Here is a 47,946-nt window from a genome sequence, read left to right as displayed (position 1 = left end):
ATGATCTGATCGGCTGTGATCTGATTGAGCAACTCTGGGCAGCATTGGCGCGTCACCGACATCGCTGGTGGTTACTTCGACCAGCGCGAACTTCCAGCGTTTTTTTCACCGATACCAATGTGTACCTTGCGCCATATCCGGCGTTTCTGGCCGCCATGCGTGCGGGCGTTCCATTCGCCTTCACCCTCGGCCTTGAGGCCCGTGCTATCAATCAGCAGGTTCAGCGGGCCCGTCCCACCACGATAGGGCAGGCTGACATTCAGGGTCTTCTGGCGACGGCATAGCGTGCTGAAATCCGGCACTGCCAAGTCCAGACCGACCAGCCGCAGAAGGCTTTGCACAAACCCGGTCGTCTGCCTGAGCGGCATCCCGAACAGAACCTTCGACGTCAAACAGGTCTCGATCGCTGTTTCGCCGAAGCTTTGTTGCCGACCACGCTTGCCGCTCGGCGGCAGTACCCAGACCATCTCAGGATCAAATCAGATCGACAGCGATCCGCGTCACTTCAAGCTGTCATGGTAAGATCACCAGTTCGTGGCCTTGTACTTGGTAGGGGCCTAATTGCTCCTGCCGCCAAGCTATTATGCTGGATTCGCGAGATGAATCCCTCACCCGATTTGGGCAACAAAGCCCTCGGGGGGGGCACACATCCGTGTCACGTTGCGCGTTCACCCATTTGTTCTGCGTCGAAAGACCAACGCCGAGCTCATACCCAACTTGTTATAATTTTAGCCCGCTGGTGGCCGCAAATCACACCGTGTCTTTGCGGAATCTAGCCGTTCTCGCAGTGCCCATAGTTCGTCGCCTTTGCTGCACATTTCGCGATCAAAGGAGCGGCAATAAACCGCGACACGTCCAACTCAGCGGCGTGAGTCAAGTAGACCGGTGACCCGCTCAATAACTTCGTCTTGCTGCTCGTCAGTCATGTCACTGCCCGAGGGCAGACAAAGGCCATTGGCGAAGAGACGCTCGTCAAAGCCGCTTCCGTGATAGGGCGCACCCGCGTAGAGCGGCTGCATGTGCATCGGTTTCCAGAGCGGACGAGCTTCGATCTCGTGTTCCAGCAGCATCTGGTGGATGTCTCTGCACGTGACGCCAGTTTCATCAGGTTCTATGGTTAGGGCGGTGAGCCAGCGAGTGGAATGGTGCCCTTCAGGTTCGGGCATGAAAGCAATGCCGGGGCGTGCGAGAGCCGCATCATAGCGATCAAAGATCTCGCGTCGACGAGCAACGCGGGAGTCAAGAACCTCCAATTGCCCTAACCCAATCGCCGCGCAGATGTTGGAGAGACGGTAGTTGTAGCCAAAGGTAGAATGCTCATAGTGAGGTGCGGCGTCGCGCGCTTGGGTAGCGAGGAATCTGGCCTCGTCGGCCCAAGCCTTATGCTTGGTGATCAGCATCCCGCCACCAGAGGTGGTAATAATCTTATTGCCGTTAAACGACAGGATCGCCGCATCACCTGCGGTGCCAGCTTTGCGGCCATTCTTGTAGGAAGCGCCAAGACTTTCCGCACTATCAACGATCAGGCGTACGCCGTATCGAGCAGCTAGTTCTTCCAACACGTCGAGATCGGCGGATTGACCGTAAAGATCTGTGGGCACAATGGCTTTGGGCAGGCGCTTTTCAGCGGCAGCCTTGCCAAGTTCCTCGGCCAGCAGCGTTGTATCGACAGTCCAGCTTTTGGGGGAGAGATCAAAGAAGCGAGGTGTCGCGCTCAAGTAATTCACTGGGAAGATACCTCCTGCAAAGGTCATCGACGAGATCCAAACCTCGTCGCCCAGTCCGACGCCGGCGATGCGCAGGGCCAAGTGCAGTGCAGCCGAGCCTGATGACAGTCCAACGCAGTGCACATCTGCCTTAAGGTAGTCCCGCATAGAGGCTTCGAAGGCATCGAGTTGGGGCCCTAGCGGAGCGACGAAGTTCGATGCAAAAGCCTCGGCCACGCGGCGTTCCTCATTGCCGGACATGTGGGGGCGAGAAAGATAGATGCGCATAGAGTTAGTCCTTGATCAGGGGTCTAGCCGGGTTGCCAATAACGGTGATGCCCGGTGGCACATCGTGCGTTACAACCGCACCCATGCCGACGATGGCACCAGCACCAATAGTGAGACCTTGGCGGACAATGGCCCCAGAGCCGATATAAGCGTGATCGCCAATTGTGACATTCCCATTCACCTTCACCCCCGGCGCAAAGGTTACGAAATCTCCGATCACGCAATCATGCTCGACATATGAGTAGAGATTGGCATGAAAACAGCGGCCGATGCGGATGTTCGAAGCCAGGGTCACGAAAGGGGAAAGGCAGGCGCCAACTTCGATAACAACTTCATCCAACTCTACCACAGACGCTGCTCGCGCTTCGATCAGCTGGATGTTCGCAGTGGCGCATCTGTCAGCGAGGATCTTGCGGATATGTGACGCGGCTATAGCGATGCTGACGGCTTTTTCGTCGGCTTGGTAGTCGAGAAAGTCGGTCCAAGTCACGATATCATGGCCATTCATCTGGCCAGGGGCTTGCCCATCGTCGATGAAAACAAGTTCTGCCTCTAAGTATTCAGCGCGTGCCAAGGGCATGATCCCTCGGCCGCAACCGCCAGCACCATATACGCCGATCAACCGAGTCACGATCCGTTACCAGTGAACTTCGGCATAGTAGCTTCCCCCGCCGCAGAAATGCCGTCACGCATTATCACCTTGCGGATCGTCAGCCAGATAATTTGAAGATCCAACCAAACGCTCCGATTGTCGACATACCAAACGTCGAGCGTGAATTTTTCATTCCACGAGATCGCATTTCGCCCATTCACCTGCGCCCATCCTGTCACGCCGGGGCGGACCTCGTGGCGACGGGCCTGCTCGGGAGAGTAATGCTGCAGATACTCCATCAAAAGCGGGCGTGGGCCAACGAGGCTCATATCGCCCTTCAGCACGTTCCAAAGTTCTGGCAGTTCGTCGAATGAACTTGAGCGAAGAAATCGACCAAACTTGGTTAGCCGTTCAGAATCGGGAAGCGGACTGCCCCCGGCGTCAACCGCATTCAGCATTGTGCGAAATTTCACCATTTCGAAGGGTTTGCCATCGCGACCGGGCCGAGTTTGGTGGAAGAGCACGGGGGAACCCATCTGCTGTCGAATTATAGACGCCAAGATCAACAACAAGGGTGACAGCATTAAGAGCCCCAGGACCGCGCCAATTATGTCAAGAGAACGTTTGGTCAATCAGTGTACTCCTAAATCTTCCCTAAAATGATTCTCGAAAAATCATCGCAATGAACTGACCCAATACAGTGAAAGAAAAGAAAAATAAACGCCACGTATGGATAATGAGGTCAGATACAGATTCGTCATGACAGCTTCATCGCATCCATCATGACGGTGTTTACCTTGTTGACGTCAAATTTATCCTCAGCGATCTTCCGGGAATTCTCACCCATCTTCCTGACAAGTTCTGGTTCGAGCAGAAAGTACTCCATAGCCTCGGCAAGTGCTTCTGGATCGCGCACAGGGATGAGAAAACCATTGCGGCCCCTTTCGACGGTTTCCCGGCATCCCGGAGCATCAGTCGTAACTACTGGGCGGCCCATCGACATTGCTTCGAGCACTGTCCGCGGTGTACCCTCACGATAGCTCGGCAGGACATAGACGTGACAAGCAGAGATTGCTGACCTGACATCGTCCAATGCGCCATGCCAAATGAAATGCGGATCGCGCGACCAGCTTTCTGCTTCGGCCCTAGCAATCCCGTTTGGGTTCGGATCAATACCTCCAATCAGATGGAATTCGACCCTGGGCCAACGCGAGGAGAGCCGTCTCGCTGCCTCTACGTATTCGCGGATTCCTTTGTCGCCTAGCAAACGCGCAATCAGCAGAAAGCGCGTCGGACCTTTAGGGAGCGCGGCAAGATTGAACCGTTCGATATCGACACCCGATCCATTGACCAAACCGATAGCGGCATTCTTCGGTAATACCTTCAACCGCTGTAAATCGGCCATATCATCGGGATTCTGAAAGAAAGTGAGAGTCGCCGATCTCAAAGCGAAAGAATACAACGTCCGCACAAGACGTTGAACAAAAGCGCGCACTCCCATTGCCTCACCGGTAAACGCGTAACCCAGCCCGGTTATCAACGCAACGCGCTCCGGTACACGGGCCCATCGTGCGGCGAGCATTCCCCAGATAACCGGCTTGATCGTGTAACCCAAAAAGACACTTGGACGAATGCGACGCATTAGACAGACTAGAGCCAGCAACGCTTGCAGGTCTTGCAACGGGTTGAGACCTGCACGACGAAGCGGAACATCATGGCATACGACACCACGTTCCTCGAGCCACGCACGCGTGGCCTGATCATCCGGCAGCCCCGGGGCACAAGCATGGACCTGATGGCCACGCGTCCGCATCGCACTGATCAATGCGCCGCGAAAGTTCACTAGGGACGGACTGTAGGACGCAGCAATGAGAACAGTTTTCATCAGGTAATCCGAAACCGCAGCTTCCGCACGATCGTCGGGGCCGCATTGAAATTCGCGTGAAACAGAAAATAGACAATAAATGCTGCAAACGTGGTCGACACCCCCCCCGGCGAATGCATCAACTGATTGTTAGCTGGTGCGTACGTTATCCCGATGTTCATCAAGGCAAAGATCATCAGGGCGAACGGATTCTGATACAGCAAGATCTCGCGCCAGGCGCGGCCATAGATGAAACCCACGGCTCCCATGAAAAATACGACACCGGTGAATGTAAGGTCCGAGGCGAGCCAAGCGAATACCGTATGCCATTTGGCCTGATCCCAGCCAGTCGCATATCCGACCATGTACGGGTAGTTTCTTGTCACCCAAAAGTCCGCACCGAAAAACTGGTTGAGGATTACCGAAATGGAATAGGAAGACCCCGCGAAGGACGTCCAAGTGAAAGGCTGTTCCATTGACAGGGACAATCCGTAGTAACCTTGTCCGAGATAGCCGCTAAACATTACCATCGGAAACGCAAAGGCCTCGCCAAAGGCATTCTCCAGCCAATACCCTTCGTTGTAATCTATCAACGGATGCAGGCTGCGATTAAGTTGCGTCAAGTCGATGCCTATAGCTTGATATCGAAAGGCCAGCAACATTAAAAGCACGTACACTCCCCCCACGATAACAGCACCAATGACCAGCAAGGACTTGAGTTTTAGTTTGCCAAATGCCGCCTGCTTAGCCAGAACGACCGATACTACATAGATCATGATGTCGCCAAACTGCTTCTGCTTGCCGCCTCCGAGTGTATACACAAGAATTGTCACGACGAACAAATAGATCACAGCAAAACGCGTGGTTCTGTCTAGTTCTTTAAAGTAGAAAATCCCAAGAACCTGGGCAACAAAAACTGGGAAAGCACCCATAGAAGTGATCAGAAAGCGCAAGTTATAGCTACCGCTGTTGCGCGTGTAATCTGCATAAGTATTGACGTAGGCGAGCGCGGAATCCGCCAAATTGAGGTTCAGCCCCCCAGCACGAACTGCATTTATGAATTCATACGTCATCAGCAGCACAGCTATGACAAGACTGGCACGGAAAATAAATGTCAGGACATTCTGGTTCTGCTCCGTTCGCCAGATTGACTTGCGCGGCAGTCTAGTTCGCGACCCCAAAACGAAGCACGAACTAAAAAACAAAATGTTAAGTCCTACATAAGCGGCAACCGTAGCGCTCTGGTATCCACGATAATCGAGGGGTCCAAAGCTTACAACGGTAAGACCAAGGGCAAAGTAACCCGCGATGCCAATTGCTGGTGCAGCGAGAAGGCGCTTACTCAACATCAATTCCGAAGATTTCCTTGTAAGCGCGGTGTTTCTCCATTTCGGGCAGATTACCGATCTTCAGCGATTTCTCACGTGCTGATTTCAGATATTCATTTGTTGACTTTATCAGTCGCGCAGGATTGCCGGCGATAATGCCCCCTTCCGGAAACGACTTGGTCACCACCGCATTGGCTCCAATGATAGAGTTTGGGCCAATGGTCACGCCTTTCAGAACAATCGCGCCCATTCCGACAAAGGTATTTGCACCGATACGGATCGGACCCGCAAGGTCCAGCTCCGGCTCCTCGCGGCGAAATGGCAGAACACCGCCATCGTGTGGGACAAACTGCGCACCGACACTGATGAAGACATTGTCGTCTAAAGAGACGAGGTATGGCTCAGCACTAAACATCTCATAGCTCGAACCATAAATAGTCACTTTGCCGTTGATACGAACGCCGATCCGCCGCGCGTATCGCACCGGCCAGATACGCGCCTCAATTGCACGAAACGGGTAGGTCAGCAACCGCCGGAAACGTGGATTCACTGGGACCCCCTTTGATCTGGAAAAAGCTTTGCCGCCTCTTCGACGAATCTTAGCGGATGAAACTGAGCGGATTGTCTGCAAGCTAGCTTTCGCCTCAAAACCTCGGCAGCAGGAAGCGCAAGACATGCTTTGATACGGGCAACCGACTCTTCTAAATTGGTGTACTCAATCCGCTCACAATTTTCGCCCTCGTTCATATAAGGTTCGATATTTTCCAAAGCATTTGTAATTACAGGCGTGCCGACGCTGATCGACTCGGTAAATTTAGTTGGGAATCCAGCGAGTGTCGTTCTGATCGCGCTCCGCATGAAGATTGAGAAGTCACAGCACCGTTGCGCGTCGAGCAACTCATGGCGCGGACGACGCCCATGGAAGCAGACATTTTCTCTCAGGCGCTGAAGCAAGGGTTCGTGATATGGCAAGACTTCTAGATAGTCTTCCCGGGCCACACCATAGATATCAAAGTGGAATTCGCCTCCTTCCTGCTTGACGGCATCTAGGAGTTCGAGCACCCAGTCGATCCGATCTTTCAGCCCCTCCTTCTCCTTCGCCAAAGCGCGCTTTTCGATCACCGATCCGCCATAATATAGACGCTTTACTCCGCCATCCGGCGTTGCAAACAGGCCCTCAAGATTGTTCGAATCGTGTTCGATCAAAGTCGGAAGTTCTACGAGACTATCGAACCAACGCTCATAGTAGCGCGTAAGATATCGGCTGGTGGTGATCAGCGCGTCCATGCGTGGGTTGACGATACGCATCCGAAACCAGGTATCAAAATTCTTAACCAAGGCTGCAACGGACGTAGGAACTAGTGATTGATACCATTCCGTTACGTCGGCCATCGCCCGCGCGCCTGCGCGGCGAGCAAGCTTGCGCACCCGAAACTGCGCGACCGCGGGAAAGTTGTAGCAAATGATACTGTGAACCCGCCCAGAATATTCATGCTCGATAAGCTTATCTAACGCGGCAACGCTAGAAATATAGCGTAACCAGTCTTTCTGACTAGCAGGGTGCCCCATTTCCCAGCAGTCATGGTCGATCCCTACATGTTGCGCCCTGCGTAATTTGTTCGGCGGGCAATCGGGATCAGAGCTTCTTCCGATCAGTACAACATCATAGCCGAGCGCGGTCAAGAGAATCGCGTTTGCGCGGACCCTCTGGGCCGCAGCATTGCAATCGGGCAGTTCGAAAGCACCGACATAGAGAACGATATTGCGTTTCACGTCATTCTCTCCGTTCTAAAAATCGTCCGTAAGCGCGAGCATAAAAGGGTGGGTAGCGCGACAACCACCGCGAAAACAACAATTACCATGACCGCATTTACTAGGAAATCCAGCCGTGCGATGCCGATGAACTCCCGAGTTCCGACCCATTGGCCAAACATCGCCGAAACGATAGCAGCCAACGCAATCAAGGCGAACCACAGTGGCAAGTCACGATGGAGTAAGCTCCTGTGGTATGCAACTACCATGACGGCCTGCGCAAGAACATATACAAGCGCGCCGCAGGTTGCGCCCAAAGCAATCCCTTCCAGACTCATGGTGCGGCTAAAATGCACGCTGGCGACAACGTTTGTAAGCATGGCGATGATGCCGAAAACCAGCAACACTCCGGTCTGCTGGCAAGCAAGGAACAACCGGTTCAGAACCTCACGCACACCGGCCAAGACAATAACCGGCGCAAAGAAGGTTAGGACGCGCCCCGCGGCTAAAGCATCATCAGAGCTAAAAGCGCCGCGCTGAAAAACGAACGAAATGAACGCTTCGCCCATCACGACGCTCAGGACCAGTAGTGGCGCCGACAGTAGCAAAACGGCGACGATCGCCAGTGCCATGTATCGCCGCGCCTGTGCAGTTCTTTTTGCGACAATGCTTTCGGTGAGATATGGAAACAGCACATAAGCAATCACGAGCGCGAATACGGATGACAGCAGCATCATCAGCCGCTGTGCGTAGTTCAAGTGCGAAATCGCGCCTTCGGGAAAGGCCGCTCCCAAATAGGTGCCTACCAGAAGGCTGGCCTGGTCCATTGATAGACTGAGGAACACGGGAAAGGATAGCGATGCCATGCCGATCGCCTTCCAAAGGTCGAAGCATGGCCCTGTAGCTTTTGGCCAGAATGCCGCAGCACGGCGGGACAGCAGGGGCGCCATGACCATCCAGCCCAACACGGCGGCGTAGGCCAAAACAGTGATCGTCCAGCCCAGCAGCGCCGCGATTGCCAAGCCACCGATCACGAAAAAATGGTTCATAAGCTGCACGAGTTGCGGCCATATCAGCAGCTTGTGGGATTGCAGGACTGCGCTTTGAAGCCCTACCCATCCGGAAAACACAAAACTGAAAGCTAAGATCCGGGTCATCGTAACCGCAAGGTCATGAGTAGACAGGGGCAATTCAGGGGCCAGGGTCGATACGATTATAGAAGCACCGAAGAAGGTCAGAGCACCCAAAAACGCGCTCAAAGCGCTATAACCTACGGCCGCGGTTCGATACGTCAGCGCAGCTTCGTATTCGCTTTCGACGGACGCGCGCGTGAAGGCTGGTAGGAAGACCAGGCTGATCGTCGCGAAAACGCCGCCAAAGACAAATCCCGGAATCGCGTTCGCAATGAAATAGGCGTCCGTTTCGGGGCCGGCGCCGAATTGAAGCGACAGAAGAACGTCTTTCGCAAAGGCACCAAGTTTCGCCAGCGCCATCAGAATGACGACGAGACCTACTTGGCGGACCCTTGCCCGGGAAATGCGCATTTACGAAACTTTGTGCTCGGTTAGCCGATTCGGCACTTCGTGCCATACGGTACGTTTCACGTAATCGACGTAACTTTGCACGATCCGCGCCACCTGCTTGGAAACGGGTCCGCCCTCGTAATCAGAAACAGGGGGAATCGTGCGTTTTTCACGCGAGTGCTGCGACACCACCAACCGGATGGATTCTAGAACCCTATCGGGATTCAAACCGCTCATGACCACCGTGCCTTCGTCCATGCCCTCGGGACGCTCATGGGCGTTGCGGATGGTCACGGCTGGCAGGTTCAACAGCGATCCCTCCTCTGCGATCGTACCGCTATCCGAGATTACACAGGTTGCTGCGGTTTGCAGCCGCAGGTAATCGAAAAAACCAAAGGGAGATAGAAATTGTACGAGGGGAATATCGATACCCAATTGATCTAGACGCTTGCGGGTCCGAGGGTGCGTGGAAACAACGATCGGGAAGCCATATTCCTCACTCAGGCGCCGCAAGCTGTCGATCAGGTTATCAAGGTTGACTGGATCGTCGATGTTCTCTTCACGATGCGTTGAGACGATGAAGAACTCGCCTTCGGTCAAGCCGAGCCTTTCAAGAATTGTCGACTCGTCGATGCGATGCTGATAATGAGAGACGACCTCCTGCATATGCGATCCGGTCTTCATGATGGTTTCCGGGCGGATACCCTCTGCCAAAAGATAGCGACGCGCGTGCTCGGTCAAGACCAAGTTGATGTCACTGAGGTGATCGAGAACCTTGCGATTGAGTTCCTCGGGAACACGTTCGTCAAAGCAGCGGTTACCCGCTTCCATGTGAAAGACGGGAACTCGCCTACGCTTGGCCGCGATGACGGCCATGCAGGTATTCGTGTCTCCATAAAGCAATATCGCGTCCGGCTTTTCCAGAGCAATAACATCGTCCGCCGCCGAGATCACGTTGGCGATGGTTTTCGCCGGAGTCTCGCCGGCAACGCTCAGGAAATAGTCCGGCTTCCGAACTTCGAGGTCATCAAAGAAGACCTGGTTCAGCTCGTAATCGTAATTTTGCCCGGAATGAACAAGCACATGATCAAATTGCTTGTCGAACTCCACAATCACTCGGCTCATCTTGATGACTTCTGGACGAGTGCCTACAATAGTCATGACCTTAAGCACTTTGAATTTCCTTGATGTAATCGAGGTCATTTAAAAGGTGCATAGTCTGTTCAACGTTGAGCCGCTCGGTGTTGTGTGATGTGTAATCTTCAAGAACCGCGATGCTTTGCTGGCCATCCGAGAAATACTTATTGTAGTTTAAATCTCGTGCATCTGCTGGGATCCGGTAATACTGCCCAAGATCCTCCGCCCTTGCCATTTCCTCTCGGGAGATCAGGGTCTCATAAAGCTTTTCACCATGCCGGGTACCAATTGTCCGGATCGGGCTCTCGCTACTAAAAATACGCTTCAATGCTTCGGCCAGATCACCAACCGTCGTTGCCGGGGCTTTTTGCACAAAGATGTCGCCTTGCCGCGCATGTTCAAACGCGTGCAGCACCAGATCGACGGACTCATTAAGCGACATCAAAAAGCGCGTCATCGCTGCATCGGTTATCGTAAGCGGCTGCCCTTTAAGGATCTGGTCTACAAAAAGCGGAATTACGGACCCGCGGGAGGCCATGACGTTACCGTATCGGGTTGCACATAGGATCGTGCTGGTCGGCTTGAGCATGCGGGACTTTCCAACAAGAACTTTCTCGGCCATCGCTTTGGAAATTCCCATTGCATTGATCGGATAGACCGCCTTGTCCGTGCTCAAAAGAACGACCCGCTCAACTCCGTTGCGGATCGACGACTGGATGACGTTCTCGGTGCCGATCACGTTTGTTCTGTAAGCTTCCATCGGGTAAAATTCACACGATGGGACCTGTTTCAGGGCCGCCGCATGGTAGACATAATCGACTCCATTCATCGCGTAGTCAATGCTATCAGATTCGCGTACGTCGCCAATGTAGAACTTGATCTTGTCGTTGCCGAATAAGTGGCGCATGTCCTCTTGTTTTTTCTCGTCACGGCTGAAAATACGGATCTCGGCTAAGTTGCTGTCAATGAACCGCCGCAATACGGCATTACCGAACGACCCAGTGCCGCCTGTGATGAGAAGTGTCTTATCCTTGAACATTTGTCCTCGCTTAAGCTTGGGGCGGGAAGTTGGGCCGGGTTTCATGCATCGATACAATCAGCTGCTGCCATTTCGGGGGTTCGTAGCCAAGCAGGGAGCGTAGAACGGTTGAATTCAGAGATCGGTCAATCGAAACGGAATCATCTGGCAAAATGTCGATGTTTTTCCCGTAGACATCGCGCACGATCTTGAGCAAGTCGTATTTTGAGATGGCTTCGGTCGAGAGATTGTAGACACCATGAATCTCAGGGCGGGGAAGAATGTAATTGCCCAGAACCCGGGCCAGTTCGACTGTGGGAAATCCGGAATATATTGCTTTTCGATATCCCTTTACCTGACCTTCCTGCCACAGGAACCAGTCGATCAGCGAATGGTGATTGCTTGCTTCGTGGCCAATGATTGAGGTGCGGAGCGTCAGGACGTGTTCCGTATTTCCAACCTCGCCGACGCGCTTTGAAACGCCATATACATCGTCGACGTCGGAGGGTGCATTGTCATCATAATAGCCTGTGCGCCCGGAAAAGACACAGTCGGTACTTATGTGGATCATGCGCGCTCCTATCGCTGCGCAATACTGTCCAAGCCGATGAGGGAAAAGCGCGTTCAACGGGAATGTCCGCAGCACTTCAAGCGAGTCCGACCTCTGCTTGATTACACCTGCGCAATTAATGACGCAGTCCGGTCTCACCGCTATCAGCGTCGACAACAACTCGTCGACGTCCAGCAAATTGACTCGATGAATGGGACGCGCGGGCATGCCAGCGTGAACCACCGCACCCGGGCGAATCGTCATTTCGACATCATAAACGGACGAAAGTACTGTCGACACCATGCTGCCCAGCATTCCGTTGGCCCCTAGAACGAGAACCTTCATCCTTTTTGAATGGTCCATCGTCACAATCTCCCATCGGTATCGCTCACAGGAAAGACACCTTTGATGTCATAGAACACGTGATCATCCTTCCCATACGACCTTAAATGGTTCGACCCCTTTTCAACAAAGCACTGGTGTGAAACGGCTAATACAACGCACTCATAACTCCCCTCCTCAGGCTCACACAGCGAAAGGCCATATTCGTTCTTTGCTTCGGAAGGATCCACCCACGGGTCGTGCACGTCGACCTTCATACCGAAGTCACGCAAACCCTCGATTACATCGATGACCCTCGTGTTTCTCAGATCCGGGCAATTCTCTTTGAAGGTCAGACCTAGAACCAGAACGCGAGCGCGCTTGATCGGCCGCTCGCGCGCGATCATGAGCCGAACAATCTGATTCACGACATGTGTACCCATGTTATCATTGATCCGACGGCCAGCAAGAACGACCTCAGGGTGATAACCAATCGATTGGGCCTTGTGCGTTAAGTAATACGGATCGACGCCGATGCAGTGACCACCGACCAATCCCGGGCGGAAAGGCAGAAAATTCCACTTAGTACCAGCAGCTTTCAATACAGCTTCGGTCTCGATGCCCAACTTATTGAAAATGATTGCCAACTCATTAATAAGCGCAATGTTCAAGTCGCGCTGAGTGTTCTCGATCACCTTTGCGGCTTCCGCTACGCGAATTGACGAAGCTTTATGCGTACCAGCTGAAATGATGGATGCATAAAGATCGTTAACGAAATCTGCGACCTCAAGAGTTGATCCGGACGTGACCTTAGTGATCGTGGTCAGCCGATGGGTCTTGTCGCCCGGGTTTATCCGTTCGGGGCTGTATCCAGCAAAGAAATCTACGTTAAATTTCAGCCCCGATACGCGTTCCAGAACTGGAACGCAGTCTTCTTCGGTCGCGCCGGGATAGACGGTCGATTCATAGATCACCACGTCGCCGCGCTGTAGCACCTTCCCGATAGTTTGGGACGCCTCAATTAACGGCGTAAGATCCGGGCGCTTGTGACCGTCGATGGGTGTGGGGACCGTGACGATGTATGTATTGCACCTTTCGAGATCGGACGGGGACGACGAAAACCGAAGTTGGCCTGCTTCGGCCAGTTCATCGTCACTAACTTCGAGCGTCGAATCATGCCCGGCTTGCAAGGCCTCGATGCGTTCAGCACAGATGTCGAAGCCGATTACGGGCCGGTGTTTTCCAAACTCCACGGCGAGGGGAAGCCCGACATAGCCGAGACCAATCACGGCAACCGTAGCGTCATCAAGGGGAAACGAATGCATATTGGCCTCAGACATTGTAATATTTCCGGTACCAATCGACGAACCGCGCAATTCCCTCGCGGAAATCTGTTTGCGGACGATATCCCGTTAAGCTTTGAAGGAGGGAAGCATCAGCCCAAGTAGCGGGAACGTCCCCCATCTGCATCGGCATGAGATTGCGGATAGCCTTTTTGCCGACCGCATCCTCGATCGCTTCAATGAAGTCCAGCAGCTTAATTTTATCCGAATTTCCAATATTCACTACTCGATACGGTGCCACCGGAGACAGACTATCCCATTCTGGCACGACGCCATCCTCAGGCTGCACGGGCACGGCGTCGACTAAGAGTCGAATGCCGCGGACGAGGTCTTCGACGTAGGTGAAGTCACGATACATGTCGCCATGATTGTAGATGTCGATAGGGCGCCCCTCCAGCATTGCCGAAACGAATTTGTAGAGCGCAAGGTCGGGACGACCCCATGTGCCATAGACCGTGAAAAAGCGGAACATGGTGATCGGAAGGCCCCATAGATGCGCGTATGAATGCGCCATGCTTTCATTGGCCTTCTTTGTCGCGGCGTAAATCGTAAGCTGGGTATCAGCCTTCTGGGTTTCCGCGAACGGCATCTCACTGTTGGCCCCGTAAACCGATGATGTCGATGCCATAAGCAGGTGATCGATCTCAAGCCGCCGGGCCGCCTCCATAACATTGAAGGTTCCGATGACATTCGCGTCGATATAGGCACGCGGGTTCTCAAGACTGTAGCGCACACCGGCTTGCGCTGCGAGATGGATGATTACGTCTGGCTGGAATTCGTCTGCGAGCCTGTCGAATTTAACCTCATCTTCCAGCATCCCTTCCGTTGCAGAAAAGGCGGAGTCCTGCAGTAGCATCCCGTGGCGCCGTCGTTTTAAGGTAACGTCATAGTAGTCGGTTATCCCGTCATAGCCATGTACTCGGAACCCCTCCGCTAGTAGGAGCCGAGCAAGATGAAACCCTATGAAACCTGCCGTCCCGGTAATAAGAACTTTGCGCTGCGTCATCTTGAAGTCATTTCTACTTTACGTTTTCGGTGAACCGATTTCCGGTTCTCGGGTTATCAATTCTGAGTTCAGCGCATCGATCTCTTCTTTGAGCGCTTCATACTCTTCCATTTTCCTAGTGCCCCTTTGGGGTCAAGCCATAGTCAAAGCTCCGCTTATCTTCAGCGGCTGTGAAACTCCCCAATTTTATTAACCCCTTCTCGATCAACGCGCCCAACACGTAATGAATCCCACCGACACTTGCGCCGACAGATTTTGCCAACTCTCGTTGCGACATCTCGGGGTTTTCTTCCAAAAGCCCGAGAACCGGGAAATGTGTGTCTTCCTGAAGCTTGCCGCGTTTTCCGCTCATACTTGAAACTTTTCAGGACACCGCACAAGGACCGACACAAGGCACTTCGTTGGATGCATAGGTGACATTTTGAACAAACTCCACATCGCTCCAAATCGAGCGATAGCAAATGCGGTTTAAACGAACAAGGATAAATTTAGCTTATTAAGAAACCGCAAGCGCTCAGGAATGGGCGAACCGGAACTTTCTAAAAGGCAATTTCACTGACCGATCTGTCCTTGGCACAGCTAAAAACTTGGTAAAGCGCTTCGGCGCAATAACTTACGATAGCCTAGGATTTCCACAAAGCACTGATGAGTGCTGATTCATTCCCGTATCTCAGTGCGCTTTAACCATGCATTTCAGCATCAAGAGCGAGTATGCTTCGATACCGTGAGATGTCTATTTCTTGAAGGCAGCGAGCAATTCCCCGGAGGTGCTTTCAAGGGAACACCCACGTTCAGATTTTATTGCGGAGTAATGAATGCATTAAAGGCTTTTACAGTGTTGAGACAGAGAAGCAAGTTTCGGCAACTTGTACTGCCTTCAATGGTTCGCGAAGAGATTCACTTAAATCGATTGAGTGCTGAATTCACGTCAAATTAGAGCAGTAAAACAACCCATAATTTTGTGGGATATCGCAGGATTCGCCCACCACCCACGAAAACCCCAATAACGCAAACTATCGAAGGTCTTCCGGAGCGCCCTGCCCGATCACTTCGGAGTTAATCTCCTGCTGCAGCGCCTCGATTTCCGCGATCAAGGCCTCGTGTTCAGCCATGCGGCGCTTCAAAAACGCCTTCGTCAGTTTCGCCTTGGCCAAAACGCCGCGCGGCGTCAGAACATATGTATACCGCAGCTTATTCCCAGACGCCCGGAAGTTTCCAACCTTCACTTGGCCCTTCTCGATCAAACCCTTCAGGCAATAATTCACCACCCCAAGACTTATCCCGAGAGACCTGGCCAAATCTCGCTGAGACAGCTTCGGATCAGCCTCAAGCGCCCGCATCATTCGGAACCGGATATCTTCACTGACTGGCTTTGCCATAAGCCCCTGCGACATAGCTACCGCACCAGAGGTCGCCAGGGCTACCTCCGAGAGTGAACGGCACAGCGTTCACGAATGAACACCTATCTTCAATCGAAAGTTTGGAAAAGACAGAATCCAATCTAGATGCCAAATTTATTGCAATCAGTTTTCAGTCTGGAAGAAAATACAGGCGCCGGCAGAGATACGGGCGGCGGTCAAGTGTCCAGTTCTATAGGCACCGGTATCTAGAGAGACCCGGCTTGTATAGACACCCGGCTTCTCCACGATCGTATGGCCGTGAACAACTACCTCCCCGTCATCACGCGGCTCGCTGAAGAAGTTTGGGTGCCCCCATAAAAGCGCTTCCTCGCGCTGCGCCCCTGGGTGGCGCTTCGGGGACATCGCCGCATGGACACAATGCATATTACCGCTCGACCATCGCAGCGGCAGAGCACGCAGCCATTCCTGCATGCCCGTCGGCAGCGCGGCCTCCAATGCATTTGCCAGTTCAATCGATCCGGCGCTGTCCACCCCACGCTTATCAACCGAGACCCCAAAGCTTTGCAGGGTCTCCACACCCCCAAATTTCAACCATTCCAAACCTGCGCCTGCGGGATCATCAATGAAGTCGAGCATCATGCGCTCATGATTACCCATCAGGCACACGACTTTGTCCGGGTATTGCCGGGAAAGGCCGAAAAGCCGCGTCAGCACGCCCTGCCCGTCTGGACCGCGATCAATATAGTCACCGAGGAAAACGCATACCTCTTCACCAGTGGCGACCGCCCCTAGCTTTTCCAGCAAATCTTCGAGGAGCCCCGCACAGCCGTGGATATCACCGACAGCGAAAAAAGGCGTCTCAGGTGCGAAATTATCAGGTTTCCCTTCGGCTTCCGCGTCGCTGCGCTTATTCCAGACCTTTAGCCATGACGTGATCCACGCGCGCATTCCGCCCCCTGAGTGCTGTCTCGTTTCAGTGATCTTGCGAACCCTTCGGTTAACGCGACTGCGACCGATAGGCCACATAAAACTTCCGAAGGCGTCTGAATACCGGAGCGTCGCCCACAGAGATTGCCCTGTCGCGGCTGAACAAGTATCCCTTCTTCTAAGGAACGGAGAGAGATATGACTCACAAGCCTTGCGCAAAGCCCACCTCACGTCGCCGAACTCAGCGCGCGATGGTCGGCGTTGGCTTGCTCTTGCTGCCCGCCGCAGCGCAAACGCAAGGTTATTCATATACAACTTATGGCACGGTCGGTTTGGTTGACATGCCGACAGCACAGAGCGCTGAAGACGCTGAGCTGACGGCGACATATAGTCAGTTCGCCAACACAGCCCGCACGACGCTGAGCTTTCAGATCACCCCACGCCTCTCCGGTAGTTTCCGATATAGTAAGATTGATGATTACCTACCCAATGGCGACGCTACCTTTGACCGCTCGTTCGACTTGCGCTATCGCTTACTAGACGAAACCAGCAGCCGACCGGCGGTGGCGGTTGGCTTGCAGGATTTTATTGGCACGGGCATTTACTCTGGCGAATATATTGTCGCGACAAAAAGCATTTCTCCCCGCCTAACCTTTACAGGTGGTATCGGCTGGGGCCGGCTTGGCAGCTACAACGGCTTCTCCAACCCGCTCGGTGTCATAGACGGTCGGTTTGATACCAGACCCGACCGTGATGCCGGTCGCGGTGGTGAAATTGAGACATCGGGTTGGTTCCGCGGGGATGCCGCGCTCTTTGGCGGCGTGGCCTGGCAAGCCAGTGACAAGCTTACGTTAAAGGCCGAGTATTCCTCGGACGCTTACGGGCGCGAAACCCGATACGGCTCGTTCGAACATAAGTCGCCATTCAATTTCGGCCTCGACTACCGCGTTCACGAAAATATTCACCTTCAGGCACATTACCTCTACGGGTCGACATTTGGCTTCTCCGTAAATCTACGAAACAATCCGAAGCATCCCGTTGTCAACGGCGGTAAGGGCCCCGCACCTTTGCCGGTTAAACGGCGCGCGCCGGGAGCGGCATTCGACCTCGGTTGGACTGAAAGCTCTGGCATCGAATCCCGTCTGCGCCGACAAACTGACACCCTGCTAACCAACGACGGCATGACGCTTGAGGCAATGGAAATTAGCCCGAATGCGGTGACCGTCCATATCCGCAACGAGCGTTATCTCGTCCGCTCCGAAGCCATCGGACGGACTGCGCGCATCCTCACACAGGTCGTGCCGGCATCGGTAAAGACCTTTACGATCGTCCCGATGGAGAACGGCATTCCGCTTTCTGCAACGACATTGCACCGGTCGGACATCGAGGATTTGGAGCATGAGGCGGATGGTGCGTGGCAGAGCTACGCACGCGCTGACATTGACGATGCCGCGGGCAGCCTCAGGAATACAACCTACCTCGAAGGCCATTACCCAAAGCTGACGTGGTCAGTAGGCCCATACTTTAATGCAGGCTACTTTGACCCTGATGAGCCCATTCGCATAGATACAGGCATCCGGCTTCAAGGCCGCTATGATATTGCGCCGGGTTGGATTGTTTCGGGCAGCATTGAGCAACGTCTCGCCGGCAACATCGGTGACGCAGATCGCGGGGCCAATTCGGTGTTGCCAAAGGTTCGCTCTGAGACTTACATTTATGCGCGCGAGGGGGATACGGCGCTAGAGCATCTAACGCTCGCGCATTACTTCCGACCCGGCAAAGACCTCTATGGACGAGTAACAGCGGGCTACCTGGAATCGCAGTTCGGGGGTGTCTCTAGCGAATTACTCTGGAAGCCCGTCGCCAGCCGCTTGGCCTTGGGGGCCGAGGTAAATTACGCGGTACAACGCGATTTCGACCAAAGGTTTGGCTTCCGTGACTACGAAATCGCGACAGGCCACCTTTCCGCCTACTACGACTTTGGTAACGGCTACCTCGGTCAAATTGATGCGGGGCGCTATCTGGCCGGCGACTACGGCGCGACCTTCACCCTTGACCGGGTGTTCGCCAATGGGTGGAGCGTTGGCGCCTATGCCACGTTTACTGATGTTTCTTTCGACGATTTCGGCGAGGGGTCCTTCGATAAAGGTCTTCGCTTCACCGTGCCACTGTCACATGTCTTGGGACAGCCTTCAGACAAGACTTATAAGGCCGTGATCCAACCGCTGACACGTGACGGGGGCGCTCGGCTGAAGGTCAGAAACCGTCTCTACGAAAGCGTGCGGAGCTATCATACACCCGAATTGAAAGACAGCTGGGGCAGGTTCTGGAGATGAAAAACAAATCTATCGCCGTCTTGTCGCTTCTAGGGTTCCTGTCCGCCTGCGGGCCGGGTCAATCCCAACAAAGCCTGCTGGGGCCAATCACTCAGACGCTTTTTGGTTTTACCAAACCCGCCTCGAAACCCTCCAGCATGGAAGACATCCGACGGCAAGTGACCCCAAAAGTGCGTCAACGGTTTCGACACACCTCTCTAATCATCGCCCAACTTGAGCAAAATGAGCGGGCCTCAATCCTCGTACGAAAGGGCGTGAACCGCGATGTCGAAACCTACTACACCCCCGACAACATCTCACTGAGCCTTAGAGACGGGGTGCTTATCAGCACACGAGGCCTTGGTTTTGACTTGATGAGTAGCGATGTCGCCGAAGTGCTCACAGGTTTGCGCCATGGCGGCCAAGCCGTCCGCGTTCATCGCTATCTTGATGGCGAAGATCAGATTGTGATCAAGAGCTACATTTGCGACTATAGCGGAAATGCCCAGATCATAGAAAACTGCTATGGCAAAGATCACAGTTTTAAGAACAGCTATCAAATGTCGGGGGGAAGAGTCGTCGCGTCCCGGCAATGGATTGGCCCGGATCTTGGCTATATCCGGCTGGAGGATGTTTGATGCCGAGCACGAAAACTTATGCCGATTAGCGAACTTCAGTTCCTAATTCCGTCTCGCGGTCATACGCTGCCGTTCGTTTTTATTCCGAGGTTCCTTAATGTTTAAACGCCTTATCGCCGCTTCTACTCTGATACTTCTCAGCGGTTGCGGGGTGGCCTATGTCTCTCCGAAAGTCACGGATGCTGGCAGCAAGGTCCGGATTGTACCTCTGACCTCGGAAACCGTTCTGGCGGCGAATAGTTCTACCTATGAACCCAAACAGCTTCCGGCTGTGTTTTTCCAGACTGCCGGCGGCGCGGGTGGTCTGCGCGGCGCGGGGCCGACCCCTTCGCCCGTCTCTCAGATTGAGACAAAGCCCGGCAACCTCGCGCTTCGGGTCCCGAACACCCCGCCAAGCACGACCTATCATATCGGCGTGGGTGATGTCCTATTGCTGGCGACACGCAGTGGAAGCAGCACGGTCGAAGAACTCAGTGGCCTGCTCGCAGCGCAAAATCGGCGCCAAGGTTACACCGTTCAGGATGACGGGGCGATCGCCATTCCCGATGTCGGTCGCGTCAAAGTCTCTGACCTGACATTGGAAGAAGCCGAAGCGGCACTCTTTCAGCGCTTGCTAGAGGCGCAGATCGACCCCTCGTTCAGCCTTGAGATCGCAGAATTTAACTCCAAACGTGTCTCTGTCGGCGGTGCCGTTGGAAATCCCACGGTGATCCCAATTACTCTGACCGAGCTTACTTTGGACCAAGCCGTAGCGGGTGCGGGTGGCATCCAAACTCCTGATCTCGAATACGCATCGATCCGACTGTACCGCGACGGTGATCTCTATCAGATCCCGCTTGAACAGTACCTGCGTCGCCCAGACCTACAAAAAACCCGCCTTGTCGCTGGAGACAGTGTGTTTGTCGATACGGAGTATCAACTTGACCGGGCGCAGGCATATTTTGCCGAGCAGATCACCCTCCAGCAGTTCCGCCAGCAGGCGCGTGCTCAAGCTTTGGCCGAGCTCACTGCTGTCGTCGATCTGCGCCGTGCTTCACTCCAAGAAGGCAGAGCCAACTTCGAAGCCCAACTTGCGAACGACGCGGTAGACAGGGATTATGCTTATCTCGCAGGTGAAGTGACCAAATCCGGTCGTTTCACCCTGCCCTTCGGCCGAAAATCTACCCTTGCGGATGCGCTTTACTCCGAAGGAGGGATCGACACGATGACCGGCAACCCCTCCCAAATTTACGTATTGCGCGGCTCGAACGACCCTCGGGAGTTCGGCGCAGTGACGGCATGGAACCTCGATGCACGCAATGCGACCAATCTGATATTGGCTACGCGAATGGAGCTACGTCCGAACGACATCATTTTTGTCGCCGAACAGCCAGTCACGCGCTGGAACCGGGTCATTACCCAGATCACTCCGTCGATTATCTCCAGTGTAGCCACCTCGGTTAACTAAACTTGTGGCGGGCTTTGCCTACCAACCTCTTTGCCTCCTTCCAACGGTCTGCGCGCGCCATCGGTGCGCGCTTACTCCTGTCAGAGCAAAAAAGACCAGAGAGCTATAGATGTCCGATAGTATAAGAGCAGGATGGTTCGTTGCTCAACTCCGGCCGCATGGCCTCGCCCAAGCACGGGTTCATCTTAGGCGACAGGGGTTTGACACATTCTCGCCTGCACTAGTGCACCGCCCTCACAACCAGCCAAACAAATTACGAGCAGAGCGCCCGCTCTTCCCCGGCTATCTCTTCGTGAACTTTGATCCAAACCAGAATGGGTGGACGGCCATCAACAGCACACGAGGCGTTTCACGCCTTATTCTGAACGATCCCCGTCGCCCCCGGCCACTTCCAGCAGAGCTTATCCGCGCTCTACAGAACCGCTGGGATCCGAGAAATGATCATAAGGGAGAAGATGACCTAGCAGTCGGTGATTGCGTGCGCATCCTCACCGGACCTTTCGCCGAACTTGTAACAAAGATCGAGGCTCTGCCGAGCGCAGAGCGTGTCGGCGTGCTGATCGATTTGATGGGCGGGGAAGTCCGCTCTTCACTGCCCCGAGGTCATGTCGCCAAGGTTGAAAAGTGACCTTTAAGTGAACTCTTGTGCCGCCTATCTGCATTACACTGTGGCCTGACATTGGGGTGTCATCCTATCTATGTGACATTGTCCAAATGGTTTGTTGAGCTTCAGCGACCTACTTTCGAAGGTAGTGACTAGCACGCAATGGTGAACCGCTTACGGCTTGCCGGTGGGTAATTACTCAGTTTCATGTGACTTCAACAGAACTGTTTCCTCGCCCATAGAATATTCCTCTGCTTCTGCTGAAGCTCTTACCCGAGCGAAAGCTTCTGGGGAGCCCCGGGCAGATCAACAGTCTAGGCTTATAGGCCCGCTGGTCCTGAGCGCACTTCGAAAGGTGCGAACGAGTGCATATTGGCCCGCATCATTATCGAGAGACAGTGGCGAGTCTTGAAATACGATTGAGTCTACCTCATCGGGGAGGCGAGATTGGAGATGAAAAGAACATTCGGAACTGGATGAACTTCTACACCCAACGGCGCCCTCATTCCGCCTCGAGAGGCAAAGCTCCGACGCCGGTTTGTCGGCAAAAATATTTGCGTAAATCAACCCGGCTAAACAGGTGCAACGCGTAGCGAAGTCTGCGTCAGATCTATTTAGGTGGTAGAGAGTAGTTTCGTTGCTCTCACCCAGGTTTCTGCGGATCCTGCATGGCATTGCTGAAGTTACCGGTGTAGTGAACGATTGACTAGGCGATTTACATGGGAACAGGCATTTCATGACCCAGCAACAAGTATTTTCTGACGGTACCCATCAAGATCGCGAGAATGATGATGAGATCGATCTTTCCAGCCTGTTTCGCACTCTCTGGCGGGGCAAACTCTGGATTGCGCTTTGCGGTTTGCTCGCACTACTGCTTGGGGGATACTATGCTTACGGCATGGCCGTGCCAGTCTACACCGCCAAGGCCGCTATCGCTCTAGAAAGCCGACAAGAACAGGTGATGGACATCGAAAGCGTCGTGACCGGCCTTGGCGGCGATCAATCGACGATCAATACCGAGGTTGAGGTGCTCCGCTCGCGCGGTCTTATCGAAGATTTGGTAATGGACATGAATCTTCTTCAAGATCCAGAGTTCAACACCAGACTGCAACCTGCTCCGAGTTTTTCCATCGGACAGGCGGTCGGCTTTATACGCGGCCTTATATCCAAACCGCAAGAACCCCAGCCTGCCACGGAGCGGGCTATTCTCGATTCTACAATCAATACTGTCCTCGATTCGATTTCGGCCTCTAACCTGCGACAGAGTTTTGTCTTTGAAATTACTGTGACCACCGAGGATCCGGATAAATCCGCGGCGATGGCAAACAGACTTGCCGAACTCTACATCCAAGACCAAATTTCCGTTAAGTTCGAAAAAACAGAACAGGCCACGAGCTGGCTCAGCGAACGTGTAAGCGGTCTTCAGATCGAGCTAGAAACTGCGCAGGCTGAGCTAAAGGACTTCTCTACCAACACAGAGCTCGTGAACGCCGAAACCTTGGCTGCACTTAACCGCCAATTGAAAGACCTGCGGGATCGTCGCGCGACCCTCGCAACACAGGCAGAGGCTACGGAAAGCCGGTTGCAGATATTGGAAGACGCACGCGAAGCCGGTGCTGCTGCTTTTGTTGAGGTTGCAAATGATGCTGCTCTTAACCAAGTTTATCGGCGCCTCGAAGATGGCAGCGTCGGAGCCGAGACTGCATTCGAAACTCGCGCGAACGCCCTGATTACCCGCGCGGAGCTTGAAGCCACGCGCTCCTTGTCTCAGTTGAGCGCTATTGACGAATCCATAGCCGAGGTCAGCACCCGGATCGATAATCAGTCCGAAGAACTGGTCATCCTTGAACAGCTTCAGCGAGAAGTTGAAGCAAGCCGGCTGCTTTACGAAGCGTTTCTAAGCCGCCTTAAAGAAACCAGCATTCAACAAGGCATCCAACAGGCCGACAGCAGGATCCTCAGCCGGGCCGTGGTGCCAGCTAACCCCTCCGCTCCCCGCAAATCCCGAATATTGGCACTCTCCTTGATCCTGGGTCTTATGGCTGGCTCCGCCGCTGTACTGCTCCGGGAAATGGCTCAGAACACGTTCCGCACGGCCGAAGATCTTGAGGCGAAGACCGGCCATTCCGTCATCGGGCAGATCCCAAAAATTCCAGCCAAGCATCGGCGGAACGTTTTAGAGTATATCAGTCAAAAGCCTAATTCCGTTGCTGCCGAATCCGTTAGAAACCTCCGTACATCGCTGCTCTTGGCGAACCTCGACACACCGCCGAAAATCATCATGTCGACATCCTCAGTTCCTGGAGAGGGTAAGACTACGCAATCTATTTCACTTGCACAGAACTTCGCAGGGCTAGGTGCGAAAGTGCTCCTGATCGAAGGTGATTTGCGGCGCCGCGTTTTGGACGAATACTTCGGACACGACCAAAAGCACGGCTTCCTATCCGTCATTTCCGGTGAAGTTCCACTTGAAAAAGCCATTGTGCATGACGAAACGTTGAAAGCTGACATACTCTACGGTGAGCAATCGACCATCAACGCTGCGGATTTGTTTTCATCGAACACCTTTGCTGACTTCATCAAAGGGCTTCGAGAACACTACGACCATATCATCATCGATACGCCGCCCGCCCTCGCCGTACCTGACGCCCGCGTGATCGGCCAGTTGGTCGATGCCGTAGTCTATACGGTTCAATGGGATTCCACGCCCCACCGTCAGGTACTGGACGGGCTTAAATCGCTGCAAAGCGTCAACATTCGCGTGAGCGGTTTGGTATTGAGCCAGATTGACGGCAACAAGATGAAGCGCTACGGCTATGCCGATAGTTACGGGGATTATTCAAGCTACTATCAAAAGTAAGACTTTATTTTCTGTCGCCTCGACACTTCCGCGGTAGATTGCAAAGGCAAATCGTAGTGTTCAAACGCCCCAACATCTCTTAAGGCGGTGTTATCACGTTACCGAGCCTTAGATCGCTGGTGCATTGATCTGGGCGTAGGCGGTGTCGATGCAGGCATTGAAAATCAGCTGCATGAAGTGGTCCCAGCGTTTCGGACAGTTTCGCAGCGTTTCTAAGGTGTATCGGGTTTAGGTTTCATGCTGCTTGTCGCTCTTCCAAGCCTGCCCAATATGCGCCGTCTGGCGTCTTCCGATCAAGCGCGGAATGGGGCCGTCGGGTGTTGTAGAAAGCCATCCAGTTCCTGACGACGCGCCGGGCCTGGAAGCCATCGGAGATTTCCTCAAGGTAGATGGCCTCCTGCTTTAGAGATCGCCACAGGCGTTCGATGAAGATTTTATCGAAATATCTTCCCCGACCATCCATCGAGATTCGCACGCCCACCTCGGTCAGCGTGGTGATCCAGGCCGATCCGGTGAACTGGCTAACCTGGACGCTCTTCTAAGTGTCAAGCGGCGATCTGAGCCTGATTGATTTGTTTGTGGCGGCGGGCGATGACGTTGAAAATCTCACGTGCAATGTATCGTTTTACACAACGGATTGCCTCGAGTTTGGAGTGGCCCTCTGCTATACGCCGCGAGACATATTCTTGGGTCTTCGGATCAAGCCGCAACCTTCCTATCGCGATGATGTGGAGCGCACTGTTGGCCGCGAGGTCACCACCTCTGCTTAATCGGTGTCGTGTTGTTTTGCCTGATGAGGCTGGCACTGGACTGACACCACATAAGGCAGCAAAGCTGGCTTCGGATCTGAGACGCTCCGGATTATCACCTGCCGTGAGTAACAACTGTGCAGCGCTGTTCAGGCCCACGCCGTTACTTGCAATCAACTCTAGGGCTAAATCTGTGACGAATGCCTCGATCATATCGTCAAGGTCCGCAACCTCATCATGCAGCTCGAGATAGCGACGCGCCAGTGATTTGAACGCGATCTTGTAGGCTTCCTCGATATCCCGATACCCTGTCAGATCCGAACGCCAAGCTGCCAGGGTACGGGTCATGTTGCGCAAAAGTTCACGCAGCCGGCCATCAGCCGCCGGACGCGGTGACGTCCGATGACCGTGCCTTCTCCCCGCAGATAAGCCGCGATCTGACGACTACCGAAGAACGGATATTTGGTGAACACCCGGTCGATCTCCTTCATCAACGCCAGCGTTTCCGCGTTGATGCCGACCGGCGTGTAGTAGAAGGCCGACCGGCTCAGCCGCACAAGTTTGCATTGCTGGCTGATACTCAGCGCAGGGTGATCCCGTTTGATCATGGCGCGTTCCTTGCCGGGGCTCATCGCTTCAGCCCTTCCGACAAAAATCATTCTAAACCGCCAACCTCCCGATCTTGGCGTGCAACTCCTTGACCTCGGCTTCTGTTGGGCCGCTCTGTTTGCCGCCAGAGAACACATCCGCCATGCCCTCGATGGCCTGCCGTTTCCACGCGCTGACCTGATTAGGGTGCAGCTGATGCCTCGCTGCGATCTCCTGCACGGTCTTGTCGCCACGAAGCGCTCCCAACGCCACCTTGGCTATAAACTGATCTGTAAAGTTCCGGCGCCCTGCCATTCTCGTATCCCTCCAAAGGTTTGGGATACACCTTAGCCGACTGTCCAGTTTTCTGGGACCACTTCAACCTCATGGTGTCGTGCTACCTCAGCCACCGTAACGCTGTCGCCAAGGTTTTATCCTCGACGATACGGATCATGTCATCATCAGACCAACGGCGGCGACGGCCGGTATCAGAGGCTGACAAAACTTGAATGCGGGGGGTGTCTTCGCGTGCGTGGATAAGGACACTCGATAAACGATCTCACAGCCCACCAGCCAGACGGCTCTCGGCGAAGGTTTACCGTTTCTAGAGGGTGAATCACGCGGCGTCGCTCCAATCAAATGATCCTGACCTTAGCCGCGTGAGGCCGGGTATGGCAGGCACTTGCCGACGGAAATCTGCCGCTTTCATTTCGGCTCCGATTCTTGAAGCCAATGCGGTTTTGGCGACCAAATCAAAGCTTTCAGACTCCGGAGCAGAATATGACCGAGTTCGGGCTCTCAATGCGCTGCCTCAAGTTCATCTGTTAACGCTTCTGAATCATTTAAAAAATCATTATACGGCCTCAAGCTATTTGATCGCGTCACGCATTTCTTATAGCATTGCGGAGAAAACGTGTTACACAGAAAGAAACCCGGATAACACGGATTTAAGAGGCAGGACAAATGAATACGAGCGGATCAGCGTCCCTAGGCAGGCATGCGGGGCTTATCTCAAGCCAGCTTATACAGCATCGGGAGCGCTTACTCGAGCCGAACAAAGAAAAGGTCTTGCGACCTTTTTCGTTCAAGGAGGCTTGCCACTACATCGGAGTGAACGAGAACTCGCTGCGCCACACCCTACGTAGCAACCCGGATCTGCCCCAAGGAACACTCCTTCGGGGAACGCGTCGTTATTTCGAGGCATCCGAGTTCCATGCGATCAGAGACTTCCTGATCGAGAATGACCGGCTCGAAAGCAAGAACATTACGCGCAGACAGGATGGCGAGCGCTCTCAGGTCGTTAGTATCGTGAACCTGAAAGGCGGCGCGGGTAAAACCTCTACCGCCGCCAGCGTCGCGTCCGCCTTGGCTTTGCGTGGCTATAGGGTGGCAGTCATCGACCTCGACGCCCAGGCCAGCACTACACAATTTTGCGGGATCATCCCAGAGCGCGAGCCGGACATGCTCACACTCTATGACGCAATCCGCTACCCTGATGCCTCTGATCCCAAGGGAACCCAGCGGGTCGATATTCGCGAGGTGATCCGGGAAACGCATATCCCCAATCTCAGCCTGATCCCCTCCAATATGCATATCATGGAGTTCGAACATGAGACCGCAGTCAACGATCAGAAGAAATTCCCGTTCTTCGTTCGCGTAGAAGAAGCCCTCGCGCCCATCCGCGATGACTTTGACGTGTTCTTGGTCGACTGCCCGCCACAAATGAGCTTTGCGGTTATCGCATCTCTTTTTGCCAGCTCCGGGCTTCTTGTTCCCGTCACGGCCTCCTTCATCGATGTCATGAGCCTCGGTACATTCCTCGGGATGGCTGGTGAAATGATGTCGGTTTTGGAAGGACGTCAGGGCGCTCGACCCTACGACTGGATCAAGTACCTGATCACGAGATACAACCCCACCGACCAGCCGCAAATTCAGGTCGCCAGCTATTTGAGGTCCATCCTCGAAGAAGCGGTCATGGCCAGCGAGTTCTATTTGTCGGCCGCGATCGCGGATGCGGCGAATAGCGCGGAGACCATTGCCGAAGTCGATCCGTCTAGCTTCAATCGCCAGACCTATCAGCGTGCTTGGGATTCCGTGACAAGGGTCGTTGCGGAGTTTGAAGGTCTTATCCATCAATCGTGGGGGAGAGATACCAATGGCGCGTAAAGGCATTTTCTCAGCAAGTCTTGAGCGGACTTTGTCCGGTGATGAGGATACGCAGGAAGCCCCCTCCCCTGCCCCAAGCACTCCCGCTGCGGCGCCTACATCTGGCAGCCCAACAGTCCGACGCTTCCGCGAAACCTATGACGATCTGCGGAACCAGACGATTCAAGAAATCGCCGTCGACCTCATCGGCCAGAGTAAATATCAGGACCGCTTCGATGTCTCTGCGGAAATTGACACACTTGTCGAATCTATTCGGGAGTCCGGCCAACAAGTCCCCGTATTGCTCAGAGCTGCGGCGCCTGGTTCCGGCTTCGAGTACGAACCGGTCTACGGTCGGCGTCGGATCGCGGCCTGTCGTATTCTCGCCATTCCGGTCAAAGCCTATATCGGCGAGATGGACGATGACGCTTTGGTCGTGGCCCAAGGTCTGGAAAACGCTGAGCGTCTGGAAAATAGCTACATCGAGAAATCTGCTTTTATCACTCAACTGCTCGATAGCGGTATGAAGACCGGGGTGATTGAACGCGCCCTGAACATTCCAAAAGGTGAAGTAAGTCGAATGGCAAAGGTCATTCGGGAGATCCCAAGTGAGCTTATCGATGCGATCGGTCCGGCTCATGGCATCGGTCGGAGGCAATGGGGAGCGCTGGCAAAGATCACAGCAGATGTTGAGACCCGCCGCATCAAAAGAGCGGTAGAAGCCCTGCCTGAGGAGCTGGATAGCCCCGGCCGGTTCAGCGCTGTCCTTCAGGGTTTGAAGCGCGGCTCTGAGCAGGCGCCAAGCAAGCCTAAGAAGCTCTCGGTTGCAAAAGGTCATGTTGAGCTGTCGCCCAGCACCAAGGGCATTAGCATCAAGGTAAAAGATAAGTCCGACGCCGCCTTCATTGAGTGGCTCCAGGACGAAACCGAAAAGCTGTATTGGCAATGGAAATCAGGAAGTGAATGACGTAACTCGTTGTTTTGCAATGATTATTCGGATGCTCGAAAAAAAGATGTACCGCGGTACATCTTCTCCCCGCCCAATAAAGCGCCTCTAGGAGAGCGAAATACGAACCCCGCTAGAGCAACAATAAGATAAGAAAGGAGGCAGACGCAGAGCAAAAAGAAACCCCCCGAAACCGTAGTCTCGAAGGGCCCCAAGTGATTTAAGCACCTCTTGGATACCCTGCTAGAGAATCGATTGCAACATCGTTTTCGGTGAATGGTATCTCTTTGCCGTCTGAAAATTCATGGAACAGGCAATAACCACGGCATCTCATGCCGGAGAGCGGAGGAGCTATACCCCTACCCTTTTCGGAACCACGCCTTCAGTCACGCGCCGCGATCTTCTCACCGCGGTAAAGAACAGCAGTCAAAGCTATGGCCTGACCCCAAGCTCGATTCTCGTGCTGGAAACGCTTTTGAGCTTCCTCCCATGTCGGGACCGAGAAACGGGCATTGAGACTCCTCTTAGCTCAGATGCTTTGTTAGTGGTTTATCCATCGAACAAATCCATCTGCGAGCGTGCCAATCGCATGAGCGATCGTGTGCTCCGCCGCCACATCGCCAAGCTCTGCGAGATCGGTTTCATCACACGCAAGGACAGCGCCACCGGAAAACGCTTCCCGCTCCGGGTTGGCGGAGTTGTTCGTGATGCCTTCGGCTTCGATCTCTCACCTCTCCTCCGCATCTACCCTGAGCTGGTGGCTGAAGCGGCAAGGCTCGAACTTGAAGCCGAGGAGCTCCGCTCGATGCGCTCCAAAGCGCTGGCAATTCGTGCTGATCTTCTGCGCGCTCCTGAACAGTTGACCGAAGTACAGATCGACTATCTCGCTGAGGTCAAGAAGATCCTCCGCAGGACCTCGTTGAAGTCCGAGAGGGTCGCTACACTCATTCGCGAGATGCGTGCTTTGAAGTCTGACGCCCAAGCTCGCCTTTCCGCGTCGGGAGAAACCATTCAGATCACTCAGCCCCACCCCTGCGCTCCTTGCTCTGCACCGGCTTCCGCTGACCAGCCGCAACGCACTGAGCACAAAGAGATCCCCCCGAAGGAAGCTGTGCGCGGTACAAGCTGTGCCGGGCAAGACCGGAACCTTGAGATTGATGCGCCCCGTTCAGTACCTTTGTCGAGCCGGACAGTCGAAACTCAGCGCGAAGCGAGCTCCCAGGGCCGCCTTGTGAATGCGCCGAAAGAGTCCGGCAGAAACGGTCAGAATGCCCGCCAAGTAGAGTCCATAAAAATAGATCCTACTAAGAAAGCGCACGAAGAATATGAACGGCTTGTCGAAGCATGGGTGCGTTGCCCCAATATCAGAAGCCTCTATCCTGATGCTGTACAATCACCCTCTCGTCTGCGGGAAGCGGTTTTTCTTTTTGGATCTTTTCTGGGTTTGAAGAATGAAGCCTTGGCGAAAGGTGTCACCTCAATCGGATGGCCGAACATGCTTAGAACTCTGGAGTACCTGGCTGAGAATGCGATGCGTATCAAATCACCCGCAGCTTACTTTACCTCGATGATCGCGGGGTTCATCGCGGGCAAGCCTGTCGCGGGCATTCGATGAGCCAGAGTGACTTCCCCTAAGCCAGAGTTTACCACGCTACAGATGGCCTAGAATGCATATTTGCTGTTGATCACCAAGGCTGCTGATCTAAACGTTCGCGATGACTTTTCTGGCGGGAATGTTTGTACATACACGGTTTGCTGGCTACCCCGGACCAGGGGTCCTCGCTAAAATATGTACCGCGGTACAGGTCCCTTAAGGTGTGAGGTCAAAGTGGGCTTCATCGCCCGAAACCTGACTAAACTTTGCTGACGCTATCTTGTTGGGCGTAACCGAGGCCATATTCACCTCAATGAGGCTCGAGCGCAATTTCCATGTAGCAATCTGTACCGCGGTACAAACTTGGCTGGGTGTCCATAATTGGATTTATCAACCGCTCGGAGAATGATTGTACCGCCATTTTCCGACCTGTCATGCTCACTTGAATAGGCTGGTTGATGAGCGCACCGCAACGGCTTTTATGAAATCTGTCTCGCGTTACAGATTTCTCGGAGAACGGGTTAACAATTAGCTTCACCATCGGAAGATCAGCTGTCTGTACCGAGGTCTCCAGGGGAGCCTTAACTAGGGCAATATGTCAGAGTCTTACGGCGCTAACCGGACGTTGAACGCCCCCATTGTCTTCCTTGCCGTCTATCCGCTGGTTTACCTGCATAGCAACGAAGGCGTTTAGCATGTGCGGGGAGTAAGTGAAGGCCAGGTGGTGTAACTGCAGGTTTGGAAACTCATTTGATGCTGGCGCCATGAGCTTCTGCCAATTTAGGTGTTCCATGGAAGTGCAATCTGCGGCAAACGTCGCCTAGTCAACGATCGGTATGCCAACTTTCAATCTCGGCGAGTTAACGAGACAAGACCAAGATTGGTGCTCAACAACCATCATGTGCGATCTTCATAATTCTCCAAATGAGCGACCGCATCCGAGACTTTGGAGCGTATTTCCACAGCATCACTTTTGGACGGTGAAAAACTGGCTTCAATCTATCAGTGTTACTGGAAAGGCTCTCTCGTTCTGATTCAGCTGCTGGGTAATGTCCACCGCGGGGGACATGCTGGGAGGTAGAGATGGACTGTGAAAAGGGTTGCGCGTAGTGAGATCGTAAAAGTAACTTCCCACGCACATTGTGGAAAAGATCAGATGGCGAGCTCTCCCTGATAGATCCTGGCTCCCGTCATGAGGCATTCTCTTCGGCCTGCTTGTGCTGAGCCAGTTAAAAATTAGGCCCCCCGCAGAGGAACTGGGCAAATTCATTGCCCACCGCAAATTTTTCCAGGGCTTGAGCGTCCAGCTCGTTCTGACATGTGTTGTCTCTAAAGCGAGTTAGGCCTTTCAGCTGACTGCAGACACTTCCAGGCCATGTCTCTGCTGCTGAAGCAGAAACACCTGGCCCAAGATCACGCTCATTTCCTGCATGGTTCGGGATGCTATGTCCACCATGCTTACTGAGCCGACTCGCCTACGGAGAACATGCAGTGCGCTGCTTTGCATCCGATCGATCAGCTCTGCACCTTCGTGGTGCTTCGGGAGAAGGGTAAGGGCGCTGAAGAGAAAGAGGCCGTGTTCTTTGTCACTCCGCGGGTGGTGAGACAGTGCCTGAAACTCGCTGTCTGGCCCCTGCCCTGCTCGATCGTCTGATCGCCGACAAGCTTCAGTCTAAAGCCGAAGCGATCGTGACCGAAAGTTGGAGATTGCCGAGAACTCGCCTGACCTTACCTATGCCTAAAGCGGCGGTTTGCGCAGGCAGAGCGAAGAGCCAAAGAAAGATGTCGAAAGCGCGGCGCATGCCGAGCTGATTGCCGATTACCGGGTGCTCGAGAAGGAATACGACCGCTAAGATGAATTTTCGGTAGTGAACTATGCGGTTCCTGGCAGTTGGAAATCGCGATGGACAAGGACGGGGCCCGGGCGCTGATTTTCGAAGCGGATGAGTTTGTACGGGCAGGGTGTTCGTGACGAGTGTCAGATTCGCCAATTTGGACGCTGATTGGATGAGTTGAAGGACATTATCAAGATAGTTGGGCTCTCAAACCCGATCCGGGTAGAGAAGCTACCGGCGGCTATTGGCCGACGAGAAAGGTGACCCCCGGTACAGCCGTATCCCCGCCGCGATGGCCACCCGCGGTGAACCGCTTGTTGGCCTCTATCGCAAAACGGTCGACGAGAACCTGATCCGAAAAGATCTATCCTTTGGCGAAATGGCGCAGTTTGCGCTGTCCTATGCACGCGACGAGGGCATCGATGCGACTGAGGCAGTCCTATCACTCCATGCCTCAGCTCTAAAACAAAAGAGGACCTATATCCGGCAGTTCGCTCGCGTACTGGAGGCTCTTGAGGGCGCCGTGCTCTACCCCGAAGCGAGTTCCTCGCGCCTTAGGGCTGGACCCTCTATAAGCTAATTGAGGGGCGTCCCGAACTGGCAAAGGATATTTGGGAACGCCTAAATGGGCATCCCGAAAAGAACAAGGATGCCGAGTTGAGATCGGCCCGGGATACGCTGGCTGAGCCGAAAAATGCAGGTTCAAAGGGGGGAAAACGGCGTCCAGAACCTCTCCTGAGGATGGGCCTTCCGGCAGGTGAAGCGCAGATGACCGCCTTAGATGGGAAAGTCGAGTTGCTCTTATAGCGGGACTTCTCAGCCATTCCAAAGGCGCAGCTTTAGCAAGTTATTGAAGCGTTCATGACACTGCGAAACGCTAATATCTGACGAAACTGCATACTGCGACCTTTCCCGCTGATGTTATAACATACTATGTCATGACTAGGACAATGCCTTTGTTCGCTTAGCATTCCTTAACCGACCGAGCCAGGGGAGCGCGGTATGAGTGAAAAGAGCATAGTGATTGTCGCGGGCCAGGGGGCCTGGGCAAAGGCAGACAACAATTCTTGTCTTAGGCTGAGGGCGGCTCTCATGCGATAAGGAAGCCGCTGTCCGGCACCTATGTATGCCGGTCAGCGGCGGGGGACGGATCGGGACAATTCAGGTCGTGCAAGGACCGAAAAGCAGTGTGATCACCCTCGTCTTTTCTATCGACCTGAACGGATACCGGGGCGCGAGGCCCGCATGACAAGACGAGGTGAGGAAAAGACAAATGTACAATATCATTGGAATCGACGTTTCGAAAGACTGGCTGGACGCCTGCTGCCTATCGACCACAGAACATCGGCAATTTGCCAATGATGGGCGCGGGCTTCGCGCACTTCGTCAGTGGATAGCGACCAACCGCGCATCTTTGGTCGTGTTCGAAGCGTCCGGTATTTATCATCGGCGGCTAGAAGACAGCCTTTCCACCGCGACCATACCGTATGCCAAGGTCAATCCAAGGCAGGCCCGAAGGTTTGCTGAAGCGACAGGAAAGATAGCAAAGACTGACCGGGGCGACGCGAGGATCTTGGCCAGAATGGGCGCAGTTCTGGAACTCAAAGCCCAAACGCCTAAGGCGGAATATCTTAACGCTCTCAGAGAGATGGCGACCGCCAGACGGGGGCTGATTAAGGACCGCGTGACGGTCAAAACACGAATGCAAACGACCACTCAAACGCTTTTGAAACGCCAGTTGAGGGAACGGCTGACCCAGGTTGAAAAGCACTTGGAGCAAATCGACAAAGCGATCACGGAACTGATCTGCCATGATGATCAGTTAGCTGAAAAGTTCGAAATCCTGACCAGCGTTCCCGGCATCTCTAAAGTGACGGCATTTTCGATGCTTATCGAAATGCCAGAACTTGGAACCATGAGTGGGAAACAGGCCGCATGTCTTGCTGGCTTGGCTCCGATCTCGCGCCAATCGGGGAAATGGCAGGGCAAGGAACGCATTCGGGGCGGGCGAGCATTCTTCCGTCGAGCCATGTATATGCCTGCGCTCTGCGTGATCCGGCATGACCTGAGTGCTAAGCGGAAATACGATCAACTCGTTCAGGCAGGAAAGCCACCCAAAGTGGCACTCACAGCCATCATGCGAAAGCTTGTCGTCGTTGCAAACGCACTTCTCAGAGATGGCCGCAAATGGTCCGAAAGCTGCGCTTGATCAACACGGATACTGCTTTGGAAACGGCCGAACACGTCGCGGCTCAGAAATGGGCTCTCATCGCGTTGTTCACCTTGAAGTGCCGGTGCTGATCAAATTGCTGATGGCATTCTTAACAGATGCGATCGCAGAATACGCGCCTGATCATTGGTTGGGCTTTGGCGCTGCGCCCGGGGGGCTGCGGCATTCGAATTGAATGCGCTCGGAGGTTTCGCGCGCGAAACCTCCTCCAACTCACGGACCAAGTGGGTTTTGCAGGCGGTTCATAAAGCAGGCGTTATCGACTTAAGATGAGGCCGTTGCACTGCAGCTTTCGGGTTCACTGCAAGACCTTCCCGCGTTCTTTTTCCGCGATTTTAAGGTTTCCCGACCACTTGGCTGTTGAGGCCGATTTCTCCGGGCAAGCAATGTTTTTGTAACACAGCTGGGACGGATCGCGCCTCTACAGAGAGGTGAGCTATGAGCGAGAATAGAGATAACAGGGCGCGGCACGTTTCGGTCCGCGTAACACAAGCGGAGCGAGAGACGCTTCAGCGGCGAGCGGGGGGCAGGGCGCTTTCGGACTACATCCGTGGGAAAGTGCTTGGCCGGAATTCGCGTGCGCCATTGGAACTGGTGGAACGCCAGACCCTCAGGCGGTTGAGCGAGGTCGGTGATTTGGTCAGCAACTATGCCGAGCATGTTGCGACGAGCGACACGCTGAGGCGCCGGGAGGTTGTCACTTTTCTGGGCGGGGTGGAGGACGATTTACAGGCGCTGCGGCTTTCGATCCTGCGCGGCGGAGACGGGGGCGACAATGGCGATTGCTAAGATTTCGCGCCCGCGCCGTGCGGGCCCGACGCTGCGCTATCTTACCGGTCTTGTTGATCATGCGGGCCGCCCGCGCGGTGTCGTTTCTGTTGTTGCAAGCACGGTTGGTAAGACGCCTGAGGGGGCTACCCGTTTTCTGGGGGCGGTTGCGGCCCTGCGGCCGAGGTTGAGGCGCCATCTCTACCATGTGTCGATTTCCGTGCCGCAAGATGACCGGGCATTGTCCGAGGCCGACTGGGCTGCGATCGGTCGGGCTTGGTGCGAGGGGATGGAGATCGAAAACTTCCTGATCGTTCTGCATGATGCGCATATTCATATTCTGGGATCGCGGATCCGGCTGGATGGAACTGCAGCTCCAGACCAATGGGATTACCGGCGCAGCGAGCTGCTGCTGCGCACAATCGAAACCCAATTCGGGCTCGCGCCCACGCGCTCATCGCATCTGGTGGATCGGGCTCGAGGAGTGCCTCACCAGCGCGCGCGCACGCTGAAGGAGATTCACGCGGTCAGAAGGGATGGGAGGTCTCACAAAGACTTCATACGCACGGCGATCGATGAAGCACTCGCTGAAGGGATTGACGCGGTGCAATTGAGAACAGTTCTGGCAGAGGCTGGCGTCGAGATGGTGCTTGAACAGGCCGCAGATGGCGCGGGCAGTGTTTTGTTCGGTTTCCAGGGGCGGTTGTACGGCGCGCGCAGCTTGGGGCAGGGGTATCGCTTGACCAATCTGCTTGTCAGAGGTTTGCAGCTTGGCGGGCCTCAGAATGCTCGGGCGCAGCTGCCAACGCCCCCATGGGCGCTCGATGAGGGGGTGAGCCGCAACAAGCCACAGGGTATAGGGCATCACGAAGACGCGGTCCGGCGGCTGCGTGGTTTTGGCCGAGAGGCCCATCAGGTCATTGACCGTTACAGAGCCCGTGACGGGGCGCAGCACCCGTCACCCGGTTCTGACCCCTCTGGGGCGGGGCCAGAACCGGAGGAGAAGCCTCCAGATGTCAGCTAGCGGCGTGATCGCAGCCTGATCTTTTGCCCCCGCCCGCCGAGGCGGGAGGGCTCACCTGGGCCAGTTTCATATTTCTGGGAGATCATATTTTATTTCATATTTTCGTTGTTCTCGATCCAATCTCTGATCATTCGGCGGATCATTTCAGGCCGTGTGGGCAAGTCGTCCTCTTCTTTCCGAAGGTTATCTATCTTTTTTATGATATCGTTATGGAGCCTGAGCATAATGCCGGATGAATCGACGGGAGGGCGGCCTTTTTTTACCATTTTACAATAGTTTCTCTCATTTGGAGTTGACTTATTGATATAATGGTATCATAATGAAGCGAGCAAGACAAGGGCGGCAACCCTTGCCTCGCTCTGAACACAACGATCTAAACAGGAGATCATTATGCCTAAAGACTATTTTAACGATCACATTGAACGAGCGACAGGCGAAACTTCTAAAGCCTCGCCGCAATCTTTGATGTTCGAGCGCTTGATCAGCAACCTGCAGTCGACGCTCGAAGAAGAGGTTTTCTTTGACGATTCCGATTGGCCGAGCGGTTTTGATTGGCACCATGAGGCCGATGCCGTCTGGGAAGGCCTGGCGGATGAGGCCACGTTGCTCGCCACCTTCCGGACACGCCGGCCTGCGGATCGTTTGCTGTGCCGCGCCGCGGGAGTGATCCGCCGCGCCATTTGGGCCAGCTCGCCGGTGGAGCTTAAGGCGGCGCGGATTAATCTGGCAAAACTGATGCAGAACCCGGCCGCGCCTGGCATTTACTTTATGCTGGAGGAAGCGGAGCTTTGTCTCGAGCAGATGGCAGAGCGCGCAGAGGCTGAAGACCAAGAGCCCCCGCAAGCCGATCTCGGTCTTTCGCCAGAGGCCTAACCCTTCAACGTTCTCAGATTTCTGTCCCTGACCGGCGCCGTGACGGCAGCCGGTTGGGTGATCTATTGCTATTAAGGAAGACATAGGATGACCCACCAACCCCTTTTGGATGGGCTCGAAGAGGTGTTTCACGCCCCTTCGAGCGAGTCCCATCACGACCTGCTTCAGTTTCCAAAACTCGATGCAGAGACCCTGCGCTATCACGGCAAGAAGTTTGGTCGGGCCGGCGAGTTGCTTGTTGAAAGCGTGTTCTTGAGCCTCGGGGTGCACTGCGTCGGCGTGGCAGAACATCTGCCTTTTGACTGCGTCGTGTTTCTCGAGCAGGGCGTTCTTCGCGTCCAGGTCAAAACCGCCACACGTCAGCGGGCTGGCTGCTTCAATTTCAACGTGTCGCGCGGATACCACCGTTCTCCGGGCGGCGTGCGCGGCTATGCGGAGAATGACTATGATCTGCTGGCGCTCGTTTGCCTGTCAGAGAACGTGGTCAAGTTTTCCGCAGATCGCCGCCGCGCGCAGGTTGTCGGGATTGAGGAGGTTGAAAGGCTCAGGCGTCAGCCCGGCGCAAGTTTCGTGGCTGCGTTAAGCGCGCTTGGGGTGGATCAAATGGCCCCAGCCCCTGCCGGCCCTGTGCCATTTTGCTATTGAAGGGAGCGCAGAATATGACCGAGATCTTGAACCAACGGCCGCTTTTTCCGAGCGTATTTTCTGCTTACCTCGCGCGCTCCACTGTTGCCGCGCTGCGCGAGAGCGCTCTGTCTGAGTGGAAATCGAATGCAGAGCGTTTTTATGATTATGGAGATGAGGAGGCTGACGGAGAAGCCTCCATTGACCTCTTGCAGCCGCCCCTGCGCCAAGTTGTTGAAGATGATATGCGGCGTAGCCCCGATGGGTTCGAGGGGCGACCTGCGGCAGAAACCATGACCGCTGCTGAGATCGAGCGGTGTTTTGCTGCTGGTGACGACCCTTGGGCATGTGCTGACCTAGAGGTTTCTCCGCTTTGGGAAATCAATCCCAGGCCCGCCGCTGTTCTGGGCACGATCTTAATGTGCGCCATGGTCGAAGACGAGCAGGCTTTGGCAAAGATTTTCCGACCGGGATGCATCACCTTAATTCTTTGCCCTTCAGGGCAGATGCGCTCCCAGCTTGAGAGTGTTGCGACCGAAGTTCTATCGCATTGGCAGGGGAGGCCGCCTTGCCCATCGAGCCAGCAGGCGGCGCACCATGTTTATGAAAGCGGCCCAAGCATCGTGGCGTCGGACCAGAAGCGCAGGGTTCCAAAATTCCGGCAGGCGATTGATAAAAGTCTGATGCGGCATGTGCCTGTGGTGGCAGTCTGCGGTGCGAAGAACCAGCTCTCGCCCGAGCAAGAAAGCCTCGTGCATCAAACTTTCCGCTGGCCTGGCATTTCCCCGGCGGCTGTTATCGAAGTGCTGCGGTGCACGCATAGCAATACCCGGCAACTTGCTGAAGATGAACTGCTCAGACGGCTGCCAGACGCGGCCGCGCTGCGGCGTCTCGAGCCGTTGCAAATTGCTGCAGCCTTCGAAGAGGCGACGACCCTTCGTGTGGCGGATCGTCTTTCGCAGATTACAGCCGCACAGAGGGGAGGGCTCTCCATCACTTTGGAGGACGTCCAAGGACTTGGGGGTGCAGTAAGACCTCTAGAGCAAATGCTGGCAGACCTTACAGATTGGCGAGAGGGCAGGGCGGTCTGGTCAGAGGTTACGCGCAGCATTCTGATGTTCGGGCCCCCCGGCACCGGCAAAACGATGCTCGCGCATGCATTGGCTGGTTCTGCCGGGATTCCGATTGTCGCAACATCATATTCCGACTGCCAGCGACACGGGCATCAGGGCGATATGCTTGCCGCTCTTTCTGCGGCCTTTGAGCGGGCTGCTCAGCAGGCACCGTCGGTTTTGTTTATTGACGAGATCGATAGCTTCTCTGAGCGCGCTTCTGGCAAGCAAAGTGACGGCTACCTGCGCGGGGTGGTCAATGGACTCTTAGAGCAAATCAACCATGCGGCTCAGGTGGAAGGACTTGTCCTGCTCGGTGCGACCAATCATCTGCAAGATGTGGACGCTGCGATCATCCGGAGCGGGCGGTTCGACGTGAAGTTGGAGATCCCCCTACCGAACCGTGCCGGACTTCTGGGAATTCTCGCCGCTAAATTGAAGCTCGAGAAGGACTCCGAGTTGGACCTGCGCGCAATCGCAGACCGCCTTCTCGGCGAACCGGGCGCCACCGCCGAGGCAATTGCGCGTGATGCGCTTGGCAAAGCGCGCGCGGAACGGGCCGCATTGGCGCAGCGACACTTGGAGGCCGCGGTAGATGAGATCGCGCCCCCGCTTAATCCAGCCCTGCTGCGCCGGGTTGCCGTCCATGAGGCGGGACATCTGATCGCGGCCCTATTGTCGCCCTTGCCGACCCCTCTTGGAGCTTGGGTAACGGCGCGCGGTGGGCAGGTTACGCCAGCCCCTCTGCCTACGATCACCCCTAAGCTTGCGGAGGCAAAACTCAGGATGTGCCTTGCAGGCCGCGCAGCAGAGAGATTGGTGCTGGGCGAGGCGGCCAACGGTGCCGGGCTTGGGGCGGCCAGTGACCTTGCACAGGCAACCCGTCTGGCTTTGGAGATGGACCTGAACTGGTCGTTCGGGAGCGCGGACTTGGTTTGGCGAGATGCGCGCCAGGTGGATTTTGACCGGCTTCCTCTCAGCACGCAGCGGAGGATCGAGGCACAGCTACAGCATGCAGACATGGCTGTAAGCAATTTGCTCGCAAACAACCTGCATGGTCTCAACCGGATCGCCACTGAACTGATCTGTCGAAGGGAACTGACCCAAAGCGATTTGAATGAGCTTTCCAAAGGGATGCTGCCTTCGCCGAGCTTTGAAGGCCCGCCCTCCGAAGGGGAATGTCTGGGCCATAGGGCGTAATGCCGACGCTCCGTCCGGTGGGCGGAGGGTCTTCTTTGTAAGACCATACGCATCGTACATCTTCGGCTGGTTCCTGTGAGCGCTCTGGCGGACCGTTGAATGCATGCGGTGCTCTGCGTCTGTGCTTTGCGGAGGCTAGTAGGCAGATCGCTCATGCCACCAGGCTCTGTGTTGAATGCTCACCCCCGGCTCTGAAACCCCGTGTCGCATGGCGGATTATATCCTCATGTGCAGCTGGACGGACGATGACGTCTCTGAACGCCCGTTGATTGATGTAGCAATAATCGCGTTGAGCGTGGATCAGCCGCCAGCCGTCGTGTACACGCCGCAGAACAACAAAGGTCGTGATGCTTCTGCCAATCTGTGCGCGTGACGCTTTCTTCCCGCCAGGTCGGTACCGCACCAAGGTGCCGGCTCTGTTTTTGACTTTAATACCATGGGCGTCCAACAGTTCTTCGAACTCTTGGGCGAGAGCAATCAGCCTATCGGCGCAAATGGTGTTGGCCCATGCCTTGCCGTTTACCTGCCCGAGCGCTGTGGCCAGCTTAGAGTGCATCGCCAGTTCAAGGTCGCGCTTTACGCGCTCGTTCTGCGCGATGGTGGTATGAAGCGCGTCAATCTGCTCAGGTGGCAGTGACGTCAGGCAATCTTTGGTATTGTGCTGCGCCTGATCGCGTTTGGCTTTGAGGACCTCAATCTGCGAGGTCAGTGCGCAAATCTCGTTGTTAAATTTTTGGCTCGTAACGACATAGTTCATAGTTCAAATTCCATTATAAGTGTTGTTGTGGAAGAGGCCGCCGGCACCTGTGCTACGCTGGCTCTTCCAAAACGGAATATAAACGAACGCGTTTAACGGATGATTAAAATGGGCGGGCATTTGGGGGAGGGCGGCTTTTGCACGATCTCAAACGCCCCCATGCTGCAGGTCCGTTTGTGCCAGATATCCTGCGATCCGGCACGGATGTTTAGCCTTCCCCCTCTCAGTCGCAGATTGACAGATTTTAGGATCGCATGTTTGGCTTCATTTGCGCTCGGCGCTCGCCGCGTGAAGCAAGTAAGCTTGCTGTCCGGGCTCTGAACGAGCGTAACGTTCGAACTGTCGGGCGGTGTCGTGATATGTAAGGGTAGGCCACGCCCACCTCGGGTGGGGCTTCGTTTGGTTGGTCTATATGGTCGCTAGGAATAGGGGCCGGCGCTTTCGGACGCGGAGGTCCTTTTGGCTAGAATAACATGGAAAGAACCGGATCGAAGGCGTGGCGCAAAGCTTTGGTTGTTCCGGCCGATCTGTTGGTTGCTAGGACATGGTATCTATCAAGCTGATGGCGAGAGCTGGATGGAAGCTGAACTGCAATGCCCCAGATGTGGGTGCAGGTTCCTCCGCTAGGAACCAAAAACCGCAGCAGTGTTCGAGCCCCAAGCATCGTGGCGCCGCTTGGCCGCTCGCTCGTCGACGCAGCCGGTCAGCTATGCCCGCAGTGGTCAGGTTGCAAGTCCGAGCACTTGGCTCGTCTTTTTCTCTGGCTTCGATTAAAGCAGTCAATGTATAAACCTTTGACAGTACGTCAGGAACCAGATGACAAACTTCATAATCGGCGATCCGCGTATTGTTTTTATTCACCTGCCAAAGACCGGCGGGACTTCTGTGCGGGATGCCTTAGGCAAACTCGAAGGGCGTTATTTTGGGCATGTACCAGAGCGGTTTCGCGGACGACCTGGTCTTGCGGTTGTGCGTGAGCCTAAGGCCCGATTCCTATCAGCGTTTCGGATGTTCAAGTTCGGAAACAAGCTTGAAGGAGACTATTATGCTGAGCCGCGCTGGCCTGACCTTACAATTTCTAAGGCGCTTGATGTGCTTGAGGACCCATGGGTCGGCTTTGACCGAAGTCACCGAGACCTAGCTTGGAACTTCAAACATCATATTATCCCGCAAACCCACCCATTCAATTGTCTCTTCTATGCAGATACCATTCTGAGGTTTGAGACCCTAGAGGTGGATTTTGCAGCATTCTGCTCGGGACTAGGATTGGCCACACAGTTGCCCCGCTTGCGCGCCTCTCGTGGGGGGCAAAAGCATGAAGAGACTTGGAACGCTGAAGATGTAGCGCGGTTCATGCTGCTCTTTGAACGGGACTACCGAATATTGAACTACGCGACCCCCACGGCGGTCGGTAAGAAGGGTATCACTGAGCTCAAATCTATAAAGCCTAAAGAAGACACGATATATGATCTTTGGTCTGTCTATTTTTCTGATCAAAAGGTCTTTGTCGCGGCGGTTGCCGATGCGCTACCGGATGCAAACTGTGCACTTGAGCCTTTTGCCGATGAGATCATTCCAGGCGCTCCCAGTGGCCCTTGGGCGGGGCGATCGAAAGACTTGATCGCACATTTCCGGAAACTTCAGCCTGAATTCGCGGGCGCCTCTCGTCTTTCGCATCTGCTGGCTTGTACAATTGTGGTGCTGCGCAGAGACCCGAACTGCGAGAAGGCTCTGGCGATTTTTTGGCGCATTCTGGACGAGCAGTTTGAGGTGATCCGATCAGAACTATCCCTGCGGTGGCTGGTGTCGATTGCCGATACGATCGCGGATTTTGGGCGGAGCTCGGGGGAGCGTGCGGTCGGCATGAGCGCCAGTATCTACGCCAATACTGCCAAGCTGCATGAAAGTGATCTCAAGCTCTTCTATCCGAAGCGGCCTTGGCCGCCCCGTAAGCGATTTACATCAGGAGGTGAGCTCTTTGATGGAATGCTAACCTATTGGGTGGAGAAAGGCGATATGATCGACAATATGTTTGCGCGGTCCATGAGGGTAGCGGCTTTAGAGCCGACAGCTGGAAAGGTTCTAATGGAGGTTATAGAGCGGTTGAAGCTCGGTCCCACTGTTTACCGGCGATTCAGCCGGATATCGGGCGTGACAGCAGCACCGATCTTAGACGATAAGATCAAAGATCGATTGCAGCGGATACTCAAAAAGAATGGTTGAGCGCGGTCGTTCGAACTTTACCGGTGATGATTTGGTAAAGAAGGGATTTGATTTGACCTTGGTCATGTTCGAGGCTGATATGATCAGGGGTTTCATATGAATAAAGGGCGCAAACCAGAGATTGTATGTATCGGGGCGCAGAAGGCAGGTACGTCTTGGCTGCATGTGACCTTGGCGACAAGAAGAGACATCTGGGTCCCGCCCTTCAAAGAGCTGCACTTCTTTGACCACAAGTTCATTGCGGAGTGTCGTCGGTGGGCACCTTGGCATGTCAGGCAAGGACTGCAAATGGCCCGAGACCGTCATCTTGCCACTACGGTATCGCCCGATGAGACCTATCTAGAGTACCTTGATCGCCTCCAGACCGCGCCGATTTTAAATGGCACGTGGTATAAGTACATATTCTCTCGAGCTGAGGTCGACCAAAAATGCTTGGACGTTACCCCAGAGTACTCTTGTATTCCAGACGAGGGGGTGGACTTCTTCAAGCGGTTCTTGCCGCGTGCAAAGCTGATTTACATCATTCGCAACCCCCTGGATCGCCTGAAGTCCCAATTGCGTATGAATGCGCACCGTAAAAAAAAGTTACCGTCTTCATCAAAGGAGTGGGAGGACTTGTTGGACATGCCGGCGCTTCAGACGAGAGGTGACTACCTCAGCAACGTACCTCGTTGGGACGCACGGTTTGCGCCAGAAAAATTGCTATATTTGCCGTATGGGAGAATTGCGAAAGATCCTCTGGGGACGTTGCGCAAGATCGAGCAGCATTGTGACCTACCTCCTGTTGAGTATCCGCAAGCAAAGGAGAGGGTCCACCAGACGCAACCGTTGCCACTGCCTGAACATGTCGTGGCACGGCTAAAAGCAATAGCAGCCCCCCAGGCTGCCTTCCTTCAAGATCGTTTCGGCAAGGCCTTCTACGAGGAGACTTAAGGCTGCTTGGTCAACGTCGTCACAACGTAAGTGAAATAACGGCCATGGGCTCGCTCTAGACGATCCTTGTAGGCAGAGAAAACGGCCATCTTTTGAGTGCATCAAACTTAGGCGCGTCGACGCCGTGACCTTTGGGTACTAAGATATGAAAAGTGAGCTCCGGCGTTCCCAACCGGGCTTCGCCGATCAGTCTCGAAGCGCGGGCAAGCCTACGCCTGTGGCTTCAAACCCACCATCGGAGGCCACCACTTGCCCAGTGACATAGCTCGCGCGGTCGCTTGCGAGAAAACATATGACATGCGCGATCTCTTGCTCGGAGCCGTAGCGGTTGAGAGGGATCGCCTCGTGATAGGCTGCGCGTATTTCAGGCGAATGAACCGCTAGCGCGAGTTTTGTGTCCACCGGCCCGGGGCAAACACAGTTCGCACGGATCCCGACTTCACCGAGCTCTGCTGCTTGCTGTTTGGTCAAATGGATCACCGCGGCTTTGGATGTGCCATAGGCGACCCGCAGCGTTGAGGCGCGCAGACCGGAGATCGAGGCGATGTTGACGATTGAGCCGCCTTGGGCAGAGAGCAGAGCAAGGCAGGCTTGAGACATTAGAAATACGCCGTCGAGGTTGGTCTCCATGACGCGACGCCAGCGGGCGAAATCGGTCTCGGCCAAGGGGCCGAAATCGGCGACGCCTGCGTTGTTGACCAGAATGTCGAGGCGCCCGAAAGTTTGCTCCACCTCTGCAACGGCCTGTGCGACTTGCTGCGGGATCGAAACGTCACAAGTAATGGCGAGCGCCCGGGGGAGGGTGGCCGCTGCCACTGCCAGCTCTTCCGCATCGCGGTCGAGTATGACAACGCGGCGGCCTTCGGCGTGGAGAAGCGCGGCGGTAGCAAGGCCAATGCCGCGGGCGGCACCGGTGATCAGGGCAACGGTATCGTTCATTTCAGTACACCGGGGAGGAAGAGTGAGAGGGCAGGGGCCGCCGCCACGATGGCGAGGCCGATGACGCTAATTGCGAGGAACGGCAAGGCGGCGCGGGCGATATGCTCCAAAGGTTGGCGCGTGATGTTTGCGGCGACGTAGAGATTGATTCCGACGGGCGGGGTGATCAGGCCGATGGCGAGATTCACCATCACCAGCACGCCGAACCAGACAGGATCCCAGCCAAGTTCGCGCACCACCGGTAGGAAAATCGGAAGGGAGATGAACATGACCGTCACGGGATCCATGAACATACCTGCGATTAGTAGGATCAGCATGATGACCATCAAGATCACTCCCCCGTTCTCCGACAGGCCGAGCAATTGGTTGGAGTATTGGCCGATGAGATCTTCTACCGTCACGACCCACCCGAACAGACTGGCATAGGCGACCACCAACATAACGACAGCAGAGGAGGCGGCGGCTTCGGTTAGGGCGTCGTAAAGGGCGCGGATGGTGAGCGTGCGGTAGGCAAAAGCGCCCACGGCGATGGCATAGACTGTAGCGACGAGGGCGGCTTCGGTCGGGGTGAAGATACCGGAGTAGATGCCGCCAAGGATGACGACCGGGGTCATCAAGCCCCAGAAGGACTCGCGGAAGCTCTGCCCAAGATCGCGCCAGTAGCCTTTGCTGGGCGGTGCGGGGGAGATTTTGTCCAGCTCCGCCCGGTTGGTCGATTTGATGAAGGGCAGGATGATCAGCATCAGCACGCCCATGAAGAGGCCGGGGATGATTGCCGCGATAAAGAGCGCGGAGATCGATGTCTCGGCAATAACGCCATAGATCACGAGGCCGATGGAGGGCGGAATGACGATCGAGAAGGCCGCGCCCGTGCAGACCAAAGCGGCGGCTGCGGCGCGAGGATACCCGTCATCTTGCATGCCTTTGATGATCATCGGGCCGATGGCTGCGACAGAAGCAGGGCCCGAGCCCGAAACAGCGCCCCAGAAAAGGCAGACCACCGTGCCGACGACACCCATGCCGCCGGGTAGGTTGCCGATGAGGATGCGAAAGAAACGGATCATCCGCTCGGCGATGCCGAGGGTGCCCATCAAGGTCCCTGCGAGGATGAAGAAGGGGATGGCGAGCAGGGCGTATTTCGCGATGCCGGTGGCGATCAGATCGCCTGCGAGGTCAAAGCCGAAGCCGATCTGCCACATGGCATACATGGCCGACAGGCCAAGCGCGAAGGCCACGGGGACGCGCAGCGCCATCAGCAGGAAGAAAGCGACGATCATTTGGGTGCCGGCACCCATGCTGGAGATATCAAACACCGGTTTACGCTCGCGGTTCTTGGCGCGTGGCGCGCCAGATTTCTGCGGCATGTTGCAAGTAACGAATGATGATCAGCGCAAAGCCGAAGGGCAGGCCGATCTGATACCACCAGGCAGGCACGCCGAGCGCATAGCTGCGGATGCCGCTGCCGATCTGGTTCATCAAGGTGGCCCAAGAGAACCAAGCGGAAGCCGCCAGAAGCAGGACCGAGAGGATTATCGACAGCAGAAACACGGCTCGGGCTGCAGGGCGGGGCAGGAAATCTTGAACGATCGTGACCGCCAGATGTTGCCCCCGCCGCGCGGCAATCGCTGCGCCAAATACGGTCAGCAGCAGAAAGCCGTTGGTCAACAGCTCTTCCGAGGCGGCGAAGGAATAATGCGTTGCATAGCGGACCACAACATTGATGAAACCGATCAGCGTCATGCCAAGAAACAGCACGGCACAGACGATCTTTTCAAACTCGTTTAGCAGAAATCGCATGGCTCTGACCCTCCCGGATCGGCGCGGCCCAGGTGCAGGGCCGCGCCGAAGCTTTAGTTCGCGGGTGTCGCGGCGATGGCGTCTTGGAAGCTACCGACGATGTCGGTGCCCACTTTGGCAGCCCAAGTGTCAAAAGCGGGTTTGGTCGCTTGGCGGAAAGCGGCAAGTTCCTCCTCGGAGGGCTCGTACACCTCCATCCCTTTGTCACGTAGGAATGCGATGCCCTCGGCAGTGCCTTCGCGGGTGATTTCGCGCTGATATTCCATGGCTTCGGTCGCGGCGGCGCGCATCTGCTCTTGGGTCGCCTCGTCCAGATCACCCCAGACTTCGGTCGAGACGCCGAGGAAGATCGGGTCATAGGAGTAGTGCCAAGCGGTCAGATGTTTTTGCACCTCAAAAACCTGCTGGGGAATGATCACGGCCCCAATGGGGTTTTCCTGCCCATCAACGACGCCTTGTTGAAGCGCGGTCATCGTCTCGCCCCATTGCATCTGCTGCGGGTTGGCGCCGAGCGCGTTCATCACGTCGATATACATCGGCCCGGCGACGCGCATGTTCAGACCCTTCATGTCTTCGGGGGTCTTGATTGGGCGGACATTGTTGGTGACCTCGCGGAAGCCATTTTCGCCCCAAGCCAGCACCTCGATACCTTTTTCGCGCAAAATGTCTTCGAGCAGTTTCGCCGGTTCGCCTTGGGTGGTCGCGTCCACCTGATCGTAGTTGGCATAGAGATAGGGCAGCGAGAAAACGGCCATCTCGGGCACCAAGGGGGTCACGTTGATCGCCGAGGTGACGACGAGGTCGAGCGCCCCGCGGCCCACCATTTCGGCCTGTTTCATCTGGTCGCCACCGGAAAGCTGCGCGTTGGGGAAGACGCGCACGTCATAGGCGCCGTCGGTTTTCTCAGACAGAAGCTCACCGAATTTTTCGGCTCCCTTGTGCCAGGTCGTGGTGTCGCCGGTGTTATGCGACAGACGCAGGGTGTCGGCGCTGACCGCGCCGGAGAAGACGGCGGTTGCGAAAATTGCG

40 protein-coding genes and 3 pseudogenes (1 of these 43 only partly in view) are annotated in these 47,946 nt (G+C 55.0%); 17 read left to right on the top strand and 26 right to left on the bottom strand.

Features of this window, described 5'->3' with window-relative positions; genetic code table 11:
* The 18 genes and pseudogenes from J7392_RS22125 to J7392_RS22045 all read right to left on the bottom strand — a co-directional run.
* Window positions 1-509, bottom strand: a pseudogene (locus J7392_RS22125) (IS5 family transposase); the annotation flags it as partial.
* Window positions 510-645: 136 nt separating this feature from the next.
* Window positions 646-795, bottom strand: a pseudogene (locus J7392_RS24280) (IS3 family transposase); the annotation flags it as partial.
* A 65-nt stretch (window positions 796-860) separates the two neighbouring features.
* Window positions 861-1,994: an aminotransferase class I/II-fold pyridoxal phosphate-dependent enzyme gene (locus J7392_RS22120; protein ID WP_209219468.1), complete on the bottom strand. Its 1,134-nt coding sequence runs from the start codon at window positions 1,992-1,994 to the stop codon at window positions 861-863.
* A gap of 4 nt (window positions 1,995-1,998) precedes the next feature.
* The gene (locus J7392_RS22115) at window positions 1,999-2,625 is read right to left on the bottom strand and encodes an acetyltransferase (protein WP_348540725.1); all 627 of its coding nucleotides are present in this window, start codon (window positions 2,623-2,625) and stop codon (window positions 1,999-2,001) included.
* Entirely contained in the window at window positions 2,622-3,218 is a 597-nt protein-coding gene (locus J7392_RS22110; protein WP_209219466.1) for a sugar transferase, read from the bottom strand. The genes J7392_RS22115 and J7392_RS22110 overlap by 4 nt, the downstream gene beginning before the upstream one ends.
* Before the next feature lie 125 nt (window positions 3,219-3,343).
* Window positions 3,344-4,471: a glycosyltransferase family 4 protein gene (locus J7392_RS22105; RefSeq protein WP_209219465.1), complete on the bottom strand. Its 1,128-nt coding sequence runs from the start codon at window positions 4,469-4,471 to the stop codon at window positions 3,344-3,346.
* The gene (locus J7392_RS22100) at window positions 4,471-5,799 is read right to left on the bottom strand and encodes a hypothetical protein (RefSeq protein WP_209219464.1); all 1,329 of its coding nucleotides are present in this window, start codon (window positions 5,797-5,799) and stop codon (window positions 4,471-4,473) included. The genes J7392_RS22105 and J7392_RS22100 overlap by 1 nt, the downstream gene beginning before the upstream one ends.
* Window positions 5,789-6,328, bottom strand: coding sequence for an acyltransferase (locus tag J7392_RS24395; protein WP_209219463.1), 540 nt, complete (start codon window positions 6,326-6,328; stop codon window positions 5,789-5,791). Before J7392_RS24395 ends, J7392_RS22100 begins: the two co-directional genes overlap by 11 nt.
* Window positions 6,325-7,551, bottom strand: coding sequence for a glycosyltransferase (locus tag J7392_RS24450; RefSeq protein ID WP_209219462.1), 1,227 nt, complete (start codon window positions 7,549-7,551; stop codon window positions 6,325-6,327). Before J7392_RS24450 ends, J7392_RS24395 begins: the two co-directional genes overlap by 4 nt.
* Window positions 7,548-9,074 (bottom strand): lipid II flippase MurJ, encoded by a 1,527-nt coding sequence (locus J7392_RS22085; RefSeq protein WP_209219461.1) that lies wholly within the window; start codon window positions 9,072-9,074, stop codon window positions 7,548-7,550. Before J7392_RS22085 ends, J7392_RS24450 begins: the two co-directional genes overlap by 4 nt.
* Complete coding sequence (wecB, locus tag J7392_RS22080) at window positions 9,075-10,226, bottom strand: UDP-N-acetylglucosamine 2-epimerase (non-hydrolyzing) (protein WP_209219460.1); 1,152 nt, start codon at window positions 10,224-10,226, stop codon at window positions 9,075-9,077. It abuts the gene before it with no gap.
* Window positions 10,219-11,229: a polysaccharide biosynthesis protein gene (locus tag J7392_RS22075; protein WP_209219459.1), complete on the bottom strand. Its 1,011-nt coding sequence runs from the start codon at window positions 11,227-11,229 to the stop codon at window positions 10,219-10,221. Before J7392_RS22075 ends, wecB begins: the two co-directional genes overlap by 8 nt.
* Before the next feature lie 10 nt (window positions 11,230-11,239).
* A complete protein-coding gene (locus J7392_RS22070) occupies window positions 11,240-12,121 on the bottom strand; it encodes an SDR family oxidoreductase (RefSeq protein WP_209219458.1) in 882 nt (293 codons plus the stop codon).
* Between the two features lie 2 nt (window positions 12,122-12,123).
* On the bottom strand, window positions 12,124-13,419 hold the full coding sequence (gene tviB / locus J7392_RS22065; RefSeq protein WP_247744716.1) for a Vi polysaccharide biosynthesis UDP-N-acetylglucosamine C-6 dehydrogenase TviB: 1,296 nt from the start codon (window positions 13,417-13,419) through the stop codon (window positions 12,124-12,126).
* Window positions 13,412-14,428 (bottom strand): NAD-dependent epimerase/dehydratase family protein, encoded by a 1,017-nt coding sequence (locus tag J7392_RS22060; protein WP_209219457.1) that lies wholly within the window; start codon window positions 14,426-14,428, stop codon window positions 13,412-13,414. The genes tviB and J7392_RS22060 overlap by 8 nt, the downstream gene beginning before the upstream one ends.
* A 115-nt stretch (window positions 14,429-14,543) precedes the next feature.
* Complete coding sequence (locus tag J7392_RS22055; RefSeq protein WP_247744715.1) at window positions 14,544-14,780, bottom strand: winged helix-turn-helix transcriptional regulator; 237 nt, start codon at window positions 14,778-14,780, stop codon at window positions 14,544-14,546.
* A gap of 661 nt (window positions 14,781-15,441) precedes the next feature.
* On the bottom strand, window positions 15,442-15,807 hold the full coding sequence (locus J7392_RS22050) for a MarR family EPS-associated transcriptional regulator (protein ID WP_209219456.1): 366 nt from the start codon (window positions 15,805-15,807) through the stop codon (window positions 15,442-15,444).
* A gap of 144 nt (window positions 15,808-15,951) precedes the next feature.
* Window positions 15,952-16,737: a metallophosphoesterase family protein gene (locus J7392_RS22045; protein WP_209219455.1), complete on the bottom strand. Its 786-nt coding sequence runs from the start codon at window positions 16,735-16,737 to the stop codon at window positions 15,952-15,954.
* A 176-nt stretch (window positions 16,738-16,913) separates the two neighbouring features.
* Here J7392_RS22045 and J7392_RS22040 point away from each other — a divergent pair, with 176 nt between their 5' ends.
* The 5 genes from J7392_RS22040 to J7392_RS22020 all read left to right on the top strand — a co-directional run bounded on the left by J7392_RS22040 (window position 16,914) and on the right by J7392_RS22020 (window position 24,580).
* Window positions 16,914-19,052 (top strand): YjbH domain-containing protein, encoded by a 2,139-nt coding sequence (locus tag J7392_RS22040; protein WP_209219454.1) that lies wholly within the window; start codon window positions 16,914-16,916, stop codon window positions 19,050-19,052.
* Window positions 19,049-19,669: a YjbF family lipoprotein gene (locus J7392_RS22035; RefSeq protein WP_209219453.1), complete on the top strand. Its 621-nt coding sequence runs from the start codon at window positions 19,049-19,051 to the stop codon at window positions 19,667-19,669. The genes J7392_RS22040 and J7392_RS22035 overlap by 4 nt, the downstream gene beginning before the upstream one ends.
* 97 nt (window positions 19,670-19,766) lie before the next feature.
* Window positions 19,767-21,116, top strand: coding sequence for a polysaccharide biosynthesis/export family protein (locus J7392_RS22030; protein WP_209219452.1), 1,350 nt, complete (start codon window positions 19,767-19,769; stop codon window positions 21,114-21,116).
* A gap of 478 nt (window positions 21,117-21,594) precedes the next feature.
* Window positions 21,595-21,744 (top strand): hypothetical protein, encoded by a 150-nt coding sequence (locus tag J7392_RS24265; RefSeq protein WP_247744714.1) that lies wholly within the window; start codon window positions 21,595-21,597, stop codon window positions 21,742-21,744.
* A 712-nt stretch (window positions 21,745-22,456) separates the two neighbouring features.
* Window positions 22,457-24,580 (top strand): polysaccharide biosynthesis tyrosine autokinase, encoded by a 2,124-nt coding sequence (locus J7392_RS22020; RefSeq protein WP_209219450.1) that lies wholly within the window; start codon window positions 22,457-22,459, stop codon window positions 24,578-24,580.
* A 545-nt stretch (window positions 24,581-25,125) separates the two neighbouring features.
* On the opposite strand, the pseudogene J7392_RS22010 reads toward J7392_RS22020, so the two are convergent.
* The 3 genes and pseudogenes from J7392_RS22010 to J7392_RS22000 form a co-directional block, all read right to left on the bottom strand.
* Window positions 25,126-25,698: pseudogene (locus J7392_RS22010) on the bottom strand (transposase); the annotation flags it as partial.
* Window positions 25,674-25,820, bottom strand: a complete 147-nt coding sequence (locus J7392_RS24260; RefSeq protein ID WP_247744718.1) for an IS3 family transposase — start codon at window positions 25,818-25,820, stop codon at window positions 25,674-25,676. The gene J7392_RS24260 and the pseudogene J7392_RS22010, both read right to left, overlap by 25 nt.
* Window positions 25,821-25,989: 169 nt before the next feature.
* The gene (locus J7392_RS22000) at window positions 25,990-26,232 is read right to left on the bottom strand and encodes a transposase (RefSeq protein WP_209219447.1); all 243 of its coding nucleotides are present in this window, start codon (window positions 26,230-26,232) and stop codon (window positions 25,990-25,992) included.
* Window positions 26,233-26,880: 648 nt separating this feature from the next.
* Between J7392_RS22000 and repA the strand changes: the two genes are divergently transcribed.
* From repA to J7392_RS21945, 10 genes are all read left to right on the top strand, one after another.
* Window positions 26,881-28,083: a plasmid partitioning protein RepA gene (repA, locus tag J7392_RS21995; protein ID WP_209219446.1), complete on the top strand. Its 1,203-nt coding sequence runs from the start codon at window positions 26,881-26,883 to the stop codon at window positions 28,081-28,083.
* Window positions 28,073-29,029 carry a plasmid partitioning protein RepB gene (repB, locus tag J7392_RS21990; protein WP_209219445.1) on the top strand — a complete coding sequence of 319 codons (957 nt, stop codon included), beginning with the start codon at window positions 28,073-28,075 and terminating at the stop codon, window positions 29,027-29,029. Before repA ends, repB begins: the two co-directional genes overlap by 11 nt.
* Before the next feature lie 283 nt (window positions 29,030-29,312).
* Window positions 29,313-30,623: a helix-turn-helix domain-containing protein gene (locus J7392_RS21985; RefSeq protein WP_209219444.1), complete on the top strand. Its 1,311-nt coding sequence runs from the start codon at window positions 29,313-29,315 to the stop codon at window positions 30,621-30,623.
* Between the two features lie 2,058 nt (window positions 30,624-32,681).
* Window positions 32,682-33,017 (top strand): hypothetical protein, encoded by a 336-nt coding sequence (locus J7392_RS21980; RefSeq protein WP_209219443.1) that lies wholly within the window; start codon window positions 32,682-32,684, stop codon window positions 33,015-33,017.
* Window positions 33,018-33,710: 693 nt separating this feature from the next.
* Complete coding sequence (locus J7392_RS21975; protein ID WP_209219442.1) at window positions 33,711-34,646, top strand: IS110 family transposase; 936 nt, start codon at window positions 33,711-33,713, stop codon at window positions 34,644-34,646.
* A 459-nt stretch (window positions 34,647-35,105) separates the two neighbouring features.
* Window positions 35,106-35,456: a hypothetical protein gene (locus tag J7392_RS21970; RefSeq protein ID WP_209219441.1), complete on the top strand. Its 351-nt coding sequence runs from the start codon at window positions 35,106-35,108 to the stop codon at window positions 35,454-35,456.
* Window positions 35,443-36,459: a relaxase/mobilization nuclease domain-containing protein gene (locus J7392_RS21965; RefSeq protein ID WP_209219440.1), complete on the top strand. Its 1,017-nt coding sequence runs from the start codon at window positions 35,443-35,445 to the stop codon at window positions 36,457-36,459. The genes J7392_RS21970 and J7392_RS21965 overlap by 14 nt, the downstream gene beginning before the upstream one ends.
* Before the next feature lie 390 nt (window positions 36,460-36,849).
* A complete protein-coding gene (locus J7392_RS21955; RefSeq protein ID WP_209219438.1) occupies window positions 36,850-37,332 on the top strand; it encodes a hypothetical protein in 483 nt (160 codons plus the stop codon).
* 87 nt (window positions 37,333-37,419) lie between these two features.
* On the top strand, window positions 37,420-37,977 hold the full coding sequence (locus tag J7392_RS21950; protein WP_209219437.1) for a hypothetical protein: 558 nt from the start codon (window positions 37,420-37,422) through the stop codon (window positions 37,975-37,977).
* 14 nt (window positions 37,978-37,991) lie between these two features.
* Complete coding sequence (locus tag J7392_RS21945) at window positions 37,992-40,268, top strand: AAA family ATPase (protein ID WP_209219436.1); 2,277 nt, start codon at window positions 37,992-37,994, stop codon at window positions 40,266-40,268.
* A gap of 151 nt (window positions 40,269-40,419) precedes the next feature.
* Here the strand turns inward: J7392_RS21945 and J7392_RS21940 are convergent, their stop codons facing one another.
* A complete protein-coding gene (locus J7392_RS21940) occupies window positions 40,420-41,025 on the bottom strand; it encodes a hypothetical protein (protein WP_209219435.1) in 606 nt (201 codons plus the stop codon).
* Between the two features lie 816 nt (window positions 41,026-41,841).
* Here J7392_RS21940 and J7392_RS21935 point away from each other — a divergent pair.
* Together J7392_RS21935 and J7392_RS21930 are read left to right on the top strand one after the other, a co-directional pair.
* A complete protein-coding gene (locus J7392_RS21935; RefSeq protein WP_209219434.1) occupies window positions 41,842-43,248 on the top strand; it encodes a sulfotransferase family 2 domain-containing protein in 1,407 nt (468 codons plus the stop codon).
* A gap of 96 nt (window positions 43,249-43,344) precedes the next feature.
* A complete protein-coding gene (locus tag J7392_RS21930; protein ID WP_209219433.1) occupies window positions 43,345-44,181 on the top strand; it encodes a sulfotransferase in 837 nt (278 codons plus the stop codon).
* A 186-nt stretch (window positions 44,182-44,367) separates the two neighbouring features.
* Here J7392_RS21930 and J7392_RS21925 read toward each other — a convergent pair whose 3' ends face one another.
* The 4 genes in view from J7392_RS21925 to J7392_RS21910 are tightly spaced (at most 53 nt apart) and all read right to left on the bottom strand, a layout consistent with a single transcriptional unit that may run on beyond the window.
* A complete protein-coding gene (locus J7392_RS21925; RefSeq protein WP_209219432.1) occupies window positions 44,368-45,120 on the bottom strand; it encodes an SDR family NAD(P)-dependent oxidoreductase in 753 nt (250 codons plus the stop codon).
* Entirely contained in the window at window positions 45,117-46,484 is a 1,368-nt protein-coding gene (locus J7392_RS21920; protein ID WP_247744713.1) for a TRAP transporter large permease, read from the bottom strand. Before J7392_RS21920 ends, J7392_RS21925 begins: the two co-directional genes overlap by 4 nt.
* Window positions 46,438-46,917: a TRAP transporter small permease gene (locus J7392_RS21915; protein ID WP_209219431.1), complete on the bottom strand. Its 480-nt coding sequence runs from the start codon at window positions 46,915-46,917 to the stop codon at window positions 46,438-46,440. Before J7392_RS21915 ends, J7392_RS21920 begins: the two co-directional genes overlap by 47 nt.
* A 53-nt stretch (window positions 46,918-46,970) precedes the next feature.
* On the bottom strand, window positions 46,971-47,946 hold the 3' portion of the coding sequence (locus J7392_RS21910; RefSeq protein ID WP_209219430.1) for a DctP family TRAP transporter solute-binding subunit. Its footprint extends 29 nt past the window's final position; the window shows 976 of its 1,005 coding nt (coding positions 30-1,005); the start codon falls outside the window, past its right edge — the gene reads right to left on this strand; its stop codon occupies window positions 46,971-46,973.

Source organism: Sulfitobacter sp. R18_1 (genome assembly GCF_017743915.1).
Classification (GTDB): domain Bacteria; phylum Pseudomonadota; class Alphaproteobacteria; order Rhodobacterales; family Rhodobacteraceae; genus Sulfitobacter; species Sulfitobacter faviae.
This window is presented reverse-complemented; position numbering and strand designations above follow the sequence as displayed.

Bases quoted from the DNA above. Each gene is read 5' to 3' on its own strand.
- J7392_RS22120 (WP_209219468.1), bottom strand. From the start codon at position 1,994: ATGCGCATCTATCTTTCTCGCCCCCACATGTCCGGCAATGAGGAACGC.
- J7392_RS22105 (WP_209219465.1), bottom strand. From the start codon at position 4,471: ATGAAAACTGTTCTCATTGCTGCGTCCTACAGTCCGTCCCTAGTGAAC.
- J7392_RS22100 (WP_209219464.1), bottom strand. From the start codon at position 5,799: ATGTTGAGTAAGCGCCTTCTCGCTGCACCAGCAATTGGCATCGCGGGT.
- J7392_RS22085 (WP_209219461.1), bottom strand. From the start codon at position 9,074: ATGCGCATTTCCCGGGCAAGGGTCCGCCAAGTAGGTCTCGTCGTCATT.
- J7392_RS22075 (WP_209219459.1), bottom strand. From the start codon at position 11,229: ATGTTCAAGGATAAGACACTTCTCATCACAGGCGGCACTGGGTCGTTC.
- J7392_RS22070 (WP_209219458.1), bottom strand. From the start codon at position 12,121: ATGGACCATTCAAAAAGGATGAAGGTTCTCGTTCTAGGGGCCAACGGA.
- tviB (WP_247744716.1), bottom strand. From the start codon at position 13,419: ATGTCTGAGGCCAATATGCATTCGTTTCCCCTTGATGACGCTACGGTT.
- J7392_RS22060 (WP_209219457.1), bottom strand. From the start codon at position 14,428: ATGACGCAGCGCAAAGTTCTTATTACCGGGACGGCAGGTTTCATAGGG.
- J7392_RS22055 (WP_247744715.1), bottom strand. From the start codon at position 14,780: ATGAGCGGAAAACGCGGCAAGCTTCAGGAAGACACACATTTCCCGGTT.
- J7392_RS22050 (WP_209219456.1), bottom strand. From the start codon at position 15,807: ATGGCAAAGCCAGTCAGTGAAGATATCCGGTTCCGAATGATGCGGGCG.
- J7392_RS22045 (WP_209219455.1), bottom strand. From the start codon at position 16,737: ATGCGCGCGTGGATCACGTCATGGCTAAAGGTCTGGAATAAGCGCAGC.
- J7392_RS22040 (WP_209219454.1), top strand. From the start codon at position 16,914: ATGACTCACAAGCCTTGCGCAAAGCCCACCTCACGTCGCCGAACTCAG.
- J7392_RS22035 (WP_209219453.1), top strand. From the start codon at position 19,049: ATGAAAAACAAATCTATCGCCGTCTTGTCGCTTCTAGGGTTCCTGTCC.
- J7392_RS22030 (WP_209219452.1), top strand. From the start codon at position 19,767: ATGTTTAAACGCCTTATCGCCGCTTCTACTCTGATACTTCTCAGCGGT.
- J7392_RS22020 (WP_209219450.1), top strand. From the start codon at position 22,457: ATGACCCAGCAACAAGTATTTTCTGACGGTACCCATCAAGATCGCGAG.
- J7392_RS24260 (WP_247744718.1), bottom strand. From the start codon at position 25,820: ATGAAGGAGATCGACCGGGTGTTCACCAAATATCCGTTCTTCGGTAGT.
- J7392_RS22000 (WP_209219447.1), bottom strand. From the start codon at position 26,232: ATGGCAGGGCGCCGGAACTTTACAGATCAGTTTATAGCCAAGGTGGCG.
- repA (WP_209219446.1), top strand. From the start codon at position 26,881: ATGAATACGAGCGGATCAGCGTCCCTAGGCAGGCATGCGGGGCTTATC.
- repB (WP_209219445.1), top strand. From the start codon at position 28,073: ATGGCGCGTAAAGGCATTTTCTCAGCAAGTCTTGAGCGGACTTTGTCC.
- J7392_RS21985 (WP_209219444.1), top strand. From the start codon at position 29,313: ATGGAACAGGCAATAACCACGGCATCTCATGCCGGAGAGCGGAGGAGC.
- J7392_RS21975 (WP_209219442.1), top strand. From the start codon at position 33,711: ATGTACAATATCATTGGAATCGACGTTTCGAAAGACTGGCTGGACGCC.
- J7392_RS21970 (WP_209219441.1), top strand. From the start codon at position 35,106: ATGAGCGAGAATAGAGATAACAGGGCGCGGCACGTTTCGGTCCGCGTA.
- J7392_RS21965 (WP_209219440.1), top strand. From the start codon at position 35,443: ATGGCGATTGCTAAGATTTCGCGCCCGCGCCGTGCGGGCCCGACGCTG.
- J7392_RS21955 (WP_209219438.1), top strand. From the start codon at position 36,850: ATGCCTAAAGACTATTTTAACGATCACATTGAACGAGCGACAGGCGAA.
- J7392_RS21950 (WP_209219437.1), top strand. From the start codon at position 37,420: ATGACCCACCAACCCCTTTTGGATGGGCTCGAAGAGGTGTTTCACGCC.
- J7392_RS21945 (WP_209219436.1), top strand. From the start codon at position 37,992: ATGACCGAGATCTTGAACCAACGGCCGCTTTTTCCGAGCGTATTTTCT.
- J7392_RS21940 (WP_209219435.1), bottom strand. From the start codon at position 41,025: ATGAACTATGTCGTTACGAGCCAAAAATTTAACAACGAGATTTGCGCA.
- J7392_RS21935 (WP_209219434.1), top strand. From the start codon at position 41,842: ATGACAAACTTCATAATCGGCGATCCGCGTATTGTTTTTATTCACCTG.
- J7392_RS21930 (WP_209219433.1), top strand. From the start codon at position 43,345: ATGAATAAAGGGCGCAAACCAGAGATTGTATGTATCGGGGCGCAGAAG.
- J7392_RS21925 (WP_209219432.1), bottom strand. From the start codon at position 45,120: ATGAACGATACCGTTGCCCTGATCACCGGTGCCGCCCGCGGCATTGGC.
- J7392_RS21920 (WP_247744713.1), bottom strand. From the start codon at position 46,484: ATGCCGCAGAAATCTGGCGCGCCACGCGCCAAGAACCGCGAGCGTAAA.
- J7392_RS21915 (WP_209219431.1), bottom strand. From the start codon at position 46,917: ATGCGATTTCTGCTAAACGAGTTTGAAAAGATCGTCTGTGCCGTGCTG.